The following is a 56,607-nucleotide window of genomic DNA, read 5'->3' as shown; positions in this document are numbered from 1 at the left end:
CGGGCGCATCGGGCCCGACCGGACGTGCGCGTCGAAGAACGTCGCCGCGTCCGGATGGGACATCGGGAAGGACGGCCACTCGTCCCGTTCGACCACGACGCCCTGGGCGGTCAGGGCCGGCACCAGCCCGTCGGCCCACGAACCGTCGCCGGGCGGCACGTGCCGGCCGACGACCTCGGCGATCCGGGCGAACGGCCCGTCGAGCTCGGTGACGCTCGGCCAGAAGACCACCGACAGCCGTCCGCCGGGGCGCAGCGCCGCCGCCCACGACCGGATGGCGGCGTCGGGCTCGGGCAGTTGCTGGAGGCCGAACACCGACACCACGGCGGCGCAGCGGCCCCGCCGGCGGACGTCGAGCGTCGAGGCGTCACCCTCGACGACGCTCACCCCCGGATGGCGGGCGGCCCGCTCCCGGGCCCGCCTGACCATGCCGCCGGACAGGTCGATGCCGACGATCTCGCGGCCGGGCAGGAGCTCGACCAGCGCGTCCAGCTCCGGCAGCGTGCCGCAGCACGGCACCAGGACCGGCCCCTCGGGCAGCGTCGCGGCCCCGACCGCCCGCACGGCCGCCGTCACCCACGGCGCGAAGCGGGGAACGTAGTAGCTCTCGTAACCCGTGACCGCCTCGTCCCACCCCTTGGCCAACCGCGCCAGCCGCTCCTCCCGTCCGGTCACGGCGCCTCCTCTCGCTCCGCCCCCACGACCACGCCCTCGCCCCCCGGTCCGGCCGGAGCCGGCGGTGCGGGCCTGGCCGTTGCCGCCGGGGCCGGGGGCGCGGGCTTGCCGGTCGGCCGGCCGGTGGCCGCGAGGAGCAGGTCGGCCACCGGCGCGCGGACCTCGCGCGGTCCGTCGCCCGCCGACCAGGCGCAGTCGGTGGCCGTCAGCCGGGTGTCGCGGAAACGCTCGCGAGCGCCGTAGAAACTGCTGGTCAGGACGTGGCCGAGCGCCGCCGCCGCCGGCTCGACCGGCATCTCCCGCGTACGGCCCAGCGGCCGCGCGATGTCCTGACCATGCACCAGGGCGTCGACCAGCGGGTCCAGCGGACCGGCCCCGAGGGTGCGGCGGGCCGAGCCGGCGCTCTCGCGCAGCTGTGCGACGAGCTCCGCCCGGCCGAACCTGGCCGCCCGCTCCCGCGCCAGGTCGGCGACCATGCGGTTGAAGTCACCGCGTGCCCGGATCACACCCCGGAGCACGACGAGCGGCGTCGTACGGGTGGACAGCGTCATGTGGGCGGCCACGTCGTGCACGGTCCAGCCGGAGCAGAGCGAGTCCGCCCGCCACTCGTGGTCGTCGAGGCCGAGCCGTTCGGCCCGCACCCAGGCGAGAATCCGGTCACGATCCATGTCGAGTTCCCTTCGATGACGAGCGGGTTTCCTCGATCGCACCCAGCCTGCGGCGCAGGAGCGCGCGTTCCGGCTCGGTGCCGGCCAGGCCGAGCGCCTCGCGGTAGGCCGCGGCGGCCTCCGCGTCGCGGCCCAGCCGGTGCAGCAGGTCGGCCCGCGCGGCCGGATAGGGATGATGGCCGCGCAGCAGCGGCTCGCCGGCCAGTTCGTCGAGCAGGGCCAGCCCGGCCCGGGGGCCGTCGCGCATCGCCACGGCGGCGGCCCGGTTCAGCGCCACGACCGGCGACGGCGTGAGCGCGAGCAGCACGTCGTAGAGGGCCGCGATCTGCGGCCAGTCGGTGGCGGCGACGTCGGCCGCTTCGTCGTGGAGTGCGGCGATCGCGGCCTGCACCCCGTACGGGCCCACCGGACCGCCGGTCAGCGCCACGGTGGCCAGGGCACTGCCCTCCTCGATCATCGGGCGGTCCCAGCGGCCCCGGTCCTGCTCCTCCAGCAGCACCAGCTCGCCGCCGGGGCCGGTGCGCGCGTCACGCCGGGCGTGGACCAGCAGCATCAGCCCGAGCAGCCCGGCGACCTCCCGCTCGGCGGGCAGCAGCCGGCGCAGGATCCGGGCCAGCCGGATGGCCTCCTCGGCGAGGTCGAGCCGCTGCAGGCGGGGCCCCGAGCTGGCCGCGTAGCCCTCGGTGAAGACCGAATAGACCACCTGGAGCACGCCGGGCAGCCGCTGCGGCAGCTCGTCCGCGCCGGGCACCCGGAACGGGATGCGCGCCTCGCGGATCTTCTTCTTGGCCCGGGTGATCCGCTTGGCCATCGTCGCCGCCGGGACCAGGAAGGCCCGCGCCACCTCGGGCGTGGTCAGCCCGGCCAGGCAGCGCAGCGTCAGCGCCGTCCGGTCCTCGGCGGCCAGAGCCGGGTGAGCGCAGGTGAAGAACAGCTGCAGCCGCTCGTCCGGCAGGTCGCCGTCCAGCTCCGCGGCCGGCACGGGCCCGGCCCGGTCGGCCTCCACCTGCAGGATGGCCAGCCGCGCCGCGAAGGCCTGGTCGCGCCGCAACCGGTCGACGGCCTTCCGGCGGGCCGTGGTCATCAGCCAGGCGCCCGGTTTGGGCGGGACGCCGTCGACCGGCCAGTGCGCCAGGGCCGCCTCGATCGCCTCGGAGGTGACCTCCTCGGCCAGGTCGAGATCGCCGAAGCGCCGGACGAGCGCCGCAAGCAACCGGCCGCGCTCCTCGCGGAACACCGCCTCCACCGACGCCACCGGCCCATCGCCCACCGGCCACTCACCCATCGGGCTCAGGCTCCGAAGTCGGCGACCGGCCGGACCACGACGGAGCCGTCACGCGCGCCCGGACAGCGCGCTGCCCAGTCGAGCGCGGCGTCGAGATCCGGCACGTCGATCACGTAGAAGCCGCCCAGCAGCTCCCGGGTCTCCGCGAACGGCCCGTCGGTCACGGTCCGCCCGCCGTCGGGGGCCACCCGCACGGTCGTGGCGGTGACCAGGTCGGCCAGCGACTCCCCGGAGACCAGGATCCCGGCGTCCTTGACCTCCTTGTCGTAGGCCATCCAGTCCTCGACGGTGCAGCCGGCCGCCCCGCCGTCCTCGTCGACGGCATTGGCCATGATCAGCAGCATGTACTTCAAGGTCAGACTCCCTGTGTCCCGTTGTCCGTCACGCGGCAGAACCGCCGCGTGACATAACCACGAACGGGACACCGCCAGAAGGACACCTACCCCGAGAATCTTTTCCCGGCTAGGACAGATCCGCCTCCGCCAGCAGCAAAGGGACGGCTGACGGGTCACGGAGCAGCGCGGCGACCGCGAGGCGGTCGTTCCACTGGCCGGTGGCCCAGGCCAGGCCGCGGGCCAGCCCGTCGACACCGGTGCAGTGGACGGCGCCCTCGAAGAAGCGCCACGTGCACTCCGCCCCGTCGACCAGCAGCTTCTCGTGTTCGACGTACGTCTCGGGAGCCGTCGGCAGCAGGGAGCGCACCTGCGGCGGCACCGGCCGCGTCTCCCCGGACGAGGTGACCTCGCCGGAGGTCAGCTCCCCGGCGAGCGGCAGGTCGAGCAGCTCCGACAGCGACTCGGCCAGGTCGAACGGGGCCAGCACCAGCGGATGGCTGGTCACGAGCTGGAGCAGGTCGGGGGCCTCCACCACGACGACGTCCTCGGCGTCGGCCACGACGATGTCGCCGCCGAGCACCGCCCGCAGCCGCGCCGGCGGCGCCACCCGGGACGGCTCGACCCCGGCCAGCGCCATCCACAGCGCCCGCAGCTGAGCCCGGTCGACCTCGATGGACTCGTCCGCCATCAGGTCGAGCAGCTCCTCGGGGCCGCCGTGGGAGTCGAGCAGCTCGGCCAGCGTGGTGCGCACGCCGAGCATCGCCAGCGCCGCCTCGTCCAGCCCCGACGGCGCGTCGGCGTAGAGCCCCTGCAGCAGCGGGTCGGCTCCCGGCAGTCGCAGCTCGCGCGGCTTGCGCCCGCCGAGCACGGCGTGGCCGGCCAGCCACCAGGCGGTGTAGGAGGGCACCTCGACGCCCTCGACGCGCAGCGGGTGGAGCGCCGCCCGCAGCGGCGGCCTGGTCAGCAGCGCGAGCGCGGCCGGCCAGTCGGCGACCAGCTCCAGGTCGCGCACGGCGACGAACTCCGGCACCACCGGCGGCACGTCCAGCTCGGGGAGCAGGTCGAGCACGTGGTCGAGCCATTCGTCCTCGCCGTCGAGGTCGTGGTCGCAGTCGTCGTGGTCGAGCAGCACGTCGGAGTCGTGCACCACGGCGAACCCGTCGAGCACCCCGGCGGCGGCCAGCACCCGTGGCCCGTAGGTCTCCTCCAGCTCGCCCGCGACCACGCCGAGATGCGTGTCGGGCTCCAGCAGCCCGGCCAGCGCGCCGCCGGACAGCATCAGCTCACCGGCCGGGTAGAGCTCGCCGTCGGCGCCGCGCAGCGCCAGCTCGCCCAGCCACGGCGCCTCACCGGGCGCCAGCCCGGCGGCCTCGACCAGGGACAGCACGGCACGCGCCACCGGCTCGGCGTCGGGGTTGTCGAGCGACTGGCCGACGGCGGCCTTGGTGAGCGGGTCTTCGAGAATGGTGCGCGGGCTCGCCTCGGCCGCGCCGAGGCGCAGCAGCACCGGGTGCGCGGCCTCGGGATGCACGATCCGCAGCCCGAGCGGCGCCAGATCGAGCCCCGAGTCGAGGCGCACGGAGCCGGGCTCCAGGATGAGGGTGCCGCGCGGGCCGCGGACCAGGCGGCCGTCGGTGAGCGGGACGGGGAGGGCGCCGAGCGACTCGGGGTCGTCGGCCGGGAGCACGTCGTAGAGCGAGCGCCACCACGACGGCTCCCTGCCCTCGACGGCCTCGCCGGACAGCAGGTCGACCACGTCGGCGAGCTCCACGCGGCGCACGCCGAGCGAGGCCATCGCGGGATGCCGGGCAGGCCACCCGGCCGGCAGCAGGCCGGGCACGAAGCCGGCGACCGCCGCCAGCAGCTCGGCGGAACCGGCGACCACGGCGGCCTCGCGCCCCGCGACGACCCAGCCGTCGGCGCCGGGCTCCTGGGCCGGGTGCTCGACCTGCCACACGGCGTCGGGCTCGTAGACCTCGGCGTCGGCGAACGACGGCGTCTGCACGGCGGGCGCGGGGGCCGACAGCGCGGGCAGCAGCGGCGTGCCGGGCAGCCGACGCAGGACGGCCCGCCGGATGCGGGCGTCGAGCTCTCCCTTGCCCATCAGCGCGGGCACCAGGTCGAGCAGCTTGGGGGTGCGCGGCAGCTCGCGCAGCAGCCGGACGTAGGCGTCGGCGACCTTCTCGACCAGGAAGTCGGTCAGCGGCCCCGCCGCCACGTGCCGCCGGTCGGTGGCCATCGGGAACGACGCGATGAGCAGCGCCGGCAGGTCCAGCGGCTCGTCGCTGGGCGTCGGCGCGTGCACCACCGGCGGCACCGTCGCGGGCAGCGCCACCGGCTCCCCGCCGCCCCCACTGTTTCCGCCGTTTCCGCCCGCGCCGGCCGACCGGCCCGCGGCCGGGGCGCCGGCGAGCGGCACGGCCCAGCGGACCGACCAGAACGGCCGGGCCCGCTCCTCGGTGGGGCGGTCGGCGAAGAGCGCCGCCACCTCGTCGGGAGTGAACTCGCCGGACTCCGACACCACGTGCCAGCCGGCGGCCGACACCGTGCGGATGGTGCCGTCGAGGTCGATCTCGATGGCCTCCAGGGCCGGCATGCCGAGCGGGAGCGCCGGGCTCGCCTCTTCGAGCATCCGGCGCACCGCGTCGGCGGACGCCACGTCGCGGAGCGGGAGCCGTACCAGGCTGTCGAAGCCGTCGGGGACGTCGAGCGGGTCGGCGGCGAAAGGCAGGCGGAGCATCGGCACGTGCCCGGACCGCGCGGCGAGCTCGCCCGCGAGCTCCGGCACCGCGCCGACCAGCGCGGCCGTCTCCGAGCGTGACCAGCGGACGGCGCCCGTGTCGCGGGACCCGATGGCCGGCTCGTCGCAGACGGACACCACGGCGGCGAACCCGACGCCGAACCGCCCGGCCGCGCCCGCCTCGTCGCGTTTGCCCGAGACGCGCAGCGTGGACAGGCCCTCGACGCCGGTCGCGTCGAGGGGCGCGCCGGTGTTGGCGGCCGTCAGGACGCTGCCGCGCAACGTCAGCCGGAGCACCCCTGGCACGCCCGCCCGCAGCGCCGCGTCGGCGGCGTTCTGCGCCAGCTCCACGATCAGCCGGTCGCGGTAGCCGCCGAGGGCGAAGTCCTCCTCGGCGTTGGCGTCCTCACGGAACCTGGCGGGCGAGGCCGTCCACGCGGCGAGCACGGCGGCCCGCATCCGGTCGGTGCCAAAGGTGTCGGTCATCGATCACGATCCCGGGGTCGAGGGAAGGGGGCCACCGTAGGCTAGCGGCCCGCGCCGACACTCCCCGCCAGAAAGCCGATCAGGAGTGGCCGAGCTCCTCGGAGGCGGTTTCGTCGACCGATCCGGCCTCCTCCTCCATCAGGTCGAAACCCAGGTCGTCGAGGATGGGCGTGGCCTGCTCCACGGGCGGCGGCATGACCGCGGCCTCGGAGTGGGCCCCGCAGCCGTGGTCGGCGGCCACCACCTTGCCGTCGTCGGGCGCGTACTCATTGGCGCAGACTCCGAACGTGCGCCGGAGCCCACCCGCGAGCGGCCAGTAGAAGCCGCAGGTGGAGCACTGCGCGGGAGCGGCGTGTGCGATCGGAGTGTGCGGCCCGTGCTCGCCCGAGTGCCAGCGCCTGGCCGCCCGGTCCTTGCCGACGGCCGAGAGCACACGGGCCCGGCCCAGGCCGTACTCGAAAATCATCTGGTGGTCGACGTCGTCGTCGGTCTCGGTGAAGCCCGGCTCCAGCCGGTCGTCGTCGTCGGCCGTCGGCAGCAGGTCGCCCACGCCGAGGTCGCCGGGCCGCAGCCGCTCGCTCCACGGCAGCCACTCGGGCGCCAGCAGCGCGCCGGCGCCGGGCAGCAGGACGGCCTCGCTGACCGTGACCTTCTTCGCGCGCGAGGCGCGGGTGACGGTCACCGCCCAGCGCCAGCCGCGATAGGCGCGGTCGAGGCAGGCGAAGTAATGGGTGACGATCCGGTCGCCCTCGCTCTCGAAGCCGAGGTGCTCGCCGGGCTCGCCCGGACGCGCCAGCTCCTCGGCCGCGGTGCGCGCCAGATCAACGGCGGCGACACAGGCCTGGTCGGGGGCGGAGACGCGGGTCCTGGCACGGGTCATCGGCCCGCCTCCGCCGAAAGGTGCTGTTCGCTCACACTTCATTCTCACCCATGCCCGGACCTCACGGGGCCGACTGGTCAGGATCGGGTCGCGAGATCGACGTCGAGGGGGCCCACTGAGGGGGATCCGACGCGGAGATCGACGGGGAATCGGGTAAGACTGGTAGGCGTGGAGGGAGGCTGGGAGCGAGCGCGGGACATATCACGGCGCGTGGGGCGCGGCGTCGCCGGCGCGGGCCGTGCGACCGCGCGCGCCGCGAAGGCGACGGCGGGCGGCACCGCGCGCGCGGGCCGGGCCACGGCGGGCGGGGCCCGCAAGGTCGGGCGCGCCACCCGGCGGCTCACCCACGCCAACGGCGCCGACCGCACCGGCCTGGGCCGGCTGATCGAGCTCACCGCCGGGCACAGCGCGGGCGACACGCTCGTCACGATCGCGCTGGCCAGCACCGTGTTCTTCGGGCTGCCGGTCGGCGAGGCGCGCGGGCCCGTGGCCCTCTATCTGGTCATCACGATGCTGCCGTTCGCCTTGCTGGCGCCGTTCGTGGGGCCGATCCTGGACCGCTTCAGGTCCGGGCGCCGCTACGTGATGGCCGGCACGCTGTTCGGCCGGGGGCTGCTGTGCTTCGCGATGGCGGCGGCGGTGGGGCCGCAGGACCTGCCGACGCTGTTCGCCGGGGCGCTGGGCGTCCTGGTGCTGTCGAAGGCCTACAACGTGTCGCGGGCGGCGATCATGCCGAGTGTGCTGCCCGCCGACATCACGCTCGTCTCGGCCAACGCGCGCGTGGCGCTGTTCTCCCTGGTGACGGCCGGTGTGATGGTGCCGGTCGGGGCGGGCCTGACCGCGTGGCTGGGCAGCGCCACGATCCTGCGCGTGGCGATGGTCGCGTTCCTGCTCGCGGGGGTCTTCGCCGTACGCCTGCCGCGCCACGTGGATTCGCCCGACCTGGATGAGGAGACGCCGGAGGAGGGCCGGGCGCCCCGCTGGCGGACCCTGTTCAACGTGGGCCCGGCGGTGGCCGAGGCCGTCCGGGCGAACGTGGCCATCCGGCTGTTCTCCGGGTTCCTGCTGTTCTTCCTGCTCTTCCTGGTGCAGGACGGCGGGGTGCCCTGGCTCGCGACGCCCGACCCGTTCTTCGACGTGCCGAAGACGATCGCGGTGCTGGCGGCGGCGGCCGGGCTGGGCGGCCTGATCGGCGCGGTGGCCGCCAACTGGGCCCGCAACCACTCGCCCGGCGTGCTCGTGCTCCTCACGCTGGCCGCGACCGTGACGACCACGATCGTCTCCGCGATCTTCTTCGGCCTGTGGACCGCCGTCGCGATCTCGCTGGTCACCGCGTTCGCCCAGGAGCTCGGCAAGCTGGCGCTCGACGCGATCGTGCAGCGGGAGATCGGCGAGGAGATGCGCTCGTCCACGTTCGGCGTGGTCGAGGCGATGCTGCAGCTCGCCTGGGTGTTCGGCGGGCTGGTCGGGCTGGTGCTGTCGCTGACCGAGAGCAGCACGGCGGGCTTCGTCACGCTGGCCGTGACGCTGACCGCCGTGCTCGGCTGGCTGGTGGTGACCCGGCGCACCCGCGTGCGGGCCGCCGAACGGCAGGCCCGCGTCCGGCATCCCGGGCCGGAGCCGCGGACCGAGCCGCTCGACCGCACCAAACCGCTGACGAACCCGAACGGCTAGGCGTCCAGGTCGTCGGCGACGGCCCGCAGCACCTGGGCGATCTTCTTGGCGTGCGCCGCCTCGGGATGCTTGCCCCGCTGGTAGGACATGGAGACGCCGTCGAGCAGTTTGATCAGGTCCTCGACGATGACCACCATCTCGTCCGGCTTCTTCCGCTTGCCCTTGGGCTTGGTCTTGGCCAGGGTGGGCGGCTGGTCAAGGATGCGCACCGAGAGCGCCTGCTGGCCGCGCCGGCCCTCGGCCACGCCGAACTCGACCTTCTGCCCGGGCTTGAGTGGCCCGGCGTTCGCCGGAAGCGCGGAGGAATGCACGAAGACCTCACCGCCGTCGTCACGGGTGAGGAAGCCGAAACCCTTGTCGGCGTCGTACCACTTGACCTTGCCACTCGGCACAGGAGGACCTCGTTCAAACAGTCGTGATAGGGATGGACGTAGGTTATGCCCCGTAGGGCGACAGGGCGACCGGGTAAATGCCGATGAATTACACGAGTTCGGCGCGCGATCGCCATCCGGCGAACCAGGTGGCGAATTCCGTCAGGTCGGCCAGTGCCACATCGGTTCCGTGCTCGCGGAGCTCGCCCACGCTGTAAGGGCCGGTCGCGACCGTGACGCTGAACGCGCCTCCCGCCCGCGCCGCCGCGATGTCGGCCACATGGTCACCAACATAAGCTGCCGCGCCGAACCTCGCGAGGGCGGTTCCCTTGCCCGCGCCGAAGACGGCGCCGACCACCTCGTCCACGTCCAGCCCGAGGTGCCGCACGGTGCTGGTGGCGTCGCGCTCGTTCTTGCCGGTCACCACGATGACCCGGCCGCCCCCGGCGCGCACGCTCTCGATCGCCTCGTGTGCCCCTTCCATGGCCACGTGCGAGGGCACGCCGACGTGCTGGTAGATCTCCCGGTAGAGGTCGGCCGCCTCCTTGATCGCCTCTTCCGGCAGCCAGTGGGCCAGTTCCTGCTCGAGCGGCGGGCCGAGCCGGGTGACGACCAGCGCGCTGTCGATCGCGACGCCGAGCCGCGCGGAGAGCTCGTCGTAGACCGCCGCGATCCCCGCCCGCGTATCAGCCAGTGTCATGTCCAGATCAAATCCCACCGATGTCGCCACATGTGAAGGATGCCAAAGAACGAGGTGATACGTGTAACGGCGGTTGTTGTGGGACCGTAGGAAAGGAATTACTTATCCCGCCGGAGGTAGCAGGAAACAGATGGCCACGAGCACGCGTGAGCGGATCATCGACGAGTCGTTGCGGCTGTTCGCCGAGCGCGGCTACGCCGCCACGTCCGTCGCCGAGATCGAGGCCGCCGCCGGGCTGTCCCCCGGCGCGGGCGGCCTCTACCGGCACTTCAAGTCCAAGTACGAGGTGCTCGCCGCCGCGATCAACGAGCACGCGGCCAGGACCGCCGGCCAGATCGCCGAGAGCCTGGCCGAGCTGAACGGCATGGAGTCCTCGGCCGGTCTGGAGGACCGGCTGTCGCTGCTGTGCCGGGCCGGGCTGGCGAAGGTCCGCGAGGAGTCGGAGCTGACCCGGGTCTTCTTCCGCGATCTCAGCCAGTTCCCCGAGCTGGTGGCGGTGGTCCGGCAGGGGCTGCTGCAGCCGATGTTCGAGGCCATCGTCACCTGGTTCGAGACGCAGCCCGAATATCGCGACGTCAAGCTCGACTGGGCGGGCATCGCCGCCGTGCTCGGCGGTTCGGTCGTGCAGTACAGGCTGTTCCAGGAGACCGTGGGCGAGACGCCGGGTCACGCCGAGAAGGACCAGTTCGTCACGGCCTGGGTGCGCCTGGCCACCGGCCTGACGCCCACCCCCGCGCCCGTCACCTGACCTTCATCCCCGATCGAGCAGCCGGAGGAACAGCCAGCACACCCCCGCCCCGGTGCCGATCATGAACATGATCCCGCTGGCGTTGAAGAACTCCAGCACGAACGCCTGCAGCCCCGGCCGGTCCCCCACCCGCAGATCGCCCACGACCACGCCACCGGCCGTGTAGCCGAGCATGGGCGCTCCGATCCCGATCAGCCGGTCGCGCAGCGCCCAGGTCTCGCTGAACATCACCAGCGCCGCCCCCGCCCCCCAGGCGATCACGGGCACCCGGAAGATCGCGACGGCCGGCAGGTCGAACGGCACCAGCAGCGCCGCTACCACCAGGATCACCAGGGCGGCGGCCTCGCGCGGATGCTCCTTGACCACGGTCCTGGCGTCCCGGCCGCCGGTGGCCATCGGGTTCGCACCGGCCATCGCCGCCCGCCGCAGCCCGGCGAACGGCAGCCCGCGCGGCCTCCTGCTCAGCTGGGCACGGGCGACCCTCCGGTAGTGCGCCACGCCCGGCGGCAGCGCCGGGTCGTCCACCACCTTGGGGAAGGCCGCGGTCACCCCGTCCGTCCCGGCTCCGGGGCCGGGCGGGGGCGGCGCCGAGGCGGCCGCCAGGCGGCGGACCTCGCGCTCCACCAGCGCCACCGGGTCACCGAACCGGGCGAGCACCTTGACCACGTCGCGCGCGTTCTGGCTGCCCGCGCGCTCCTCCTCGATCCGGGCGCGCAGCCGCCTGGTGAAGTCGAGCCGCTGCTCGGGCCTCAGCACGCCGTGCGCCGCGTCAGCGGCCTTGCTGACGTAGTTGAGTATGAGCTGGTCCGCTCGCTCTATCACGCCTAGCAATGCTGCCTCAACGAGCAGGGACATACCATGGCAACGATGGAGTTCACGGAGTGGATCAGGGGGCGTTCCGACGAGGAGCTGCGGGCGCTGGTGTCCGCGCGCCCCGAGCTGATCACCCCGGTGCCGGCCCACCTGGAGGGTCTGGCCTCCCGGGCGGGCAGCCCGTCGGCGATCGCCAGGGTGCTCGACCGGCTCGACCGGTTCAGGCTCGCCGTCGTCGAGACGCTCGCCGTACAGCCCGGCCCGATCAGGAAGACGGCGCTGCGCGAGCTGATCGGCGGCGCGCTGGCGGCGGGCAAGCCCGAGCCGGCGCTGACCGCCGCGCTCGACCACCTGCGCGGCCTGGCCCTCGTGTACGGCCCCGACTCGGCGCTCGACCTGGCCCCGGGCGTGCGCAAGGCGCTGGACGACCCGGCGGGGCTGGGGCCGGCGGCCGAGGCGGCGTTCCGGCATCATCCGCCGGAGCAGCTGGAGGAGATGGCCGACGACGTCGCGCCCGGCACCGAGGGGTCCGGCCGGGAGCGCCTGGCCGCCGCGCTGGCCGAGCCCGCCAAGCTGGTCGAGGACGTCTCGGCGGAGGCCAGGGCCGCGCTCGACCAGCTCGCCTGGGGGCCGCCGACCGGCCGGGTGCCCAACGCCCGGCGCGAGGTCCGGATCGGCTCGGCCCGCTCGCCCATCGAGCAACTGCTGGCCCGCGGCCTGCTGGCGGCGACCGGCGAGGAGAGCGTGACGCTGCCCCGCGAGGTAGGCCTCTACCTGCGCGGCGGGCGCGTGCATCGTGACCTGCTGGCCGTGCCGCCCGCGCTCGACGGCGCCGCCCGCGACCGGAAGCTGGGCGACCGCACCGCGGCCGGGCAGGCGTTCATGTTCGTGCGGGCGGTCGAGGAGCTGTGCGAGCGGTGGAGCATCGACCCGCCCGGCGTGCTGCGCACCGGCGGCCTCGGGGTCCGCGACATGAAACGCACCGCCACCGAGCTCGACCTGCCCGAATGGGCTGCCGCGCTGGTCGTGGAGGTCACGTACGCCGCCGGGCTGATCGCGGCGGGCGGCAACGTCGACGGCGAGTGGCTGCCGACCGCCGGCTACGACCTGTGGCGGGTCAGGGGCACTGCCGAGCGCTGGGTGGCGCTGGCCTCGACCTGGCTGCACATGGACCGGGTGCCCGGCCTGGTGGGTGAGCGCGACGACCGCGACCGGCCGCTCAACGCCCTGCACACCGACCTGCGCCGCTCGTCCGCGCCCGCCGTCCGGGCGGCCGCGCTCGGCGTGCTCGCCGCCGCACCGGGCCTGGCGCCCTCGCGCGACTCCATCCTCGAACGCCTCGCCTGGGAGCAGCCGCGCCGCCGCGGGCCGCTGCGCGAGCAGCTCACCGAGTTCGCGCTGCGCGAGGCCGAACAGCTCGGGCTCACCGGGCTCGGCGCGCTGTCCGGCCACGGCCGGGCCCTGCTCTCCGGCGACGACCCCGCCTCGGCGCTCGCCCCGCTGCTGCCGGAGCCGGTCGACCACGTGCTGCTCCAGGCCGACCTCACCGCCGTCGCCCCCGGCCCGCTCACCAGCGAGCTGAACCGGTGGATGACGCTCGCCGCCGACGTCGAGTCCAAGGGCGGGGCGACCGTCTACCGGTTCGGCGAGAGCTCCATCCGGCGCGCCCTGGACGCCGGCCAGGCGGCCGAGGAGCTGCTGGCCATGCTCGAACGCCACTCCGCCACGCCGGTCCCGCAGGCGCTGTCCTACCTGGTCGCCGATGTCGCCCGGCGGCACGGGCGGATGCGCGTCGGCACGGCCGGCGCGTACATCCGCTGCGACGACCCGGCGCTGCTCGACCAGATCACCGCCGACCGCCGCTCGGCCGCCCTGCGGCTGCGCCGCCTGGCGCCCACCGTCATCGCCTCCCGCTCGTCGCGCGCGGCGCTGGTCGACTCGCTGCGGGCCATGGGGTACGCGCCGGTCCCCGAGTCGCTCGACGGCGATGTGATCATCACCCAGCTCGACAGCCGGCGCACCGAGGGCATCGCCGCCGCCCGCCCGCTCAGCTCACCGAACGGCCTGGACCCCGAGGTGGCGGTGGCGGCCGTCCGCGCCCTGCGCGCCGGTGACGCGGCCCACCTGGCCCGCCGCGAGCCCGTCGACGCCCCCGGCGGCCAGTTGCCCCGCAGCCCGGCCACGGCCACCATCTCCGCCCTCCAGGACGCGATCCGGCAGGGCGTCCGGGTGTGGATCGGCTACCTCGACTCCCAGGGCAACGCCACCTCGCGCATCCTGGAGCCGGCCCGCATGGAGGGCGGCTACCTGACCGCCTACGACGAGACCCGGGCGGCGGTGCACCGGTTCGCGCTGCACCGCATCACCGGGGTCTCGGGCATCTGAGGGCTTTCAGGCGCCCTCCTCCGCGGGGAGCAGACCGGCCAGCGGGGTGTCCAGGCGGGTGATCTGGGTCGCGAGCGCCACGATCGCGGCCGGGGAGACGAGGGTGGCGGCGAGTTCCCTGGCGGTCGCCACGTCGGCCGGATGCCGGTGTGCCGGAAGGCCGAACGTGGCGAGGCAGAGATCGAAGAGACCGGCTCCCGGCGGCGGTGACCAGGGATGGTGCAGCTCCGTCGGTTCGGCGGATCGCGGGGGCGGCGTGTGGGTGACGACCAGGTACGCGCCGATCTCGGCCAGGGCGTGGGCCAGCGAGGTGAGGGGCTGACCGGCGAGGGGCCAGTCGGGGAGCAGGTAGGCCCTGCCGGGTTCGAAGGGCATGCGCGCGACCAGGCCGGCGACCGTCGTGACGGGAGACAGGATGGTGATGCTGCCTTCGGCCAGCGGCATGCGCGACAGCAGGGCGATCGCGCCCAGGCGCCTGCCGGTCGCCTCGGGGCCCACGAGCGCCAGGAGGTGGCGCTGGGCCAGGCGGTGCACCGCCGGCGGGAAGCAGGCGGGCTCCAGATAGGTGCGAAGCAGGTGCGCCACGTCGCAGGGCGTCAGGCGGGCTGCCGTCAGGTCCGTGAGCGGCGGGAAACCGTCCGCTTGCGGAAAGTCGTCGGCGAGCGTCGATTCGCCGAGCCGGCGTTCGGTCCCGTACGTCACAGGGCACCTCTGGAACTTTCATGGAAAGTCATGACGCGGACGGTGATGTAGTTTTCTTTCGGCAGTAATCGCGGGCCAACGGATTCTTGCGCCGTCCGGCGGGGTCTTCGCGGGCTTCTTCCGAAGGGTCGTGACCAGGCACCTTCGGCGGCGGGTGGGTGCTGGACCATGTCGATCATGCGCTCCCTTGCTCGGGACAGTCAGGGGTTGACAAGTCAGGAGTTGCCTCCGCAGGCCACATTATCCCCACGTGTCACCTCAAAACTGGAACTGGCCCCACGGGAAACAGGAATCACCCCAGAGGCGGATTTATGCCTATTTAAGGACACGTGGGCCGCACTCCACAATGACTAGTCAGGAAAGCCGTCCGGTCGATCGCGAGAGGGTTGACTACGCCTGGCGGATCGCAGCAAGTTAGGGCATGTGACCGAGCAAACGCTGGGCCGGTTGGCCGAACAGTCCTGGACCAGGTTCGAGGACTACGACTCGCTCTTCTACGAGGGGGAATGGCATCGCAGCCACAGCCTGGCCGAGCGGGCCAGGAAGGTCTGCGGCGGGTTCGTGGCGTCGGGGATCCGGCCCGGTGACCGGGTCGTCGTCATGATGGCCACCTCGCCCGACGTGCCCGTCATCTGCCAGGCGCTGTGGGCGGCCGGGGCGGTGGTGACTCCGGTCGTGTTCCTCGTGGGCGCCGAGGAGCTGCGGCACATCGTGCTCGACAGCGGCGCCTCCGCGATCGTCACCTCCCCCGAGCTCATGCCCACGGTCGAGGCCGCCGGCGTGGACGTACCGGTGCATGTGGACACCGGCGAGCTCGAACGGGCGGCCGAGCACGGGCCGGTGCCGCGAGATCCCGGGGATCTCGCCGCGCTCATGTACACGGGAGGCACCACCGGCCGGGCCAAGGGCGTGATGCTCAGCCACGCGGGGCTCTGGCAGGTGGCCAAGGCCTCCTACGAGATGTCCCACCAGCCGGGGATCAACCGCGCCATCGTGCCGGTCCCCCTCTCCCACGCCTACGGGCTGATCGTCACCGTCGCCGCGATGCACGCCACCGAGCCGCCCCAGGCCGTGCTCATGCGCTGGTTCGACCCCCGGCTCTTCCTGCGGCTGGCCGCCGAACAACGCGTCCAGTACGGCACGGTGGTGCCCGCCATGCTGCAGATGCTGCTGGCCGAGCCGCTGGAGGATCATCCGCTGCCCGACCTGGCGTTCCTCACCTGCGGCGCGGCGCCCCTGGGCCGCGAGACGCTGACCGAGTTCGAACGCCGGATGCCCGGCGTGCGCGTCCTGGAGGGCTACGGGCTGACCGAGACCAGCGCGGTCACCACGTTCAACCCGCCGGGCAGGCACAAGCCGGGCAGCGTCGGCCTGCCGCTGCCCGGCTACACGATCACGATCCGCGACGCGGACGGCGAGGCCGTGGAGCCCGGCGACGTGGGCGAGATCTGCGTGACGGGCGAATCGCTCATGCTCGGCTACTGGGGCGAGCACGAGCCCGACCCCGACGGCACCGCGCTGGTCGGCGACGAGCTGCGCACCGGCGACATCGGCTGCGTGGACGACGACGGCTACCTCTATGTGGTGGACAGGAAGAAGGACCTGATCATCCGGGGCGGCTTCAACGTCTTCCCGCGCGACGTGGAGGACGCGCTGAACGACCACCCGGACGTGGTCATGTCCGGCGTCGTCGGCCGGCCCGACCCCCGACTCGGCGAGGAGGTCGTGGCTTTCGTCCAGCTCCGGCCCGGCGGGACGGCGACCGGGGACGAGCTGATCGCCTGGGCCCGCGACCGGGTCGGCCGGGTCAAGTATCCCCGCGAGGTGACGTTCGTCGACTCCATCCCGGTCACCAGCGTGCTCAAGCTGGATCGTAAGGCCCTGCGGGCCAGATTCGGGCCGGACACATGACCAATCCGTGATAAATGTTGACCGGACAGGAGGTGGCATGAGCCAGCAGGATCCGCCCGGCGGTTACCCGTACCAGCCTTACGGCGCCGACTACGGCTCGCAGCCACCGCCTCAGTACGGTTACGGCTACGGTTACCCGCCGCCCCCGCGCAACCAGCCCAGCCCCAGCGCGATCGTCTCGCTCATTCTCAACCTGCTGGGCGTCGTCAGCTGCTGCAACCTGCTCGGCATCCCCGGCGCGATCCTGGCCGGCCTGTCGATGCGGTCCGAGACCTCCCCCGGGACCGCCCGGTCCATGATCGTGTGGAGCTGGGTGCTGTTCGGGACCGGGTTCGTGCTGATGGTCGGCCTGTTCGTCTTCCTCGGCGTCAACGGCTATCTGGAGGACGAGTAGCCAGTTCGGGGACTGTATCGGCCCTCGTGCGTGTTGGATAGGCGTCAACCGTTGAAGGGATGCTGGTGAACGACGGCCCGCTCATCGTCCAGTCCGACAAGACGCTGCTGCTCGAAGTCGACCACGAGAAGGCCGACGCGTGCCGGAAGGCCATCGCGCCGTTCGCCGAGCTCGAACGGGCGCCCGAGCACGTCCACACCTACCGCGTGACGCCGCTGGCGCTGTGGAACGCGCGCGCCGCCGGGCACGACGCCGAGCAGGTGATCGACGCGCTGATCAGCCACAGCCGCTACCCGGTGCCGCACGCCCTGCTGGTCGACATCGCCGAGACCATGGCCCGCTACGGCCGGCTGAGGCTGGAGAAGGACCCGGTCAACGGCCTGGTGCTGACCTCGACCGACCGGGCCGTGCTCGAAGAGGTGCTGCGCTCGAAGAAGATCCAGCCGATGCTGGGCGAGCGGCTGGGCGGCGACTCCGTCGTCGTGCACCCGAGCGACCGGGGCAACGTCAAGCAGGCGCTGCTCAAGCTGGGCTGGCCCGCCGAGGACCTGGCCGGTTACGTCGACGGCGAGCATCACACGATCAACCTCGCGCAGGACGGCTGGACGCTGCGCCCCTACCAGCAGGAGGCGGCCGACGCGTTCTGGCACGGCGGCTCCGGCGTGGTCGTGCTGCCGTGCGGCGCCGGCAAGACGATCGTCGGCGCGGCGGCGATGGCGCACGCCCAGGCGACCACGCTCATCCTGGTCACCAACACGGTCAGCGCCCACCAGTGGAAGCAGGAGCTGCTCAAGCGCACCTCGCTGACCGAGGACGAGATCGGCGAATACTCCGGCACGAAGAAGGAGATCCGCCCGGTCACGATCGCCACCTACCAGGTGATGACGACCCGGCGGAAGGGCGTCTACAGCCATCTGGAGCTGTTCGACGCGCGCGACTGGGGCCTGATCGTCTACGACGAGGTGCATCTGCTGCCGGCGCCGATCTTCCGGATGACCGCCGACCTCCAGGCCCGCCGCCGCGTCGGCCTGACGGCGACGCTGGTGCGCGAGGACGGGCGCGAGGGCGACGTGTTCTCGCTGATCGGCCCCAAGCGCTACGACGCGCCCTGGAAGGAGATGGAGAACCAGGGCTGGATCGCCCCGGCCGACTGCGTCGAGGTCCGCGTCACGCTGAGCGACGAGGAGCGGCTGGCGTACGCGATGGCCGAGGCGGAGGAGCGCTACCGGTTCTGCGCGACGACGCCGTCCAAGACGCACGTGACCGAGGCGCTGGTCCGGCGGCACCTGGGCGAGCAGGTGCTGGTCATCGGCCAGTACATCGACCAGCTCGACGAGCTCGGCGAGCACCTGAACGCGCCGGTCATCAAGGGCGAGACGCGGATCAAGGAGCGTGAGCGGCTCTATCAGGCGTTCCGCGACAAGGAGATCCAGGTCCTGGTGGTGTCGAAGGTGGCGAACTTCTCCATCGACCTGCCGGAGGCGGCCGTGGCCATCCAGGTGTCGGGGACGTTCGGGTCGCGGCAGGAGGAGGCGCAGCGGCTCGGCCGGGTGCTGCGGCCCAAGGCCGACGGCGGCGGGGCGCGCTTCTACACGGTGGTCAGCCGGGACACGGTGGACCAGGAGTTCGCGGCGCACCGCCAGCGGTTCCTGGCCGAGCAGGGATACGCGTACCAGATCATCGACGCCGACGACGTGCACGGCGGGGTGTGAGCCCGGCCGCTCGGTCCGAGCGGCCAGGCCAGGTCTAGCGCCTCACGTCCACGAGACTCCGCGGGCCGTCGACAATCGAACCACCCCCCTCACTGCGTCCTCTCATCACCGCTGCCAGTCCGGCAGCGACATACCCTGATGATCCGACAAACGCACCTGGTATGCCCGGATTTTTCGGTATTTCCCAGCTTCGTTACAGGTATGTTCAGAGCAGCTGGCCGCCGAGGAACAGCACCCCTTCGGCCGCGATCCACGCCGCGACGCCCGCCCCCATCAACCTGCCGAACAGCCGTGTGTCCCGCCGGACGGCTCCGGCCAGCCAGGCCGCCACCGTGCAGCCCGCGGCGGCGGCGGCGAACAGCCCCGACACCATGGACACCGTGGCGAGCCGGCGCGCACAGGCCGAAGCGAGCTCGCCACCCGAGCAGAACGCCTCAAGCCCCCAGCCCGCGAACACGGACAGCCCCCACAGCGCCGCCAGCAGAAAGCTCGCGACGGTGGGGATGATCGGCGAGATGCCGAGCCGGACGCGCGCCACGCCGACTTCCTACCCCGCGCGGCGTCCGGCTAAATGCTTTTGAGGCCCACCGGAGCGCGCACTAAACTGGCGGATTCGCTACCTGTTACCACCACCTCCGATCCCACCGGGAGGCGCTTTCGCATGCCCACAGACCAACTGGCCCCCGACATACCCTCCGACGTGCTCGCGGCCGAGCAGGCCCACCTGGCCGAGTCGCGAGCCGCCCTGCAGGCCATGCGCGCCCACGCGCAGTCGCTGTCGGCCGACGCGGCCGGCGACTGGGTGTCGCAGCAGATCCTGCAGTCGCTGCTGGACCAGCGGGTGGCCGCGCTGGCCGACCACCCCGACACGCCGCTGTTCTTCGGCCGCCTCGACCGGGGCGCCGACGACGACCTGCCGCCCGTCATCTACGTCGGCCGCCGCCACGTGCACGACGGCAGCAGCCGGCCCCTGGTGATCGACTGGCGGGCCCCGGTGTCGCGGGCCTTCTACCAGGCGAGCCCTGCCGACCCGATGGGCGTGCGGCTGCGGCGGCGCTTCGGCTATCACGGCGGGGCGCTGACCGCGTTCGAGGACGAGCCGCTCGGACAGGGCGGCGAGATCGGTCCCTCCAAGATCCTCACCGAGGAGATCGAACGCCCCCGCACCGGCCCGATGCGTGACATCGTGGCCACCATCCAGCCCGACCAGGACGAGATCGTCCGCGCCACGCTGACCCAGACCGTCTGCGTGCAGGGCGCCCCCGGCACCGGGAAGACCGCCGTCGGCCTGCACCGGGCCGCCTATCTGCTGTTCACCCACCGCGAGCGGCTCGCCAGGTCAGGCGTGATGATCGTCGGCCCGAACCGCGCCTTCCTGTCCTACATCTCCTCCGTGCTCCCCGCGCTGGGCGAGGTCAAGGTCGACCAGACGACGGTGGCCGGGCTGCTCGGCGAGCACGCTGCCGCCGAGGACCCGGCGGTCGCCGCCGTCAAGGGCGACGCCCGGATGGCGGCCGTCCTCGGACGGGCCCTCTGGCTGCACATCGTCAAGCCCGAGGAGGGCCTGGTGTTCGCCAAGGGCGCCTACCGCCACCGGGTGGCCGACTACGAGGTGCGCGAGATCGTCGCCTCGCTGCGCGGCACCACCCGCTACGGCCCCGGCCGGGCGGCGCTGGCCCAGCGGCTGGCGCACATGGTGCTGGTGCGGATGGAACAGCGCGGCGAGTCGCCCGACGACCGGGTACAGGACTCGGTGGCCCGCTCGAAGCCGGTCAAGCAACTGGTGGACGCCATCTGGCCGAAGCTGACGCCGGAGCAGGTCCTCCACCGCCTCCTGTCGGACCCGGAGTTTCTGGCCAAGGCCGCCAGATCCGATCTGTCGCCCGACGAGCAACAGCTGATCCTGTGGCGGAAACCGTACCGGAGCTGGAAGTCGGCGAAGTGGTCGGCGGCGGACGCGGCGCTCCTCGACGAGCTGGGCGACCTCGTCGAACGCACTCCCTCGCTCGGCCACCTGGTGGTGGACGAGGCCCAGGACCTGTCGGAGATGCAGTTGCGCGCGCTCGGCCGGCGCTGCCGCAACGGCTCGGCCACCGTGCTCGGCGACCTCGCCCAGGGCACCACGCCGTGGTCGACCACGTCCTGGGAGGCGGTGCTGCGCCACCTCGGCCAGGAGACGGGCGAGGTCACCGAGCTGACGCTCGGCTTCCGCGTGCCGCGTGAGGTCCTCGACTACGCCGCCCGCCTGCTCCCCTCGGTCGCCCCCGGCCTGGCCGCCCCCCGCTCGCTCCGTCCCGGCGCCGGCTCCCTGTCGGTACGGCCCGGCGGCGACCTGCGCCAGGCCGTGACCGAGGTCCTGGCCAGGGAGGGCTCGATCGGCGTCATCGTCCCCGACGCGCTGGTTGCGGCCACGTCGGCCGCGCTGGACGGCGTCGCGCACGCCGTCCTCGACCCCGACTCGGCCGACGAGCACCGGCTGCTGATCGTCCCGGCGACACTGGCCAAGGGCCTGGAGTACGACCACGTGATCGTGGTGGAGCCCGCCGACATCGTCGAGGCCGAACCCCGCGGCCTGGCCCGGCTGTACGTGGTGCTCACGCGCGCGGTCACGTCCCTGACGGTCCTGCACGCCAGGCCCCTTCCCGCCCAGCTCGCCGGCTGACACGGCGCGCGGGGCGGTGGCAGCGGCGCCGAACGCTCCTAGGATGCTGGGCAGAAGCCATCACCCTAGGAGGAAACCGTGCCGGCACCGCTGCCACACGAATACCTGCCGCCCGTCCCCTCGCTCGTGGTGCAGAGCGACGACATCACCGACGGGGACCGGCTGAACGACCTCCACGTCTTCAACGACTGGGGCATGACGGGCCAGAACCTGTCCCCCAGCCTGCGCTGGTCCGGCGCCCCCGACGGCACCAGGAGCTACGCCGTCACCTGCTTCGACCCCGACGCCCCGACGGGCAGCGGGTTCTGGCACTGGGTGCTGTTCGACATCCCGGCCTCGGTGACCGAGCTGCCGACGGGCGCGGGCACCGGCCCCGAGTTCAAGGGCCTGCCGCAGGGCGCCGTCCACGCCCGCACCGACTACGGCACCAAGGAGTACGGCGGCGCCGCGCCCCCGCCCGGCGACCCGCACCGCTACGTGTTCACCGTGCACGCGCTGTCGGTCGACGGCCTGGGGGTGAGCGGCGACACGCCCCCGGCGGCGGTCGGCTTCAACATCACCGCCAACACCCTGGCTCGCGGCCACATCATCCCGCATTACGGCGTCTGACCACCTCTGATGGGTTCGCGACCACTCTGATAAGTTCGCGAACCATGAGCGACCTCGGGGTGGACATCCGGTTCGGCGGCCCGGGCGACGTGGAGCCGGTCCTGGACTTCTGGCTCCACGCCGCCGAAGGCACCGACCGCCGCGACTCCCCCGGCAAGCTCACCGCGCTCATCGAACGCGACCCGGAGGCGCTGCTGATCGCCGAGCTCGGCGGCGCGCTGGCGGGCACCCTCATCGCCGGCTGGGACGGCTGGCGGGCACACCTGTATCGGCTGGCCGTCCACCCGGACCACCGCCGCAAGGGCATCGCCACCGCGCTCCTGGCCGCCGCCGAGCGCCGCTTCACCGCCTTCGGCGCCTTCCGCGCCGACGCGATGGTCCTGCACGACAACACCCTCGCGCACCCGGCCTGGGCCGCCGCCGGCTACTCCCCCCAGCCCGAGTGGTCCCGCTGGGTGAAGCGGCTGATCTGATCCTCCTCCTGTACGGCTCTTCTTCTTGTACAGCTCTTCTTCCTGTACGGCACGGCCGGGTTTCGGCCAGTGCCCGTACTTCGGCCAGGGGCCTCCAGGGGCACGGCCGCTGACCGGACGGTGGCCGGGCGCCGCTACGCACCCACGTGAGGCGGTTTCCGGGGTTGGAGGTCTGATCCACGCCAGCGGGACCCGGCGCCGTCGGGGAGGCTGGCAGCATGAGTGCGAAAAGCTTGGCGGAGGACGGCGGGTCGAGTGTGGACGGGCACCCGGTGGGCGCCTGGGCCGTGATGGAGAGGTTCTACGCCGCGGAGGCCGCGTACGTGGCCGCGGGCGGGTTCGGCAAGGCGTCCTATGCCGACGTCGCCGCGTACCTGGACCCGGACGTCGTCCTGCACCAGGCTCCGGGCTTGCCCTTCACCGGCACGGGCGCGTGGCGCGGCCACGACGGCATGGAGCGGTTCCTGGCCCTCTTCAGCGAGGTGTGGGAGTCGATGGAGTTCCTGGCCCAGGAGCATTGGGGCGACGAGAACACCGTGGTCGTGCAGAACCGGGTGCGCTTCCGCGCCCGTGCCACCAGCCGGGAGGTCGACATCCTGATCATGCAGCTGATCACGGTCAGGAACGGCCGCATGCTCGAATGCCGCCCGTTCTATTGGGACCCCCAGGCCGTGGCCGACGCGTGCCGCCCAGCGGCCGTGGCTGACAATTCACCCCGGAAACCGCCTCACGTGGGTGCGTGACGGCGGCCGGCCACCATCCGGTCAGCGGCCGTCTCCCTGGAGGCCCTTAACCGAAGTGCGGGCACCGGCCATGATCCGGCGGTGCCGTAAAAGAAGATTCCCCAATTTGGGACAGGCGCAAATAACGCATCGCCCGAGCCGGAAAACCGGCTCGGGCGGATGCATTACCGAAAAGGCGAGACTTAGAAGTCCATGTCGCCGCCGCCGGGCATGCCGGCGGGAGCGGCCGGGGTCTTCTCCGGCTTCTCGGCGATGACGGCCTCGGTGGTGAGGAAGAGCGCCGCGATGGAGGCGGCGTTCTGCAGCGCCGAGCGCGTCACCTTGGCCGGGTCGAGGATGCCCGACTCGAACATGTTGACGTACTCGCCGGTGGCCGCGTTGAGGCCCTCACCCGGGGTGAGGTTGCGCACGCGCTCGACCACGACGCCGCCCTCGAGGCCGGCGTTGACCGCGATCTGCTTGAGCGGCTCCTCCAGGGCCTTGCGGACGATCGCGGCACCGGTGGCCTCGTCGCCGGTCAGCTCCAGCTTGTCGAACGCCTTGGCGCCGGCCTGCAGCAGCGCCACGCCACCGCCGGGGACGATGCCCTCCTCGACGGCCGCCTTGGCGTTACGCACGGCGTCCTCGATGCGGTGCTTGCGCTCCTTGAGCTCGACCTCGGTGGCCGCGCCCGCCTTGATGACGGCGACGCCACCGGCGAGCTTGGCCAGGCGCTCCTGGAGCTTCTCGCGGTCGTAGTCGGAGTCGGTGCGCTCGATCTCGGCACGGATCTCGTTCACGCGGCCGCTGATCGCGTCGGCGTCACCGGCGCCGTCGACGATCGTGGTCTCGTCCTTGGTGACGACGACCTTGCGGGCGCGGCCGAGCAGGTCGAGGGTGGCGTTCTCCAGCTTGAGACCGACCTCCTCGGCGATGACCTGACCACCCGCGAGGATGGCGATGTCACCGAGCATGGCCTTGCGGCGGTCGCCGAAGCCCGGGGCCTTGACGGCCACGGAGCGGAACAGACCGCGGATCTTGTTGACCACGAGGGTGGCCAGGGCCTCGCCCTCGACGTCCTCGGCGATGATGAGGAGCGGCTTGCCGGACTGCACGACCTTGTCGAGCAGCGGCAGCAGGTCCTTGTTGGCCGAGACCTTCGAGTTGACGATGAGGATGTACGGGTCCTCGAGCACGGCCTCCATGCGGTCCGAGTCGGTGACGAAGTACATCGACGTCATGCCCTTGTCGAAGCGCATGCCCTCGGTGAGCTCGAGCTCGAGGCCGAAGGTGTTGCTCTCCTCGACGGTGATGACGCCTTCCTTGCCGACCTTGTCCATCGCCTCGGCGATGAGCGAGCCGATCTCGGGGTCGGCGGCGGAGATGGAGGCGGTGGAGGCGATCTGCTCCTTGGTCTCCACGTCCTTGGCGAGCTTGGACAGCTCCTCGCTGACCCGCTCGACCGCGGACTCGATGCCCTTCTTCAGAGCCATCGGGTTGGCGCCGGCGGCCACGTTGCGCAGGCCCTCACGGACCAGCGCCTGGGCGAGCACGGTGGCGGTGGTGGTGCCGTCGCCCGCGACGTCATCGGTCTTCTTGGCGACTTCCTTGACCAGCTCGGCGCCGATCTTCTCCCACGGGTCCTCGAGCTCGATCTCCTTGGCGATGGAGACACCGTCGTTGGTGATCGTGGGAGCGCCCCACTTCTTCTCCAGCACGACGTTGCGGCCCTTGGGCCCCAGGGTCACCTTGACGGCGTCGGCGAGCTGGTTCATACCGCGCTCGAGACCGCGCCGGGCGTCCTCGTCAAACGCGATCATCTTGGCTGCCATAAGGCTAGACCTCCCAGACACAGGGTGGCTGCTGCGATCGAGCCGACGCCCGCGACGGCATGTGGGCCCGCAGCTCCTTCGGCGGACCCCCATCGTCTCGATCCCAGGGGTTGGCACTCTGCGAGTGAGAGTGCCAACGAATTGTTTAGCACTCTACCCGGTCGAGTGCAAGCTGGCAGCAACCCACCCCAGGTCAGGTCGGTACGGCGGGCCCGCGAGCCCGCCGTACTTGAGGGGACGAGAGGTGGCGGTCCGCACGTACTGCGCTGACGCGCGAGCCGCCGGTGCACACCACGTCAGACCGAGCGGACACTCTCCGCCTGCGGCCCCTTCTGGCCCTGCGTGATCTCGAACTCGACCCGTTGGCCCTGCTCGAGAGACCGATACCCGTCCATCATGATTGCCGAGTAATGGACGAATACATCCTTACCACCGTCTACCGCGATGAAGCCGTAGCCCTTGTCCGCGTTGAACCACTTGACGGTGCCCTGCGCCACTTCCGACTCCTCTTACTGGGCTCTTAGATCCCGCCCATTCCTCCGCGAGACCCACAATCGCCTGACTAATGGTTATCAGCCGTACGATCGCACTCGACCATACCTGTGGGACGGCGTTTGGCAACAGAGTCAATCGACAAATCGGGTATTTCATCTTCGGCTAACTGGTTCAACCTTGTATTTCACACAAAAGAGAAGGCGCCCGCATGGGGCGCCTTCTAGAGGGTCGTTCTGGACAGCGGGGGATCTCAGCCGCCCGCGACCGCCGGGATGATGGAGATCTGAGTGCCCTCAGGGGCAGGAGTGTCGAGCCCCTGGACGAAACGGACATCCTCTTCGCCGACGTAAACGTTGACAAAACGACGAATCTTGCCCGATTCATCAAGAATGCGTGCGCCGATCCCCGGGTAGTCGGAGTCGAGCTTGGCAAGCACGTCACGCAGCGTCGCGCCCTCTCCACTCACCTCCGCGTTACCGCCGGTGTAGGTGCGCAGGATGGTGGGAATCCGTACTGAAACGCTCATGATTAATCTCGCCTTTCCTGATTGTCAGACAGTCGCGCGGAACGCGTCGAGGGAGGGCCGGATCACGGCCGTGGGGGTGACGTCGGCGACCGCGTCGAGCGTCTTGAGCCCGTCGCCGGTGTTGAGCACCACGGTCTCGGCCTCCGGGTCGAGCTGCCCGGTCTCGACGAGCTTCTTCAGCACGCCGACGGTCACGCCGCCGGCCGTCTCGGCGAAGATGCCCTCGGTCGAGGCCAGCAGCTTGATGGCGGCGACGATCTCGGCGTCCGTGACGTCCTCGACCGCTCCGCCGGTGCGGCGCGCGATGTCGAGCACGTAGGGGCCGTCGGCGGGGTTGCCGATGGCCAGCGACTTGGCGATGGTGTCGGGCTTGACCGGCTGCACCACGTCGTGGCCGGCCTTGTAGGCGGCGGAGACCGGCGAGCAGCCGAGCGCCTGGGCGCCGAAGACCTTGTACGGGCGGTCCTCGACCAGGCCCAGCTGGATGAGCTCCTTGAAGCCCTTGTCGATCTTGGTGAGCTGTGAGCCGGAGGCGATCGGGATGACGATCTGCTCGGGCACCCGCCAGCCGAGCTGCTCGGCGATCTCGTAGGCGAGCGTCTTGGAACCCTCGGCGTAGTAGGGCCGCAGGTTGACGTTGACGAATCCCCACTTGTCGCCCAGCGGGTCGCCGATCAGTTCCGAGCAGAACCGGTTGACCTCGTCATAGGTGCCGTCGATGCCGATCAGCTTGCCGCCGAACACCCGGGCCATGGCGATCTTGGCCTGCTCCAGGTCCGCGGGGATGAACACGCAGGCGTCGAGCCCGGCCCTGGCGGCGGCCGCCGTCACCGCGCCGGCCAGGTTGCCGGTCGAGGAGCACGACAGCGTGTGGAAGCCGAAGTTGCGCGCCGCCTCGACGGCGATGGCGACCACGCGGTCCTTGAAGGAGTGCGTGGGATTGCCCGAGTCGTCCTTGACGTACAGGGACTTGATGCCCAGCGCCCGGCCCAGGTTGCCCGCCTTGACGAGCTTGGTCCAGCCGGGGTTCATGTTGGGCTTGGACGCGACGTCGACCGGCACCGGGAGCAGCGAGCGGTAGCGCCAGATGTTGGCCGGCCCCGACTCGATGTCGGCGCGGGTCACGTTCGCGAAGGAGTAGGCCGCCTCCAGCGGCCCGAAACACTCCACACAGGCGAAGCTGGGGCCGAGCGGGTAGCGGGTGCCGCACTCGCGGCAGGAGAGAGCGACGGCGGGACCGAAGTCGAGCGACATGAAGCGAGGCCTTCCCTCATCTTCGTCCGCGGCCACCCTGACCACGGACCGGAATTGGCACCCTGTCCCGGTCGGCCTCGCAGGTCGCGAGTCACAAGCCGGGAGGGTTGCCGGGGCTTCGCAGGGCCGGTCCCTCCACCCCTCTGGATGAGCAATATTCAGTTAGGAGTTGCTGAACCGGACTCTACCCAATCCAGCGGGTGAACTGACCAGTCGTCTCATTATGCGAGACGACTGGTCTCACCGGTAGTCGTCGCCGAGCGCCGCCTGCACGTATTTGCGGGCCTGGTGGATGCGTGACTTGGCCGTGCCGAGCGGGATCTTGAGCTGCTCGGCAACCTCGCTGTAGTCGAGCTGGACGATGTCGCGCAGCACCAGCGCCTGCGCGAGGTCGGGCTTGTCGGCCTCCAGCGCCTCCATGGCGTCGAGCAGGTCCAGCCGGGACCCGGCGATCACGCTGACCCGCCGCACGTCGGGCTTCTGCATGGGCAGCTCGTCGGAACTCTGCTCCGCCGCCCTGCGCTTCAGCGACCGGTACGTGGTGCGCGCGCAGTTGGCGGTCACGATGTGCAGCCACGTGCTGAACCTGGCGCGCCCCTCGAACCGCCCGATGTTGCGCGCCACCGCCAGCAGGGTGTCCTGGGCCGCCTCCTCCGCGTCCTGGTGGTAGGGCAGGATGCGGGCGCAGTGCCGCAGCACGTCCGGCTCGATCCGTCGCAGGAGCTCGCCGAGTGCGCGATGATCTCCTACGGCGGCTGAGCGGGCGAGTTCCTCGGTTGCCTCATCTAGCGCCATAGCTGGGATCCTAGGTCGGAGGACACCTCGGTGACATCTCCTCGCCGTAAACGAGGGGGTTCCTGCCACAACTCCTGGGGAGTGTCGATGAACAGCGTCCTGCTCGCCTCCAACAGAGGCCCGGTCTCGTTCACCGTCTCCGACGACGGCGAGCTGACCATGAGACGCGGCGGTGGCGGTCTGGTATCCGGTCTGTCCGGAGTCGCCAGGGACGAGGGCGTGCTGTGGGTGTGCGCGGCGCTGTCCGACGGCGACCGCAGCGCGGTGCGGCAGGCCCCGGGCGGGCGGCTCGACCAGGCGGGTTACGAGACCGGGGCGCTGCGGATGCTCGACATCGCGCCCGCCACGTTCCACCGCGCCTACAACTCGGTCGCCAACTCGACGCTCTGGTTCGTCAACCACCTGCTCTACGACATCCCGAACGCGCCGGTGTTCGGCACCAGGTTCCAGCGTGACTGGGAGTCCTACCGCGACTACAACGGCGCGTTCGCGCTGGCGCTGGCCGAGGAGGCCGGCCACGGGGCGCGCGTGATGGTGCAGGACTACCACCTGACGCTGACCCCGGCGATGCTCCGCGCCGAGCGGCCCGACCTGCGCATCGCGCACTTCAGCCACACGCCGTGGGCGCCGCCCGAATACTTCTCCCTGCTGCCCGACGAGGTGGGCCGGGAGGTCCTGGAGGGCATCCTGGGCGCCGATCACGCCGGGTTCCTCACCGGGCGCTGGGCGTCGGCGTTCCTGGACTGCTGCGCGGCCCTGCTCGGCGCCGAGATCGACCGGACGGCCCGTACGGTCACCCACGAGGGCCGCGTCACCAGGATCGGCGTGCACGGGCTCGGCGTGGACGGCAAGGCGCTGTGGGCGCGCGCCGGCGAGCCCGACGTCGAGTCGCACATGACCGCGCTCAGGGAGCAGGTCGGCGACCGCAAGCTGATCGTCCGCATCGACCGCACGGAGCTGTCGAAGAACATCGTGCGCGGCCTGCTCGCCTACCGCGAGTTCCTGGCCGCGCATCCGGAGTGGCACGGCCGGGTGGTGCACCTGGCGTTCGCCTACCCGAGCCGCCACGACCTGCCCGAATACCGCGAATACACCGCCTCGGTGCAGCGCTGCGCGCAGGAGATCGAGGACGAGTACGCCACGGAGGACTGGGACCCGCTGATCCTCAACGTCAACGACGACTACCCGCGCTCCCTGGCCGCCTACAGGATGGCCGACGTGCTGCTGGTCAACCCGATCCGCGACGGCATGAACCTGGTGGCCAAGGAGGGCCCGGTGCTGTCGCCGCGCTGCGCGCTGGTGCTGTCGCGCGAGGCGGGCGCGGCGGCCGAGCTGGGCGCCGACGCGCTGATGGTCAACCCCTACGACGTCAGCGGCACGGCGCGGGCGCTGCACCGGGCGCTGGTCATGCCCGAGGAGGAGCGGACCCGCCGCCGTGCCCGGCTGGAGTCGGCCGCCACGGCCCTGCCACCGCAGCGGTGGCTGGCCGCGCAGCTCGACGCGCTCGGCTGACGGGTCACCTCCAGTCGGCGTGCCGCAGCGCGCCGGACAGTCCGGGCGTCTTCCACTCGTCGACGACCAGCACCTTCGACGTCGGCAGATACCACTCACGGGTGGTGAAGCTCGTCCGCGTCACCTTGCCCGAGTGGGTCCGGCAGCGGGTCCGGAACTCGTGGTAGTACGCCCGGTGCCCGGGGCCGACCTGGCGCAGCCCCTTGGTGTGCCTGCCGATCCGCTCACCCCGCAGCAGCTTGCCGTCGACCGGGCAGCGCTGCACGTCGGAGGCGGGGTAGTAGCCGCCCCGCTGGGCGTTGTAGGGGCCGAAGCCCTCGGCGCCCCGCTTGATGTGCTCCGGCCCGAAGATCCAGAAGCCCTTGCAGTCGGGGGTGAAGAAGGCGGCCTTGGGGTGGGCGCACCTGCCCGTGACGACGTGCACGCTGTCGGTGCCTCCGCCGTACACCCTCCACTTGATCGGCACGTAGAGAGTCAGGCCGCCGCGCAGCTTCAGCGGCTGGGCGGGCGCCGCCGTGGCGACGGCGGGGGCCAGGAGGAGGACCGAGGCGGCGACGGCGGTTACGGTGAGTGAGCGCTTGAGCATGATCCCGACGGTAGCGGAGGCGACTTGCAGGCCGGTCACGAACGACTGAACGCCGACGTCAGTTCGCGGAGCAGGGCCACCACGCCGTCGGGTCCGTCCACGACGATGTCGGCCCGCTCGGCCAGCGCCGTCACCTCGGCCGAGCCGCTGCACACCGTCACGCCGGGCACCCCGGCTCCCCTGACCGCCTCGAACGCGGCCAGGTCGCCCAGGTCGTCGCCGGCGAACAGCACCGACCGCGCCTCCCGCTCGGCCAGGAACAGGCCGAGCGCGTGGCCCTTGTCCATGCCCGGCGGCCGCAGCTCCAGCACCAGCCGGCCGGGCTCGACGACCAGCCCGTGCTTCTCGGCCAGCTTGGCCATCGGCTCGCGCAGCTTGGCCAGCGCCCCTTCGGGGTCGGGTGCCCGGCGGGTGTGCACGGCGACCGCGCGGCCCTTGTCCTCGACGGTGACGCCCGTCGCCAGGCCGAGCGCGTCGAGCACGAACGGCAGCTCGGCCTCGGCTCTCGGCACCCCGGGCGGGGGCGGCGGCCCGGAGATCTGGCCCTGTTCCCAGCGCTCGAAGCCGTAGTGGCCGAGCACCACCAGGCCGGGCACCTCCTCCAGCCCCGGACCGAGCCGCAGGGCGGTGGCCACCGGCCTGCCCGTCACGATGGTGACCGCCTTGACGTGCCGGCCCAGCTCGGCGAGCACGGCGGCCGCCTCGGGGTGGATCCTGGCGGCCGCGGGGTCGGGCACGATCGGCGAGAGGGTCCCGTCGAAGTCGAGCCCGATCACGGCGCCCGCCGGATCCTTCAGTATCGCTTCCATTCCAGGGATGTTCGTCACGCGCCTGCCGTACCCACCAGGTCAGGGGCGCATGCCAAGCCGTCTGGCCGCGCGCTCGCGCTGCCGCGTGGCACGCAGCCTGCGCAGGCGCTTGACCAGCATCGGGTCCTGCTCCAGCGCCTCCGGCCGGTCGATGAGCTCGCCGAGCAGCTGGTAGTAACGGGTGGCGGAGAACCCGAAGGTCTCCTTGATGGCCTGCTCCTTGGCACCCGCGTAACGCCACCAGTGGCGCTCGAAGGCGAGGAGCTCGAGTTCGCGGTCTGTGAGGGGCTGTCGAACGGGTTCCGGGGCAGCACTGTCACCGCTGACCGGCGCAGTGTCCATGGTCTCCTCCTCGGGATGAGCGCGTGACGATCACGTCGCGCGCACGCGGCCCGTGGCCATCGTAATGTGCCGAGTGCGGCTGTTCACGGCGGATTGGGAGACGTACAGTCACCAAGTGTGACCTCAGTCATCACACTTCTCACCGACTACGGCCTCGAAGACGGCTATGTCGCGGCCTGTCATGGCGTGATGGCGGGCATCGCCCCCGCGGCCCGGGTGATCGACGTGTGCCACCTCGTCCCTTCGGGCGATGTACGGCGCGGCGCGGCGATTCTCGCCCAGACGATCCCGTACCTGCCTCAGGGTGTGCATATCGGCGCGGTGGACCCGGGCGGCGGCGGGCTGAGGCGGCCGGTGGCGATCGAGGCGGGCGGCCGGGTGTTCATCGGGCCGGACAACGGACTGCTGTCGTGGGCGGTCGCCGCGAGCGGCGGCGCGTCGGCGGCGTACGAGCTCCGCAACGACGAGCACTTCCTGCACCCGGTCTCGCCGACCTTCCACGGGCGGGACGTGTTCGCGCCGGTGGCCGGGCGGCTGTGCACCGGGCTGCGGCCCCGCGACCTGGGGCCGGAGGTGCCTCTGGGCAGGCTGGTCTCGCTGCCGGAGCCGACCTCGGTGCTGCGCGGCGGCGCGGTGGAGGGCGAGGTCGTCTCGGTGGACCGCTACGGCAACGCGCAGCTCTCGATCGCCGCCGGCGACCTGGAGACGCTGGGGCTGCGGATCGGCGACACGGTGGGCGTGTGGCTGGGGCGGCGGCGGCTGTCGATGCCGTACCGGGAGACGTACGCGGCGGTGCCGCCGGGGGAACTGGTGGCGTTCGCCGACTCGGCCGGGCTGATCGCGTTCGCGGTGAACTCGGGCGACGCGGCCCAGCGGCTGGGCCTGCCCCCTGGGGCACATGTCCGGCTCGCCCCCGTGAGTTAGTACGAAAGCCGCAGAACGGAATTACTCCGCGTATCGGACCGTTTACCGAAGCATCACATCGAATCGTCGACCGCATGTCAGAATGCAGGGCAGTTCGGCGCCTCCTCCCTCCGAGGTCGACGTGTACTACCTGTCCGTTGCCCTGCTCGCCCTGCTGACCGCGACCTGGCCTCCCGCCGGGCCGCCCGTTCCCGAGCGCTGGCGCTCCTGGCCGGTGACGCGCGTCTTCCCCGCGGCCGTCCCCGGCACCAGCCCGTCGGGTGCCCGGGTCACCTACGTCCTGACGGGGGTCGCACCCGAGGCGCCGTGCCCCGCCGCCTTCCAGCCCGGCGCCCTGCTCGCCCTCCCGGCCTGCGTCACGGCCCTGCGCGCCACGTACGCCGACAGCACCTCCACGTTCGTCGCCACCGTGGGCATCGCGGTGCTGGCCCGGCGGCGTGCCCCGGGCACCGCGACCGTCGCGAGCGCCGCCGCGGGTCACCGGCCGCCCACGGTCCGGCCGGTGGCCTTCCCCGGCGGGCCCGCCGAGCGGTTCGGCGAGCGCCAATACTTCACCGGCGCACTGATCAGCACGCACGACCGCTACCTGGTGGCCACGGCCGCCGGTCACGCCGACGGCAGACCGTACCGGCCCGGCGACCGGGCCGCCGCCCGGTTACGCGGCATCGCCCTCCAGCTCGCCGGCGCGCTGCACCGGGGCCTCACCCGGTGATCCGGACCCTGCTGCTGCCGCTCATGCCGCTGCTGCTCCTGGTCGGGGTGGCGGCGTTACCGGCGGGCGGCGCGGCGCGCAGCCCCGCCGACGGGCTGGCGGCGGCCGCCCGCGCCAGGCAGTGGCAGCTCGACGCGCTGCGGCTGCCGGAGGCGTGGCGCTCCAGCAGGGGCGAGGACGTGCTCGTCGCGGTGCTCGACACCGGCGTGCGCCCGCACCCGGACCTGACGGAGGCGGTCCGGCAGGGCCCCGACCTGACCGGCGTCCGCAGACGGGCGGGCCTGTGGGGGCAGCACGGCACCGCCATGGCCAGCCTGATCGCCGGCCGCGGCCACGGCGACGGCAAGGGCGTGCTGGGCGTCGCTCCGGCGGCCCGGCTGCTGTCGGTCCGGGTCACGCTGGAGAGCTCCGACCCGCTGCGCGACAAGCAGCGCGGCGGCGGCAGGGACGCCCTCGCCCGGGGCATCCGCTACGCGGTCGACCAGGGCGCGGACGTCATCAGCATGTCGCTGGGCGGCGGCAGCGGCGCCTGGGAGGGCTCGGCCGCCGAGGAGGAGGCGGTCCAGTACGCCGTCTCCCGGGGCACGGTCCTGGTGGCGTCGGCCGGCAACGACGGCGCGACGACCAACAGGAAGAACTTCCCGGCCGCCTACCCCGGCGTGATCGCCGTCGGCGCGGTGGACCAGCGGCTCCGGCCGGCCCCCTTCTCCAACCGTCGCGACTACCTGTCGGTCGTCGCCCCCGGCACCGGCATCGTCACGGCGGGCCCGTGCGGCTCGTACGTGGTGGGCGACGGCACCAGCTCCGCGGCGGCGCTGGTGGCTGGCATCGCCGCGCTGATCAAGGCGGCGCATCCGGAGCTCTCCCCGTTCCAGGTCCGCCGGGCGATCGAGCTCGGCACCCGCAGGCGGCCCGAGGGCGGCTACGACAGCTCCTACGGCCACGGCGTGGTCAACGCGGCCCTGGCCCTGCGGCAGGCGGCCCGGCTGGCCGGCCCCGCTCCCGCCCCGCCGATCCCCGGCGGCCGGTTCGGCCGGTTCGGCCACTTCGGCACGAGCCTGCCGCCCGAGCGCCCCTGGTCCCGTACGCCGGTGGTGGCGGGCCTGCTCGTCCTGGCCACCGTCCTGGCCACACGCGTCCTCGTACGCCACCGCCGACGCACAGGGCCCTCCGCGGAAGGTTCCGCGGAGGGCCCTGGAGGCTACGACGCCTAGTTCACGTGCACCACGTCGTGCGTCTCGGCGAAGTGGCACGCGCTCTCGTGCGTGGTCCCCGGCCTGATCTGCAGCAACGGCTCCTCCGTGGCGCAGATCTCCTGCGCCTTCCAGCACCGGGTGCGGAACCGGCAGCCGGACGGCGGGTTGGCCGGCGAGGGCGGGTCACCCTGGAGGATGATCCGCTCCCGCTGCTCCCGTCCCTCGGGGTCGGGCACCGGCACGGCCGACAGCAGCGCCTGCGCGTAAGGATGCGCGGGCTTGTCGTAGATGTCGACGTCCTTGCCGATCTCCACGACCTTGCCCAGGTACATCACCGCGACCCGGTCGGAGATGTGGCGTACCACCGACAGGTCGTGGGCGATGAAGATGTACGCCAGGTTGAACTCGTTCTGCAGCCGCTCCAGCAGGTTGATCACCTGCGCCTGGATCGACACGTCCAGCGCCGAGACCGGCTCGTCACAGACGATGATCTCGGGCTGGAGCGCCAGCCCCCGCGCGATGCCGATGCGCTGCCGCTGCCCACCGGAGAACTGGTGCGGGTAGCGGTTGATGTGGTCGGGGTTGAGGCCCACGACCTCCAGCAGCTCCTGCACCTTGCGGGCCCGGTCGCCCTTGGGGGCGACCTCGGTGTGGATGTCGTACGGCTCGCCGACGATGTCGCCGACCGTCATCCGGGGGTTCAGCGAGGTGTACGGGTCCTGCATCACCATCTGGATGTTGCGCCGCATCCGCTTGAGCTCGGCGCCCTTCGCCTTGGCGATGTCGCGGCCGTTGATCTGCACCGAGCCGGACGTCGGCCGCTCCAGCGCCATCAGCACCTTGGCCAGCGTGGACTTGCCGCACCCGGACTCGCCCACGACGCCCAGCGTCTCGCCCCTGTTGAGATCGAACGAGACCCCGTCGACGGCCTTGATGGCGCCGATCTGCTTCTTGAACATGATCCCCTGGGTCAGGGGGAAATGCTTGACCAGATCGCGGACCTCGAGGATGCGCTCACCTTTGGTCGCCATCGAGGACCTCCCTCCAGTAGTGGCAGGCGCTGTTGCGCGTACCGCTGATCTCGTGCAGCGGGGGGACGTCGGTCACGCAGTTGTCCTGGCGGTAGGGGCACCGCGGGTGGAAGGCGCAGCCGGTCGGCATGTCGAGCAGGTTCGGCGGCAGGCCCTTGATCGCGTACAGCTCCTGGCCCTTGAGGTCGACCCGGGGGATCGACTCCAGCAGCCCCTTGGTGTAGGGGTGGGCCGGCGACTTGTAGATGTCGTGCACGGAGGCGTTCTCCACGATGCGCCCGCCGTACATGACCGCGATCTTGTCGGCGACGTCGGCGACGACGCCGAGGTCGTGCGTGATCAGGATCATGCCCATGTTGCTCTCGCGCTGCAGCTCCGCGAGCAGCTCCATGATCTGGGCCTGGACCGTCACGTCGAGCGCGGTCGTCGGCTCGTCGGCGATCAGCACCTCGGGGTCCAGCGCGATCGACATGGCGATCATGATGCGCTGACGCATGCCCCCGGAGAACTGGTGCGGATAGTCGTTGATGCGCTGTTTGGCGGCCGGGATGCGGACCTTGTCCATGAGCTCGACGGCCTTCTTCATGCCGTCGCGCTTGGACATGCCGCGGTGCACCCGGAACATCTCGCTGATCTGCCAGCCCACGGTGAAGACCGGGTTGAGCGCGGAGAGCGCGTCCTGGAAGATCATCGCGATGCGCTGGCCGCGCACCTGGGTGCGCGCCTCCTCCGACAGCTTCAGCAGGTCGGTGCCGCGGAAGCGGACCTCCCCCTGGGGGATCCGCGCCGGCGGCATGTCGAGGATGCCCATGATCGCCTGAGCGGTCACGGACTTGCCCGAACCCGACTCGCCCAGCACGGCGACCGTCTCGCCGGGGTTGAGCGAGTAGCTCACCCCGTTGACGGCCCGCACGAGGCCCGCACGGGTGGCGAACTCCACGTGCAGGTTGTCGACCGCGAGCAGCGGCTCGTTGCCCAGCCCTCCCTCGGCAGGCAACGTGTCCAGCGATGTCTTTCTCACTTGTCCCCCCTCCTACCTGAGCTTCGGGTCGAGCGCGTCGCGCACGGCGTCGCCCAGCATGATGAACGCGAGCACGGTGATGCTCAGGAACACCGCGGGGAACACCAGCGGCAGCGGCGCCTCCAGGAACCGGCTCCGCGCGTCGGCGATCATCAGACCCCACGAGATGTCGGGCGACTGCACGCCGACCCCGAGGAAGGACAGCGCGGCCTCGGCCGCGATGAACCCGCCGAGGTTGATCGTGGCCACCACGATCACCGGGGCGATCGCGTTCGGCAGCAGGTGCCTGAACATGATCCGGCTCTGACCGGCGCCCAGCGCCCGCGCCGCCAGCACGAAGTCCTGGCTTCTGGCCGTCAGGACGGCGGCCCGCATGATGCGGAACGTCATCGGCCAGGCGATGATCGACAGAGCGAACACCACGATCCAGATGCCCAGGCCCGCGTCCCGGAACGTCGCCGTGATGAGCAGCGCGCCCAGGATGGACGGGATCGCGAAGAAGACCTCGGTGATGCGTGAGGTGATCGTGTCGGTGATGCCGCCCCGGGTGCCGGCGATGAGGCCGAGCAGCCCGCCGATGATCGCGGTGATGGCCATGGTGGCGACACCGATGATGATCGAGTTCTTGGCGCCGTAGATGGTCCTGGCGAACACGTCGCAGCCGAGGTTGTCGCGGCCGAACAGGTGACCGGGGCTCGGCCCCTGCCGGGCGCTCGACAACTCACAGGTCCGGGCGTCGAGCGGGTCGATCGACGTGAACAGCGACGGCCAGAACGACATGACGACCAGGATCGCGATGAGCACCAGTGAGAAGATGAACATCGGCCTGCGGCGCAGGTCGTGCCAGGCGTCGCTCCAGAGGCTGGCCGGCTTGGCTTCCTTCTTACGGTGTTTGACCGGAGGCGACGGGGTCTGCGTGCCCTGATCCGCCGTCAGCGTCTGCGTGTCCGGGCGTGGGTTGTCACTCATAGCGGATCCTCGGGTCGAGCACGGCGTACAGCATGTCGACGACTAGGTTCGCCAGGATGTACACCAACACCAGGATTGTCACGATACCTACGACGATCGGCTGCTCTCGCAGGTAGACACCATCGTAGAGCTGCTTGCCGATGCCCGGCAGGTTGAAGATCGTCTCGGTGATCACCGCGCCGCCCATCAGCGCGCCGAGGTCGGCGCCCAGATAGGTGACCATCGGGATGAGCGCGTTGCGCAACCCGTGCCTGCCGACGACTCTCCGTCTGGACAGGCCCTTGGCGGTGGCCGTGCGGATGTAGTCGGATCTCAGCGTCTCGACCAGGCTCGTTCTGGTGAGCCGGGTCAGGTAGGCGATCGACGTGCCCGCCAGGACGAATCCCGGCAGCAGATACGACTTCAGGCCCTGCGTGGCGCCCGCGATCGGGAAGATCTCGGTGCCCACGGCCTGCTTCAGCCAGACGCCCAGCCACAGCTGCAGGACGAACCCGGTGACCAGCGTCGGGATCGAGATGAGCAGCAGCGTCGAGGCGAGGATCGCGGTGTCGGTGGCACGCCCGCGCCGCAGCGCCGCCCACAGACCGAGCAGAACGCCGATCACGGCTTCGAGCGTGAGCGCGACCAGTGCCAGGTTCAGAGTGACCTGGAGCTTTCCGGCCAGGAGCTGGGTCACGGGGACGCCGGCGAAGGTCTTGCCGAAGTCACCCTCGAGAACGATGCCGGTGATGTAGTGCCAGTACTGCACCAGCAGCGGATCGTTCAGGTGATATTGGTCGCGGATGACGGCCAGGATCGCCGGGTCCTGGCGCTTCTCGCCTGCCAGCGCCTCGACGGGGTCACCGGGAAGCGCGAAGACGATGGCGAAGATGAACAGGGTGGCGCCCAGCAGGACTGGTATCGCCTGGATCAGGCGCCTGATGACATAACGGCCCATACAAGCCTCCCGTACATGCCTGAAGGCAGTCCCTGGGAACCTGGGGTAAAACGGCCCAAGCGACTGCCTTCGAGGCGGGCTCTCAAGGGGTGGACGACCGCGCCGCCCACCCCCGGATCAACGTCAGGCCTTCTGGACGTCGGCCCACTCGACCTGGTTGAGAAGGTTGATCTTGACGTTCTTGACCTTGGTTGAGTACCCAGAATTGTTCCGGTAGAAGTACACCGGGATGTAGGGGAGATCCCTGATCAGGACGTCATCGGCCTGCTGGTAGAACTTCAGGCCCTCTTCGGCGGTCGCCGCCTGGTCGCCCTTGGCCACCAGGTCGTCGAACTCCTTGTTGGAGTAACCCGCGTAGTTGGAGCCGTTCGTGATGGCGCCGGTCGAGAAGATCGGCGTCAGGTAGTTCTCGGCGGACGGGTAGTCGATCGCCCAGCCCATCCGGAACATGCCCTTGTACTTCTTGGCGTCCAGGTCGTCCAGGATCGCCGCGAACTTCTCGAACGGCTTGACCGTGACCTCGACCTGCAGGTTGGCGCGCAGGTTGTTGGCGACAGCCTCGATCCACTCCTTGTGGCCACCGTCGGCGTTGTAACCCAGCTCCAGCTTGGCCGGACCCTTGGCCGCGGCGTACTGCTCCTTGGCCTTGCCCGGGTCGTAGGTGCAGGCCGCGCAGGCGCCCTGACGGTAACCCGCGATGGCCGGGTTGATGAAGTCGTCGGCCGGGGCGCGAGTACCGGAGAAGACCGTCTCGGCGATGGTCTTCCGGTCGATGGCCATGGAGATGGCCTCGCGGACCTTGATGTCCTTGTACTCGTCGTTGTACTGCAGCGGGAAACCGACGTAACCGATACCGGCGTCCGGCTGGTCCACGTAGCGGTCACCGAGCGCGGTCTTCGCGCTGGCGATCGCCGAGGCGGGCAGCTGGTCCTGGATGTCGATGTTGTCGGCCTGGAGGTCGTTGTAGGCCGTCTCAGCGCTGTTGTAGAGCTTGAACTGCAGCTTCGTCCAGCCGGTCGGCTTGGTGCCGGGGTACTTGTCGTACACCGTCAGGTCGACCGTCTGGTCGGTGCCCTTCTTGTACGGCTTGTCCAGCTTGAAGAGGCCCTGACCGATCGGCTGCTCGCCGTACGCGTCCGTCACCTTGCCGTCGGGGCCGAAGGCCGCCTTGGGCAGGGGGTAGAACGCGGTGTAGCCGAGCATCACCTTGAACTGCGAGAACGGCGCGGCCAGTGTGACGGTGAAGGTGGTGTCGTCGACGACCTTGAGACCCTTCATCTCCTTGGTCGTGACTTCCTTGCCCTCACCCGGGGCGAGGTCGCCGTAGCCGTCGATCCGGCCGAAGAAGTAGCCGGCGCCCTGGGCGTTGTCCTGGTTGGCGGCGTAGTTCCACGCGTCGACGTAGTTCTGCGCGACCAGGGGCTCACCGTTGTGCCAGGTGTAGCCCGGCTTGAGCTTGATCGTCCAGGTGATGTTGTCCTCGCTGGTGATCGACTCGGCAGCGGCCTCGACGGCCTGCTTGTTCTCGTCGTAGTTCACCAGGGGCTCGAAGACAGCCGCGAGGAGCTCGGCACCCTCGGACTCTGTGGTGTTGGATGGGACCAGCAGGTTCTGCGGCTCGCCCAGCTCCATACGGACCGGCGTCGTCTCCCCGCCGCCCGCGGTGGGGTCTCCGCCGGACGGGGTGGCGCCGCCGCCACACGCGGCAACCGCGAGGGCGAGCAGCGCGGTACCGGCGACGATCCGTGCGCCTCGAGTAACACGCATGGTGAAAAACTTCCTCCCTCTACAAGTGGGCGTAAGCGCTGAGCTGCGATGATCGTGAGCAGCCTGACGGGGGGTTCCTTGTAATCCCCCGGGTTTGGCTGACCTGGTCAAACCAGCCGACGCCCTGCCAGTCGATCGCGACTATCCCTTACTACTTGCCACCAGGGAGTCTCTGGCGCGTTGCAGTTCGGTCACACGTGCGCCTATCCCACGTCACACCCATAGAACGCACGCCGCGACAAAGGTCATTAAACGGTCATGTGAGCACAGGAGTGGACGTGAACAGTTGATGAAAATTACCTCCTACCAGACAGTGCTCGCGCCGTTCCGGACAGAGTCGTTCGCGCTGAGCTACGGTTGAACGACTCTTGACGGTGCCTTGGAACCGGGCACCCGGGACGACCGTCCAAGAGTCGGCCACAGTCCCCGTGGCAGCCACCCCAACGACCCGGATCCAATAGAGTCCTTGCCATGAGCCAGCCGGAATCCGCTGTCGCGGACGCCCAGGCGGGCGGCCGAAGCGGGCAGGAGCCGCTGGCCAAGCTCGCCGAGAGATACGGTCTTCGCCGTGCCATCGCGCGGCCGAGGTTTCCCGTATACATGCGCCAGCTGTGGGAGCGGCGACACTTCGTTCTGACGTACGCGACCTCGCGCAACGTCTCGAAGTACTCCAACTCGGCCCTGGGCCAGCTGTGGCAGGTCCTGACCCCGCTGCTCAACGCCGGCATCTACTACGTGATGTTCGGCCTCATCCTCGGCGGCAAGGGCAACATCGAGAACTACCCGGCGTTCCTGATCACCGGGATGTTCGTCTTCACCTTCACGCAGCGGACGGTGACGGCCGGCGCCAAGTCGATCTCCGGCAACCTGTCGATGATCCGCGCCCTGCACTTCCCCAGGGCCACGCTGCCGCTCGCCTACACGATCCAGGAGCTGCAGCAGCTCGCCATCTCCATGGGCGTGCTCGGCGTGATCGTGGTGGCCACCGGCGAGTTCCCGACCTGGTACTGGCTGATGATCCCCGTGGTGCTGCTGCTGCAGACCATGTTCAACGTCGGCGCCGCGCTGGTCATCGCCCGGCTCGGCGCGTCCATGCGCGACCTCAACCAGCTGCTGCCCTTCATCACGCGCACCTGGCTCTACGCCTCCGGCGTCTTCTTCGCCATCCACGACAAGGTCGTCAACGGCGCCGGCCTGCCCGAGTGGGTGGCCACCGCGATGTACCTCAACCCCGCCGCATCCTTCATCGAGTGGATGCGCGAGATCCTGATCAAGTCCTACAACCCCGACTTCGGGCACCACCCCCCGACGATGGTCTGGGCCTCTTGCGTATTCTGGGCGGTGTTCGCACTCGGATTCGGCTTCTGGTACTTCTGGCGAGCCGAGGAGAGGTACGGGCGTGGCTGAGCTGACCAAGGAGCTGTCAAAGGTGAAGGGCGAGGAGCCCGCCGTCCCCGGCAAGGACGTGAGGGTGCATCCCAACCCGGAGCTCGCGACCAAGGGCCCCTTGGACGCACCCACCGGGACGCCGACGGTCATCGTCGACGACCTGCACATCGTCTACCGGGTCTACGGCGCGGCATCGGAGAGCGAGAAGGGCAACGCCGTCAACGCCCTCACGCGCATCCTCAAGCGGCAGGGGCGGCCGCAGATGAAAGAGGTGCACGCCGTCAAGGGCGTCACCTTCGTCGCCTACCACGGCGACGCGATCGGCATCGTGGGCCGCAACGGCTCCGGCAAGTCCACGCTGCTGCGTGCCATCGCCGGCCTGCTGCCCCCGCACTCCGGCGCCGTCTACACCGACGGCCAGCCGTCGCTGCTCGGCGTCAACGCCGCCCTCATGCGCGAGCTGACCGGCGAGCGCAACATCGTCCTCGGCTGCTACGCCATGGGCATGACGCCGTCCGAGGTCCGGGAGAAATACCAGGAGATCGTCGACTTCTCCGGCATCGACGAGTTCGTCCAGCTGCCCATGTCCACCTACTCCTCCGGCATGGGCGCCCGTCTCCGCTTCGCCATCTCCTCCGCCAAGACGCACGACGTCCTTCTCATCGACGAGGCCCTGGCGACGGGCGACCGCGAGTTCCGCAAGAAGAGCGAGCAGCGCATCCGCCAGATCCGCGAATCCGCCGGCACCGTCTTCCTCGTCGCCCACGACCTCCGGGTCATCGAGCAGACCTGCAACCGCGTCATCTGGCTGCACAAGGGCAAGATCAAGATGGATGGCGACCCCAAGGAAGTCCTCGCCGCCTACACCAAGGGCTGACCCGCCCCGGCCAGGGCGGGCCGCCCCACCCCTCGGGCCCCTCCGAGGGCACCCGGCGCCCGCCTCGCGGCGCTTCCCGGCCGGTGCTGTCGTCGCATGGACCGAACGGCCGTGGCGGCCTTCCTCGCCCGGCCCCTCACCTCGGCTCACCGCCCGCCGCCTTGAGCCACCACGGAACCACCCGCAGAGCCCTCAGGCGACCCCCCGGACGCGTCGTCGCTTGAGCGCGAACCGGCTGGCACCGCCATCACCGGCCCTCCCACCTCACGGCGCTTCCCAGCCGGCGGTGGTGCGCATGGGCGGAACCATCGCAACGGGCCCTCCCAGGAGGGAGCGTGCCGGGTGAGGGCGTACGGGATCGCTTGTTTGTGCGAAAAGGGGAGTGACACGTGAGGCAAAGGACTGACAGGGTGACACCGGTCCGATAGGATTCGAACGTCGGTTCGAGCCCGGGAAACGGTGATGGAGTGGGGGAGCGCGTTGGGAGAGCTTTCGGCCGCGATCGACCACCTGGACACCGAGGACGTGTCCGAAATACCCAGGATGCAGCTGGCCGAGCAGCTGCTCGAGTTGCACTGGCAGATGGCCCGGCTGCAGGCGCAGATCGCCCGCCGCACCGGGGTGCGCCTGCCCTGATCCGCACAGAAACCTGACCACCGCACAGAATCCGATCGCCGTACAGGAGCACAGGAGCCTGATCACCCGTACAGGAGCGAGCCTGATCAGCCGCAAGAAAAGGCCGCCGGCCCAGTGAAGTGGGGCCGGCGGCCGTTGATGTGCGGCTCGGCGGGGCGCCGCCGCCCTGCAGTGGCGGTGGCGCGGGCGAGCCGAGGCCGGGGTGACACCCGGCGCGCAGAGCCTCCGAACAGGCCCCGGCATCTCAAGGGGCGTTCGAGAAGAGCTCAGGCGGGCCGCAGGCACGGGGTCGGCACCTCACGTGGACTCCCGTCGCGGCTGCGCCGGTGTCAGTTCGTGGGCCAGGCGTTCACGTGGCTGGTGAGGGCGGCCGTGGACCAGCCCAGGGAAGTGATGGTCTCGTTGTAGGTACCGGTGGCCTTGGTGCCGTTGGCCGACAGGAGGTTGGAGACGTCCTCCACGAGCGGGGACACCTCGTCGACGGCGGCGATCTGGGTGGTGCCGGGCAGCGACTCGACGAGCGGCGCCGCCTCGGCGGGGGTCACGTGGCCGATGAGCGGCGACAGCTCGCCGCGCGTGGCGTGCGGCAGCGCGTGCTTGGCCGCGCCGCCGAGGCCGGCCATCGTGCTCTCCAGCGACAGGTTCTCCAGGCCCTGGGTGGTGCCGTTCAGCGTGTCGGTGGTGGTGTTGCCGGCGTCGACGACGCTGGTGGTGCCACCGGGCAGCAGCCTGGTGGTCGACAGCTTGGCCATGGCCCCGCTCAGGGAGCCTTCGACCAGGTCCGCCACCGACGCGAAGGCGCCCTGCAGGGTGCCGTCGACGCTGGGCTTGACGGCGACGGGCTGCGGCGCGGCCATGCGGGAGGCGCCCGGCACGACGCCGGCCAGCGGCAGGCCCTTGGTCAGGCCGCCGAGCAGGGGCAGGCCGGCGATCCTGGGGGCCAGTTCGGGCCGCGGCTCCGACCAGCGGGTGGCGTCCTCGTAGGAGTTGGGGCCCATCGGGCCCGCGGGCTCGGCCTGGCCCTCGTACTGCTCGGCGGGCGCGGACTTCTTGCCGCCGCCCAGCAGGCCGCCGCCGCCGCCGAGCAGGCCGCCCAGCAGGCCGGTGACCGGGCTGAGCAGGCCGCCGAGTCCGCCGCCGCCCTTGCCGCCCGGCTCGTCGGCCTGGGGCGCGACGCGGTTGCCGAGGTCCTGGACGTCGGCGTGGACCGGCGGGGCCAGCGCGGCCGCAAGCCCGAATGAAGTCACGGCCACGGCCGTCTTGATTACGCGTTTCATGATTGCCTTCCCGGCTCGTTGATCGATCGCTCTTGAATGCAGCGAAAATGCGAATCGATAACCCCCGAATGCCGAGTCGTACGCGCTATGGGCACCACACGAAGCGCGTCGTCCCGGCTGAGCTACTAAAGCAGTTCTATCACCCCGTGCGAGCCCGGGGCAGCTGCTGGAAGCCCGCGTGACACGGGCTTTGTGGGTAAGTTACCGAGCGGGGGAAAGGTAATGCGCGGCCGGACAAAGCGGGAAATACCAGGAGGCTATTTCGGATATTCCTGGGACAAGGAAGTGCGCCCGCACGGCCCACCGGCATCTTCGTCAAAACGAAATGCCAGGGGCCGGGGGCGCAGATTTTCCGCTTGCGGTAGACGCGCTTGAACCGGTCAGACCGGCAGCAGGGCCTCCTCGGCCTCGAACGGAAAACGTTCGGCGAATGCCGGGCGCAGGTCCGTGAGCCACACCGCGGTGGGGTCGTACCGGGCGAAGAACGGCCGCCCGACCAGGCTGGGGTCGCGGGCCTGGATGAGGTGGAGGACGAACACGCGCTGCCCGTCGATCTCCATGACGCCGTCGACGCACACCTTGCCCGGTGTCGCCGACATCGAGGGGCCCCGGACCGTCCGGCAGAGCCCGGAGACGCTCGCGTAGGCGTCTCTGAAGACTTCGTACGCGCGCGCGAGCGGCACCGCGAAGTAGTCCTGCGGGCCGGTGTCCCGCTCGATGAACATGTAGTAGGGGATCATCCCCATCCGGAGCTGCCGCCGCCACATGTCCGACCAGATGAGCGGGTCGTCGTTGATGGACCTGATGAGCGGCGCCTGGGTCCTGATCGTGGCCCCGCTGCCGAGAATCCGCTTGACCGCCGACTCCACCAGCGGTGACTCCAGCTCGCGCGGGTGCGAGAAGTGGGCCATGAAGGCGAGGTTCTTGCCCGACTCCACGACCTCTTCGAACAGGCCGAGCGTGGCGTCGGCGTCGGGGTCGGTGACGAAGCGCTGCGGCCAGTACGCCAGCGCCTTGGTGCCGATCCTCACCGATTCGAGCTGGTCGAGCGCCAGCAGCGGCTCGATGTAGCGCCGGATCACCGGCTCGCCCATGATCATGGCGTCGCCGCCGGTGATCAGGACGCTGGTGACCTCGGGGTGCCGGCGGATGTAGCCGACCATCTGGTCGATGTCATCCGAGGCGAACTTCAGATCGGCGTCGCCGACGAACTGGGCCCACCGGAAGCAGTAGGTGCAGTACGCGTGGCAGGTCTGCCCCTGCTTGGGGAAGAAGAGCACCGTCTCCGGATATTTGTGCTGCATCCCCGGCACGGGCTCGTCCCCGATGCGGGGCACGTTGAGCTCTTTCTGACCGGCGGGGTGCGGGTTGAGTTGCGCGCGGACCCGGTTGGCCTCGGCCTGGATCTCCGCGTTGGGCGCCTCGGCCTTGAGCAGGTCCGCCAGCCTGGCCACGTCGGCCGCGGGCAGCATGTCCTGCTGCGGGAAGACCAGGCGGTATATGGGGTCGTCGGGCGCTGCCGACCAATCTATGAGTTCATCCACGACGTAGGCGTTGGTCCGGAAGGGCAGCACCGTGGCCACGGCGCGCACCTTCAGTCGTTCCTCGTCGTCGAGCCCGGCTCGCAGCAGGAGGTCGTCGAGGTGCTTGGACGTGTACGCCTTGAAGCGTCGGGTTCCTGCTTGGTTCAAGATCACTAGGCCGTTCCCATCTTTTTTGTTCGATCGTGTAAACCTGATGCCTCCGTCGCGCGTCTAACGCTCTTATATCGGGACGCGGCATGCCGGGGCTACGGTTCCGCGTGGGCTCCAAGTTTCTCTGGAGCTTCCCTATCGCGACATATCGCGTCTTCATCTAGACTGTCGGCGTGACCGACGACCCGACGATGCGGGCCTCCGACGCCGACCGTGACCGCGCGGCCACGGTGCTCGGCGAGGCGTTCGCCAGCGGAAGACTCACCAGTGTCGAGCACGCCGACCGGCTGGAGGCCATCTACACGGCCAGGACCGTAGGCGACCTCGTCCCCTTCACCAAGGACCTCCCCCAGTCGACCGGCGCGGGCTCCAGCCTGGCCGCCCTGGAGCAGCAGAACGTCAGCGCGGTGTTCAGCAAGGTCATCAAGCGCGGCCGCTGGATCGCCTCCCGCCACACGCACCTGGCGGCCACGTTCGGCGCCCTCATCGTGGACCTGTCGCAGGCCGTGCTCCCGGGCCGCGAGATCACGGTGTCCGTCAGCGCGTTCTGCGCCAAGACGATCGTCAGGGTGCCCCCGAACGCCCAGGTCGTCGACGAGGTGGGCGCGGTGTTCTCCAAGCGTCAGGTGTCGGGCGGCTCCGAAGGCGACGGCCCGGTCATCAGGATCACCGGGCGGGTCACGTTCGGCAAGGTCATCGTGGCCCGCACCGTCACCGACTGGAACCTGCACGGCGACGCGTAGCGGGCACTACTGACCGGTTAACCTGGTAGCGGCCTGTGAAGACATGCCGTACGAGGTGACCATTGTCCGACAGCAGGCCGATCGCGGTCGACGCCATGGGCGGCGACCACGCGCCGCACGAGATCGTGGCCGGCGCCGTCCACGCGGTGCGGGAGCGCGGGCTGCCCGTCGTGCTCGTCGGCGCCCCCCGGGTCCTCTACGAGGCGCTGGCCGACCACGGCGCCACCAACGAGTTGCCCATCGTGCGCGCCGAAGAGGCGCTGGCCATGGACGAGGGCGCGCTGGCCAGCCTGCGCCGCCCTCGCTCCAGCATCGCGATCGCCTGCCACCTGGTGCGGCGCGGCGACGTGTCGGCGGTGGTGTCGGCCGGTTCGACCGCGGGCATCGTGGCCACCGGCAAGCTCCGGCTCAAGGCCCAGCAGGGCGTGCTGCGCCCGGCCATCGCCGTCGCGCTGCCCACCCTGCCGCACCCCACGCTGCTCCTCGACGCGGGCGCGAACGCCGAGGTCAAGCCGGAGGCGCTGGTGCAGTTCGGGCACCTGGGCGCCGCCTACGCCGAGCTCGCCCACGGCGTCGAACACCCCCGCGTCGCCCTGCTGACGATCGGCAGCGAGGCGGGCAAGGGCAACAAGCTCGTCCGGCGCGCCCACGAGCTGCTGGAGGCCGCGCCCGGCCTGCACTTCGCCGGCAACGTCGAGGGCTACGACCTGCTGACCGGGAAGGCCGACGTGATCACCACCGACGGCTTCACCGGCAACGTCGCGCTGAAGACCATGGAAGGCGCGGTCCGCTACGCCTTCGACGAGCTCAGGCAGTCGATCGGCGACAGCCCGGTGGCCCGGCTGGGCGCTCTCATGCAGCGCTCCCGCCTGCGCGAGCTGAGCCACCGGCTGGACGCCGAGGCGCACGGCGGCGCGGTGCTGCTCGGGCTCAACGGCACCGTGGTCATCGCGCACGGTTCGTCCCGGGCGGCGGGCATCAGCGCCGCCTGCCAGCTCGCCGCAGACCTGTCCGAAGGCGGCCTGGTGACCAGGATCGGCGAGCGGATCGCGAGCACCGGCCGCTCCCATCGCTCACGCTAGTGTGTGGCAGGTCCGGGGGATGGCGGGGGGAATTGTCGTGGATGCGGGGCGAGGGCTGTCGGCTGCGCAAGTGGCCGTGGCGAAGGCCAACCACGTGCCCAAACGGTCGAGCAGGTCGCTGGCCGCCATCGTGCGGGCGAACTTCTGCACGCTCTTCAACCTGGTCATCGGCGTCTTATGGCTGCTGATCCTGGTCTTCGGCGAGTGGCAGGACAGCGTGTTCGGCCTGATCATGCTCGCCAACGTGCTGGTCGGCGTCGTGCAGGAGCTGCGTGCCAAGCGCACCCTCGACCGGCTGGCCGTGGTCGGCCAGAGCCCGGTCACGGTCCGCCGCGACGGCCTTGAGCAGGAGATCGCCCCTGAGCAGGTGGTGCTCGGCGACCTGGTCCTGCTCGCCCCCGGCGACCACCTGCTGGTCGACGGCGAGGTCGTCGAGTCGGCCGGGCTGGAGGTGGACGAGTCACTGCTGACCGGCGAGGCCGACCCGGTGCCCAAGCGGCCCGGCGACCGGGTCCTGTCGGGCAGCTTCGCCGTCGCCGGCGCCGGCGCGTTCACGGCCACGGCCGTCGGCACCGACGCCTACGCCGTGCGGCTGGCCGAGGAGGCCGCCAGGTTCCACCTGTCGCACTCGGAGCTGCGTGACGGGATCAAACGGTTCATCCGCTACGTCACCTGGCTCGTCATCCCGATCGGCGCCCTGCTCATGTACAGCCAGCTGCGCCACTCGGTGGACTTCGGCACCGCCATCACCGGCGCGGTCGCGGGCATCGTCACCATGATCCCCGAAGGGCTCGTGCTGATGACCTCGATCGCCTTCGCCATCGGCGTGGTCCGGCTCGGCCGCCGCCGCTGCCTGGTCCAGGAGCTGCCCGCGATCGAGGGCCTGGCCAGGGTCGACGTCCTCTGCCTGGACAAGACCGGCACGCTCACGGCCGGCGGCATGGAGCTGGGCGAGGTCCTGCCGCTGCGCGACGGCGAGCCCGTGACCGACGCGCTCGCCGCCCTCGCCGGCGCCGACCCCCGCCCCAACGCCACCGCGCGGGCCATCCTGGAGCGCCATCCGGCCGCGCCCTGGCGGGCGCTGGCCACCGTCCCGTTCTCCTCGGCACGCAAGTGGAGCGGCGCCGACTTCGGCCCGCACGGCACGTGGGTGCTCGGCGCGCCCGACATCCTGCTCACCCCGCACGACCAGGGGTACGCGCAGGCCGCCGAACTGAGCGCCACCGGTGCCCGCGTGCTGGCGCTGTGCCGTACGACGACGCTGCCGGAAAGCGGCGCACCCGAGGCCGAGCCCGTCGCGCTGGTGACGCTGAAGCAGCGGATCAGGCCGGACGCGCGTGAGACGCTGCGCTACTTCGAGAAGCAGGGCGTCACGGTCAAGGTGATCTCCGGCGACAGCGCCGTCGCGGTGTCCGCGATAGCCACCGAGCTCGGCATCCCGGGCGGCGACCGCGCCGTCGACGCCCGCACGCTGCCGGAGGACGACGAGGAGAAGCTGGCCGAGGTGCTCGCCGCCAACACCGTCTTCGGCCGTGTCACCCCGCAGCAGAAGCGTCAGTTCGTCGGCGCGCTGCGGGCGCGCGGGCACACCGTGGCGATGACCGGCGACGGCGTCAACGACGTGCTGGCGCTCAAGGACGCCGACCTCGGCATCGCGATGGGCGCGGGCAGCCCGGCCACCAAGGCGGTCGCCCAGGTGGTGTTGCTCGACAACCGGTTCGCCACGCTGCCGCACGTGGTGGGCGAGGGGCGCCGGGTGCTGGCCAACATCGAGCGGGTGTCCGGGCTGTTCCTGACCAAGACGTTCTTCGCGATCGTGCTGGCGCTGACCACCGGCGTCGCGGGGATGATGTTCCCGTTCACGCCGAGACACTCGACGCTGGTGAACGCGGTGACGATCGGCATCCCGGCGCTGTTCCTGGCGCTGGCGCCGACGCTCGAGCGGGCCAAGCCCGGGTTCGTGCCGAGGGTGCTGCGCTTCGCCGTGCCCGCGGGGGTGTTCTGCGCGATCGCCGTGCTGGTGGCCTATTCGGCGGCGGCGACGGGCACGCTGGAACAGGACCGCACCTCGGCGGTGCTCGCGCTCTTCCTCACCACCTGGTGGGTGCTCGTGCTCGTCGCCAGGCCGCTCACCCGGGGCCGGATCGTGCTGGTCGCCGCCATGGCCGGGCTGTTCGCGCTGGCTCTGGCGATCCCCGCGGTGCGCGAGCTGTTCACGCTCCAACCGGGCGGCGCGCGGGCCGACCTGATCGCCGTCGGCGTCTCCGTGGCGGCCGCCGCCGCGATCAGCGTCGCGGTCAAGGCCACCGGTACCCTTAGGGCATGACCGACCCGCAGCTAGTGCTCACCGAGCGCGTCCAGCAGGCGCTGGCCGCCGCGTTCGGTGCTGAGCACGCCGACGCAGACCCGCTGATCAGGCCCTCCCAGTTCGCCGACTTCCAGGCGAACGTCGCGATGAGCCTGGCCAAGCGCCTGCGACGGTCCCCGCGGGAGGTCGCCGAGGCGATCAGGGCGGAGCTGTCCGACTTCCCCGGCACGGTCGAGGTCAGCGGCCCCGGCTTCCTCAACATCACGCTCGACGACGCCTGGATCGAGTCCGAGGCCACGCGCGTGGCCGCCGACCCGCGCTCCGGCGTGGGCGCCATCACGCCCGCCCAGACCATCGTGATCGACTACTCCGCGCCCAACGCGGCCAAGGAGATGCACGTCGGCCACCTGCGCACCACGATCGTCGGCGACTCGCTGGTGCGCGTGCACGAGCACCTCGGCAACCACGTCATCAGGCAGAACCACCTGGGCGACTGGGGCACCCCGTTCGGCATGCTCATCGAGCACCTGCTCGACATCGGCGAGGAGGCCGCGGTCCAGCAGCTCGAAGCCGGCCTGGGCACCGAGTACTACCAGGCGGCCCGGAGCAAGTTCGACGGCGACGAGGCGTTCAAGTCGCGGGCCCGCGCCCGGGTGACCACGCTGCAGTCGGGCGACCCGGAGACCATCCGGCTCTGGCACGTCTTCATGAACGCCACCGTGCGCTACTTCAACAAGATCTACGACCTGCTCGGCGTCACGCTCACCGACGCCGACATCGCCGGCGAGAGCATGTACAACCCGATGCTGGAGAAGACCTGCCGCGACCTGGAAGACGCGGGCACGGCGGTGATCAGCGAGGGCGCGCTCTGCCTGTTCCCGCCCGGCTTCACCGGCTCCGACGACAAGCCGCTGCCGCTGATCATCAGGAAGAGCGACGGCGGCTACGGCTACGCCTCCACCGACATGGCGGCGATCCGCTACCGGGTCGACGACCTCAAGGCCGACCGCATCCTCTACGTCGTGGGCGCCGACCAGGCGCTGCACTTCCGGATGGTGTTCGCCGCCGCCCGGATGGCGGGCTGGCTGCCCGACACGGTCTCGGCCGAGCACGTGCAGATCGGCATGATGCTGGGCAAGGACGGGCGCCGGTTCAAGACCCGCTCGGGCGAATCGGTGAAGCTGATGGCCCTGCTGGAGGAGGCCGTCGACCGGGCCCAGCAGAAGCTGGCCGACCGCGAGTACGACGAGGCGACCCGCCACGAGATCGCCAGCGACGTCGGCATGGGCGCGGTGAAGTACGCCGACCTGTCGGTCGGCCACGACACCGAATACGTCTTCGACTTCGACCGGATGCTGGAGTTCCACGGCAACACCGGCCCCTACATGCAGTACGCGACGGCCCGGATCCGCTCCATCTTCCGCAAGGCCGAGATGGAGCCGTCGCAGGCCACCGCCGGCATCGTGCCCGCCGAGCCCGCCGAGCGCGCGCTGGTGATGCACCTGCTCGGCTTCGGCCAGATCGTCGAGCAGGTCGCCGTCCACTCCGAGCCGCACCGGCTCTCGGGCTTCCTGTTCGAGGCGGCCAAGCTGTTCAGCGGCTTCTACGAGGAGTGCCCGGTCATCAAGCCGGGTGTCGACCCGCAGGTCCGGGCGCATCGGCTGGCGCTGTGCGCGCTGACCCTGCGGGTGCTGGAAAGCGGCCTCGACCTGCTCGGGGTCCCCGTCCCCGAGCGCATGTAACAGGCAGTTAGCGCGAAAGACCCCCGTTCCGTCGTGGGCGCGCCTCCACCTCGAAGGCGCGCCCCAACGGTTAGGCTTTACGCGGTCATGAACTGAGGCCGAAATGGGGGAGTTCTCTGCCTTGAGCACGGACCTGACTGCGAGCCCCCAGACAGCGGCGGAGTTGCGCCGTTACGCCGAGGCGCTGCTGGCACACCTGGCAGCCAACGGCTCCGCGCCTCCCGCCCCGCCGGGCTTCGCCGACATCCCGGGCAACTGGCTGCCGCCCGCCGTCGAGGCACTGGTGGCGATCCTGGCCGGTGACGATCCGCTGGAGCCGCTGAGCAAGGCCGCCAGCCGCGACCAGCAGCAGACCGCCCTCTTCCTGTGCCTGTCGCTGGCCGTGGCCGGGCACGGCAGCCGCATCCACGCCTCGTGGCTCGGCACCGCCTTCGGCGAGCTGTCGCTCGACCAGCCCGTCAGCCACGGCCAGCGCTCGCTGTGGCTGGCCGCCGCCAGGGGGGCCTACGGCCCGGCCGGCAAGATCTTCGTGCTGCGCAAGCTCGACGCGCTCGCGGTGCAGGAGCACACCGACCCGTCGCAGTGGACGCAGGCGCTCATCCCGGGCGAGCCGTCGGTCGTGGTGCCCGCCTCGCTCGTCGACTTCCCGGAGATGGCCGAGATCCCGGAGCTGGCCAGGCCCGCCCAGGCGGCCGCCCGGCTCGAACGGTTGCGGGCCCGCTGCGCGGAGATCACCTCGACCCGGCAGGCCGGCCAGAGCGCCTCCACGCCCCTCACCAACTCCGACGCCAGCCCCGCGGCGGCCTGGCAGGAGGACGAGCCGCTGGCGGTGCTGCGCTCGCTGATCGGCCTGGGCGGCCCGCCCGGGCCGATGGCCTCGCTCAGCTCACATCTGCTGGACGACCTGCGCCCCGGCTCCGACCCGTACCTGGCGGCGATCGCCCTGCACGTGGCCGCCCCGATCCTGCGCGGCGTCGCCGAGGAGCTCGAGGCCGACACGCGGCTGGAGCCACCCGCCACGCTCACCGTGGCGCTGCTCGGCCACCACGTCAAGCTGCACCCGGAAGGCCCGGACGAGAGCTCGATGGCCGTCGCCGAGGCCGCCATCGTCAGCACCGGCACCACGCCGCGCCGCCGTCCGTGGGACGTCGCGCTGATGGTGACCGCGGCCCTGGCGTGCTTCGCCGGCGCGGTGTTCGGTCCTCCGCTGCTCGCGGCGGCGGGCGTCGCCCTGCTCGGCCTGGCGGGGTGGCGGCTCTGGCGGCGGCACAAGGCCGCCGAGTCCGACGCCCGGTGGGTGGCCGCCCAGGTGGCCGAGCTGAAGGAGCTCGCCGACGGGGCGGTGTGGGCGCTGCACGCCTACGCGCACGAGGCGGAGGGCCGCGCCAAGCAGGCCGCCGACGACTGCGCCGAGCTCACCCGCCTGATCCGCCGCGGCCCGCGCGCCGCCTGACCGCCCTCTCCCCCGAGAGGACGTGAGACGCGAGCCGCCCGGCTTCCCCGGAAGCCGGGATCAGCTCGTCTCGATCTCCACATGCGCGGGCGCCAGCAGGAAGACCCGATCGGCGATGCGCTCGATCCGGCCCTCGCAGCCATAGGCCAGGCCGGCCGCGAAGTCGACCATCCGGGTCGCTTCCGGCATCGCCATGCCCGTCACATCCATGATCACCGTCTGGCCTTCGCGGAAGTACTGGCCGATCAACGGTGCGTCGTTGTACTTGAGCGGCTGCACCATCACGATGCGCGACGACTCGATCGTGGACCGCCACCTGCGCGCGGCCCGCTCGGTCGCGGGCATGTACTCCTCTTCGTACTGCCCCTCGTCGTCGTATCCCTCGTCGTAGTGGTCGATTCCGCCCAGGCCAAGGTATCCCGCAACCTTACGCACTGCCCCCATCGGCTTGTCCTTTCCTCAGGAACTCACCGCAATCGGCACGTCCCGACACATTGGACGGTAACCGACGATTCCGTGTTCGCCATGCGACACGCCCAGCACTAATTCCATTTTGTACGGCTAGCGTCCTGGTTTCACCCCGATATCCGGCCCCGTATAGCATCCAGCCATGCGCCTGTTCATCGTCGATGCCTTCACCAGCACCGCATTCAAGGGTAATCCCGCAGCCGTCTGCCTGCTGGAGGAACGGGTTCCCGACGAGTGGATGCAGGCCGTCGCGGCCGAGATCAACCTGTCGGAGACGGCCTTCCTGCTGGGTGATTCGCTGCGCTGGTTCACGCCGAAGGTCGAGGTCACGCTGTGCGGCCACGCCACCCTGGCCACGGCCCACGTCCTGTATTCGACGGGTGCGGCGACGGGTGCTGTGCAATTCGGCACAGCGAGCGGTCCGCTCACCGTGAATCGCATGCCGGACAACATGATCACTATGGATTTTCCAGCCAAGGAAGTGACACCCGCCACAGTTCCGGACGGTCTGGAAAAAGCACTCGGCACCGCCGCGGTGCACGTCGGCAGGAGCGCTCTCGACCTGCTGGTCGAGCTCGAATCCGAAGAAGCGGTGCGGTCGCTGACGCCCGACATCCCCGCACTGGAGGCGGTCGACGCGCGCGGCGTCATCGTCACGGCTGCCGGCTCGACGACGGACTTCGTCTCCCGCTTCTTCGCCCCGACAGTCGGCGTGCCCGAGGATCCGGTGACCGGCTCGGCGCACTGCGCGCTCTCGCCGTACTGGACTGCCCGGCTCGGTCGCGACACCCTGACGGGAGCGCAACTGTCGGCGCGGGGCGGGGTCGTACGGGTGACGCTCGACGGCGACCGCGTCCATCTCGCGGGACACGCTGTCACCGTCGTCACCGGCACCCTCCACATCTGACGTCTCACCAGTCACAGAGACCTGCCCGTCCGTCCGCGCGGACACACCTCGGCGCCGATCACGATTTGATCACATTTGATCATGAGTGGCTGACCAGCAAGCCGTCCGGCCTGAACTCGACCGCTCAGGCGTACGGCTGAGCCCCACAACGAGTGCAGGGGCATTCGGCGGGCTCGGGGTGGTCGGGGGTGGGCGGGGTCAGGGATGCCGGGCGAGCGTCGTGGCCAGGAGGCGGAGGGCGGCCGCGGAGGTGGAGCCCGGGGCGGCGTTGAAGACCGCCACGCGCTGCCCCTCGTCGTTCGGCAGCGTCATGAACTCGGCGCTGAGCTCCATCGTGCCCACGGTCGGGTGGCGGTAGGTGCGAGGGCCGGTGTCGCACTCGCTCACCGGGTGCGCCGCCCACAGCTCCGCAAACTCGGCGCTGCCCATGGTGAGCTCACCGACCAGCGCGGCCAGCTCGGCGGAGCCTGGGTAGCGCCCCGCGATCAGCCGGAGGTCGGCGACGGTGGAGCGGGCCTTGCCCGGCCAGTCCGCGTACAGCTCCCGCAGGTGCGGGTCCAGGAACAGCATGGCCGCGACGTTGGGCCGCCCGGCGGGGGCGTCCGGCGCGTCGAAGCCGAGGTGGCCGGCGAGCAACGCGTGCGCCATGGCGTTCCAGCAGAGGATGTCGCAGAAGCGTCCCATGACCAGAGCGGGCACCTCCCCGAACGACTCGATCATCACCCGCACGCCCGGCCGCACCCGCTCCGGCTCGGCGAACTGGTGCGCTCGCCGGGGCTTGGGCCTCGCCAGCGAGTAGAGGTGGGCCCGCTCGTCATCGTCCAGACCGAGCACCCGGGCGACCGCGTCGAGGACGGCGTCGGAGGCGTTGGGGCTCTGCCCCTGCTCCAGCCGGGTGTAGTAGCCGGCACTCACCCCCGCGAGCTGCGCCAGCTCCTCCCGTCGCAGCCCCGGCACCCGCCGCCGCCCGAACGCCGGCAGCCCCAGCTCCGCGGGCCGCAGCCTCGCCCTCCTCGACCGCAGGAACTCCCCCAGGTCCGCATGTCCGTCCATACGTCCCAGTATCGCGGCCCGGCACCCCCGCAACCTGCATCTGCCAGATGTACCCACAACAGGCCCCTGCCTGGGCTTCGGCCGCCACCCCACCCTGGATCACGAGCCCACCTTTGAGGAGACAACTGTGAAGATCGTAGTGATCGGCGCGACGGGCACCATCGGAGGCGCGGTCGCCGGCCTGCTGGCGACCGGCCACGAGGTGGTGCCGGCCTCGCGCCGTGGCCCGGTGCGCGTCGACCTGACGGACGCGGCGTCGATCGACGCCCTGTTCGCCGCCGTCCCCGACGTCGACGCCGTCGTGTGCTGCGCGGCGTCCGGCAGCCTGTCCCCGCTCGACACCCCGTCGGACGCGGACTACTGGCGCGGCCTCGACGGCAAACTCGTCGGCCAGGTCACCCTGGCCCGGCGCGCCGCCGCCCACCTGCGGGCCGGCGGCTCGGTGACACTCACCAGCGGGCGCTTCACCGCCCCGACCCCGGGCAGCACGCTCGGCCACCTGGTGAACGCGGGCCTGGAGGCGTTCGTACGTGCCGCCGCGCCGGAGATGCCGCGCGGCATCCGCCTGAACGCCATCAGCCCCGGCTGGGTACGTGAGACGTGCCTTGCCCTGGGCATGGACGGCACGGCAGGCATTCCGGCAGCCGACCTCGCCCGCGCCTACGCCGACACCATCGAGGGCACCGCCCACGGCCACGTCATCACCCCCTGAGACGCGAAAAGGCCCCCGGCTGACCGGAGCCCCTCAACACAACCCCGTAAACCGTCCCGCCCCAAAGCCCGCACAACAACACAAAAAAGGGGGCTCCCGTCCCGGGAACCCCCCTGCACAGAGAAACGCGAAGAGGTCCCCTGACACACAAGGTGTCGAAGGGGCCCTCTCACGAAAGATTGTCCGGCGGTGACCTACTCTCCCACACCCTCCCGAGTGCAGTACCATCGGCGCTGAGAAGCTTAACTTCCGGGTTCGGAATGTAACCGGGTGTTTCCTTCCCGCCATAACCGCCGTAACCCTATGAAACTGACAAGCAGAACCGCTTGCTGTTTCAGAATCGCATAGTGGACGCGAGCAAAAACTTTAAAAAGTATGCTTTGTGGTCAAGTCCTCGGCCTATTAGTACCGGTCAGCTCCACACGTTACCGTGCTTCCACCTCCGGCCTATCAACCCGGTCGTCTACCGGGAGCCTTACCCCCAAACAGGGTGGGAGACCTCATCTCAAGGCGAGCTTCCCGCTTAGATGCTTTCAGCGGTTATCCCTTCCGAACGTAGCCAACCAGCCGTGCACCTGGCGGTACAACTGGCACACCAGAGGTTCGTCCGTCC

The 56,607-nt window shown here is 71.0% G+C and carries 52 protein-coding genes, 2 rRNA genes and 1 riboswitch (1 of these 55 only partly in view); of the genes, 24 read left to right on the top strand and 30 right to left on the bottom strand.

Features of this window, described 5'->3' with window-relative positions; genetic code table 11:
* From ADY59_RS08565 to ADY59_RS08540, 6 genes are all read right to left on the bottom strand, one after another.
* Positions 1–675, bottom strand: partial view of a class I SAM-dependent methyltransferase gene (locus tag ADY59_RS08565; protein WP_049559882.1) — the 5' portion only. The gene continues 120 nt to the left of window position 1, outside the view; the window shows 675 of its 795 coding nt (coding positions 1–675); its start codon is at positions 673–675; its stop codon lies off the left edge, out of view.
* A complete protein-coding gene (locus tag ADY59_RS08560; protein WP_082309952.1) occupies positions 672–1,343 on the bottom strand; it encodes a maleylpyruvate isomerase family mycothiol-dependent enzyme in 672 nt (223 codons plus the stop codon). The genes ADY59_RS08565 and ADY59_RS08560 overlap by 4 nt, the downstream gene beginning before the upstream one ends.
* Positions 1,333–2,628, bottom strand: coding sequence for an RNA polymerase sigma factor (locus ADY59_RS08555; protein WP_049559880.1), 1,296 nt, complete (start codon positions 2,626–2,628; stop codon positions 1,333–1,335). The genes ADY59_RS08560 and ADY59_RS08555 overlap by 11 nt, the downstream gene beginning before the upstream one ends.
* A gap of 5 nt (positions 2,629–2,633) precedes the next feature.
* A complete protein-coding gene (locus ADY59_RS08550; protein WP_231618612.1) occupies positions 2,634–2,972 on the bottom strand; it encodes a YciI family protein in 339 nt (112 codons plus the stop codon).
* Between the two features lie 118 nt (positions 2,973–3,090).
* Entirely contained in the window at positions 3,091–6,189 is a 3,099-nt protein-coding gene (locus ADY59_RS08545) for a sacsin N-terminal ATP-binding-like domain-containing protein (protein WP_049559873.1), read from the bottom strand.
* A gap of 79 nt (positions 6,190–6,268) precedes the next feature.
* On the bottom strand, positions 6,269–7,069 hold the full coding sequence (locus tag ADY59_RS08540) for a DUF3027 domain-containing protein (RefSeq protein ID WP_049559869.1): 801 nt from the start codon (positions 7,067–7,069) through the stop codon (positions 6,269–6,271).
* Positions 7,070–7,279: 210 nt separating this feature from the next.
* Here ADY59_RS08540 and ADY59_RS08535 point away from each other — a divergent pair, with 210 nt between their 5' ends.
* Positions 7,280–8,743 (top strand): MFS transporter, encoded by a 1,464-nt coding sequence (locus ADY59_RS08535; RefSeq protein ID WP_231618607.1) that lies wholly within the window; start codon positions 7,280–7,282, stop codon positions 8,741–8,743.
* Here the strand turns inward: ADY59_RS08535 and ADY59_RS08530 are convergent.
* Entirely contained in the window at positions 8,740–9,135 is a 396-nt protein-coding gene (locus tag ADY59_RS08530) for a cold-shock protein (protein WP_049559867.1), read from the bottom strand. The genes ADY59_RS08535 and ADY59_RS08530 overlap by 4 nt on opposite strands.
* Before the next feature lie 88 nt (positions 9,136–9,223).
* Entirely contained in the window at positions 9,224–9,832 is a 609-nt protein-coding gene (locus ADY59_RS08525) for an HAD family hydrolase (protein ID WP_269433565.1), read from the bottom strand.
* Between the two features lie 112 nt (positions 9,833–9,944).
* Here ADY59_RS08525 and ADY59_RS08520 point away from each other — a divergent pair, with 112 nt between their 5' ends.
* Complete coding sequence (locus ADY59_RS08520) at positions 9,945–10,562, top strand: TetR/AcrR family transcriptional regulator (RefSeq protein WP_049559861.1); 618 nt, start codon at positions 9,945–9,947, stop codon at positions 10,560–10,562.
* A gap of 3 nt (positions 10,563–10,565) precedes the next feature.
* On the opposite strand, the gene ADY59_RS08515 is transcribed toward ADY59_RS08520, so the two are convergent.
* Positions 10,566–11,384: a hypothetical protein gene (locus ADY59_RS08515; protein ID WP_049559858.1), complete on the bottom strand. Its 819-nt coding sequence runs from the start codon at positions 11,382–11,384 to the stop codon at positions 10,566–10,568.
* A gap of 1,158 nt (positions 11,385–12,542) precedes the next feature.
* Here ADY59_RS08515 and ADY59_RS53930 point away from each other — a divergent pair.
* Positions 12,543–13,760, top strand: a complete 1,218-nt coding sequence (locus tag ADY59_RS53930; RefSeq protein WP_442937691.1) for a helicase-associated domain-containing protein — start codon at positions 12,543–12,545, stop codon at positions 13,758–13,760.
* Positions 13,761–13,766: 6 nt separating this feature from the next.
* Here ADY59_RS53930 and ADY59_RS08505 read toward each other — a convergent pair whose 3' ends face one another.
* Positions 13,767–14,462, bottom strand: a complete 696-nt coding sequence (locus ADY59_RS08505; protein ID WP_049559851.1) for a hypothetical protein — start codon at positions 14,460–14,462, stop codon at positions 13,767–13,769.
* A gap of 423 nt (positions 14,463–14,885) precedes the next feature.
* Here ADY59_RS08505 and ADY59_RS08500 point away from each other — a divergent pair, with 423 nt between their 5' ends.
* The 3 genes from ADY59_RS08500 to ADY59_RS08490 are packed head-to-tail and all read left to right on the top strand — an operon-like array spanning position 14,886 to position 18,479.
* Positions 14,886–16,373: a class I adenylate-forming enzyme family protein gene (locus tag ADY59_RS08500; protein WP_049559848.1), complete on the top strand. Its 1,488-nt coding sequence runs from the start codon at positions 14,886–14,888 to the stop codon at positions 16,371–16,373.
* A 37-nt stretch (positions 16,374–16,410) separates the two neighbouring features.
* The gene (locus tag ADY59_RS08495) at positions 16,411–16,767 is read left to right on the top strand and encodes a hypothetical protein (protein ID WP_049559845.1); all 357 of its coding nucleotides are present in this window, start codon (positions 16,411–16,413) and stop codon (positions 16,765–16,767) included.
* Positions 16,768–16,826: 59 nt separating this feature from the next.
* Entirely contained in the window at positions 16,827–18,479 is a 1,653-nt protein-coding gene (locus ADY59_RS08490; RefSeq protein ID WP_049559842.1) for a DNA repair helicase XPB, read from the top strand.
* Positions 18,480–18,684: 205 nt separating this feature from the next.
* Here the strand turns inward: ADY59_RS08490 and ADY59_RS08485 are convergent, their stop codons facing one another.
* Positions 18,685–19,017: a hypothetical protein gene (locus ADY59_RS08485; RefSeq protein WP_049559841.1), complete on the bottom strand. Its 333-nt coding sequence runs from the start codon at positions 19,015–19,017 to the stop codon at positions 18,685–18,687.
* A gap of 123 nt (positions 19,018–19,140) precedes the next feature.
* Between ADY59_RS08485 and ADY59_RS08480 the strand changes: the two genes are divergently transcribed.
* The 4 genes from ADY59_RS08480 (at position 19,141) to ADY59_RS08465 (ending at position 22,966) form a co-directional block, all read left to right on the top strand.
* Positions 19,141–21,141 (top strand): HelD family protein, encoded by a 2,001-nt coding sequence (locus tag ADY59_RS08480; protein ID WP_049559838.1) that lies wholly within the window; start codon positions 19,141–19,143, stop codon positions 21,139–21,141.
* 78 nt (positions 21,142–21,219) lie between these two features.
* Positions 21,220–21,750: a YbhB/YbcL family Raf kinase inhibitor-like protein gene (locus ADY59_RS08475; RefSeq protein ID WP_049559835.1), complete on the top strand. Its 531-nt coding sequence runs from the start codon at positions 21,220–21,222 to the stop codon at positions 21,748–21,750.
* A 44-nt stretch (positions 21,751–21,794) separates the two neighbouring features.
* The gene (locus ADY59_RS08470; RefSeq protein ID WP_049559832.1) at positions 21,795–22,223 is read left to right on the top strand and encodes a GNAT family N-acetyltransferase; all 429 of its coding nucleotides are present in this window, start codon (positions 21,795–21,797) and stop codon (positions 22,221–22,223) included.
* Between the two features lie 218 nt (positions 22,224–22,441).
* Positions 22,442–22,966, top strand: coding sequence for a nuclear transport factor 2 family protein (locus ADY59_RS08465; protein WP_082309950.1), 525 nt, complete (start codon positions 22,442–22,444; stop codon positions 22,964–22,966).
* A gap of 182 nt (positions 22,967–23,148) precedes the next feature.
* Here the strand turns inward: ADY59_RS08465 and groL are convergent, their stop codons facing one another.
* From groL to ADY59_RS08440, 5 genes are all read right to left on the bottom strand, one after another.
* Entirely contained in the window at positions 23,149–24,777 is a 1,629-nt protein-coding gene (gene groL, locus ADY59_RS08460; protein ID WP_049559829.1) for a chaperonin GroEL, read from the bottom strand.
* A gap of 296 nt (positions 24,778–25,073) precedes the next feature.
* The gene (locus ADY59_RS08455) at positions 25,074–25,274 is read right to left on the bottom strand and encodes a cold-shock protein (RefSeq protein WP_049559825.1); all 201 of its coding nucleotides are present in this window, start codon (positions 25,272–25,274) and stop codon (positions 25,074–25,076) included.
* A gap of 248 nt (positions 25,275–25,522) precedes the next feature.
* A complete protein-coding gene (locus tag ADY59_RS08450; protein WP_049559822.1) occupies positions 25,523–25,798 on the bottom strand; it encodes a MoaD/ThiS family protein in 276 nt (91 codons plus the stop codon).
* A 24-nt stretch (positions 25,799–25,822) separates the two neighbouring features.
* Positions 25,823–27,052, bottom strand: coding sequence for a threonine synthase (gene thrC / locus ADY59_RS08445; RefSeq protein WP_049559819.1), 1,230 nt, complete (start codon positions 27,050–27,052; stop codon positions 25,823–25,825).
* A 13-nt stretch (positions 27,053–27,065) separates the two neighbouring features.
* Positions 27,066–27,206, bottom strand: a riboswitch (SAM riboswitch).
* A gap of 86 nt (positions 27,207–27,292) precedes the next feature.
* The gene (locus ADY59_RS08440) at positions 27,293–27,847 is read right to left on the bottom strand and encodes an RNA polymerase sigma factor (RefSeq protein WP_049559817.1); all 555 of its coding nucleotides are present in this window, start codon (positions 27,845–27,847) and stop codon (positions 27,293–27,295) included.
* An 87-nt stretch (positions 27,848–27,934) separates the two neighbouring features.
* Here ADY59_RS08440 and ADY59_RS08435 point away from each other — a divergent pair, with 87 nt between their 5' ends.
* Positions 27,935–29,359 (top strand): alpha,alpha-trehalose-phosphate synthase (UDP-forming), encoded by a 1,425-nt coding sequence (locus ADY59_RS08435; protein ID WP_049559814.1) that lies wholly within the window; start codon positions 27,935–27,937, stop codon positions 29,357–29,359.
* Positions 29,360–29,363: 4 nt separating this feature from the next.
* On the opposite strand, the gene ADY59_RS08430 is transcribed toward ADY59_RS08435, so the two are convergent.
* Genes ADY59_RS08430 through ADY59_RS08420 form a run of 3 tightly spaced genes read right to left on the bottom strand, consistent with a single transcriptional unit; the run spans position 29,364 to position 31,096 of the window.
* The gene (locus ADY59_RS08430; protein ID WP_156325376.1) at positions 29,364–29,945 is read right to left on the bottom strand and encodes a hypothetical protein; all 582 of its coding nucleotides are present in this window, start codon (positions 29,943–29,945) and stop codon (positions 29,364–29,366) included.
* Positions 29,946–29,980: 35 nt separating this feature from the next.
* Positions 29,981–30,754, bottom strand: a complete 774-nt coding sequence (gene otsB, locus ADY59_RS08425; protein WP_053174550.1) for a trehalose-phosphatase — start codon at positions 30,752–30,754, stop codon at positions 29,981–29,983.
* Between the two features lie 39 nt (positions 30,755–30,793).
* On the bottom strand, positions 30,794–31,096 hold the full coding sequence (locus ADY59_RS08420; protein ID WP_049559807.1) for a DUF3263 domain-containing protein: 303 nt from the start codon (positions 31,094–31,096) through the stop codon (positions 30,794–30,796).
* A 117-nt stretch (positions 31,097–31,213) separates the two neighbouring features.
* Between ADY59_RS08420 and ADY59_RS08415 the strand changes: the two genes are divergently transcribed.
* The 3 genes from ADY59_RS08415 to ADY59_RS08405 all read left to right on the top strand — a co-directional run bounded on the left by ADY59_RS08415 (position 31,214) and on the right by ADY59_RS08405 (position 33,946).
* Positions 31,214–32,020 (top strand): SAM hydrolase/SAM-dependent halogenase family protein, encoded by an 807-nt coding sequence (locus ADY59_RS08415; RefSeq protein WP_049559803.1) that lies wholly within the window; start codon positions 31,214–31,216, stop codon positions 32,018–32,020.
* A gap of 82 nt (positions 32,021–32,102) precedes the next feature.
* On the top strand, positions 32,103–32,732 hold the full coding sequence (locus ADY59_RS08410) for a hypothetical protein (protein ID WP_049559801.1): 630 nt from the start codon (positions 32,103–32,105) through the stop codon (positions 32,730–32,732).
* Positions 32,729–33,946, top strand: a complete 1,218-nt coding sequence (locus ADY59_RS08405) for a S8 family serine peptidase (protein WP_053174547.1) — start codon at positions 32,729–32,731, stop codon at positions 33,944–33,946. The genes ADY59_RS08410 and ADY59_RS08405 overlap by 4 nt, the downstream gene beginning before the upstream one ends.
* On the opposite strand, the gene ADY59_RS08400 is transcribed toward ADY59_RS08405, so the two are convergent.
* The 5 genes from ADY59_RS08400 to ADY59_RS08380 form a co-directional block, all read right to left on the bottom strand.
* Positions 33,943–34,959, bottom strand: a complete 1,017-nt coding sequence (locus tag ADY59_RS08400; RefSeq protein ID WP_049559800.1) for an ABC transporter ATP-binding protein — start codon at positions 34,957–34,959, stop codon at positions 33,943–33,945. The genes ADY59_RS08405 and ADY59_RS08400 overlap by 4 nt on opposite strands.
* Positions 34,943–35,980 carry an ABC transporter ATP-binding protein gene (locus ADY59_RS08395; RefSeq protein ID WP_049559798.1) on the bottom strand — a complete coding sequence of 346 codons (1,038 nt, stop codon included), beginning with the start codon at positions 35,978–35,980 and terminating at the stop codon, positions 34,943–34,945. The genes ADY59_RS08400 and ADY59_RS08395 overlap by 17 nt, the downstream gene beginning before the upstream one ends.
* A gap of 12 nt (positions 35,981–35,992) precedes the next feature.
* Complete coding sequence (locus ADY59_RS08390) at positions 35,993–36,949, bottom strand: ABC transporter permease (protein ID WP_053174544.1); 957 nt, start codon at positions 36,947–36,949, stop codon at positions 35,993–35,995.
* Positions 36,942–37,886, bottom strand: coding sequence for an ABC transporter permease (locus ADY59_RS08385; RefSeq protein WP_049559796.1), 945 nt, complete (start codon positions 37,884–37,886; stop codon positions 36,942–36,944). Before ADY59_RS08385 ends, ADY59_RS08390 begins: the two co-directional genes overlap by 8 nt.
* Positions 37,887–38,009: 123 nt before the next feature.
* A complete protein-coding gene (locus ADY59_RS08380) occupies positions 38,010–39,653 on the bottom strand; it encodes a peptide ABC transporter substrate-binding protein (protein WP_049559794.1) in 1,644 nt (547 codons plus the stop codon).
* A gap of 471 nt (positions 39,654–40,124) precedes the next feature.
* Between ADY59_RS08380 and ADY59_RS08375 the strand changes: the two genes are divergently transcribed.
* The 3 genes from ADY59_RS08375 to ADY59_RS51180 all read left to right on the top strand — a co-directional run bounded on the left by ADY59_RS08375 (position 40,125) and on the right by ADY59_RS51180 (position 42,555).
* Positions 40,125–41,060 (top strand): ABC transporter permease, encoded by a 936-nt coding sequence (locus ADY59_RS08375; protein WP_049559791.1) that lies wholly within the window; start codon positions 40,125–40,127, stop codon positions 41,058–41,060.
* The gene (locus tag ADY59_RS08370; RefSeq protein ID WP_231618606.1) at positions 41,053–41,919 is read left to right on the top strand and encodes an ABC transporter ATP-binding protein; all 867 of its coding nucleotides are present in this window, start codon (positions 41,053–41,055) and stop codon (positions 41,917–41,919) included. The genes ADY59_RS08375 and ADY59_RS08370 overlap by 8 nt, the downstream gene beginning before the upstream one ends.
* A gap of 480 nt (positions 41,920–42,399) precedes the next feature.
* Entirely contained in the window at positions 42,400–42,555 is a 156-nt protein-coding gene (locus ADY59_RS51180) for a hypothetical protein (RefSeq protein ID WP_197093507.1), read from the top strand.
* Between the two features lie 329 nt (positions 42,556–42,884).
* Here the strand turns inward: ADY59_RS51180 and ADY59_RS08365 are convergent, their stop codons facing one another.
* Together ADY59_RS08365 and ADY59_RS08360 are read right to left on the bottom strand one after the other, a co-directional pair.
* Positions 42,885–43,832, bottom strand: a complete 948-nt coding sequence (locus ADY59_RS08365; RefSeq protein WP_156325375.1) for a hypothetical protein — start codon at positions 43,830–43,832, stop codon at positions 42,885–42,887.
* Between the two features lie 380 nt (positions 43,833–44,212).
* The gene (locus ADY59_RS08360) at positions 44,213–45,529 is read right to left on the bottom strand and encodes a KamA family radical SAM protein (RefSeq protein WP_049559787.1); all 1,317 of its coding nucleotides are present in this window, start codon (positions 45,527–45,529) and stop codon (positions 44,213–44,215) included.
* Positions 45,530–45,699: 170 nt separating this feature from the next.
* Here ADY59_RS08360 and ADY59_RS08355 point away from each other — a divergent pair, with 170 nt between their 5' ends.
* The 5 genes from ADY59_RS08355 to ADY59_RS08335 all read left to right on the top strand — a co-directional run bounded on the left by ADY59_RS08355 (position 45,700) and on the right by ADY59_RS08335 (position 52,854).
* The gene (locus ADY59_RS08355) at positions 45,700–46,269 is read left to right on the top strand and encodes a DUF1707 SHOCT-like domain-containing protein (protein WP_231618605.1); all 570 of its coding nucleotides are present in this window, start codon (positions 45,700–45,702) and stop codon (positions 46,267–46,269) included.
* Positions 46,270–46,331: 62 nt separating this feature from the next.
* Positions 46,332–47,351, top strand: coding sequence for a phosphate acyltransferase PlsX (gene plsX, locus ADY59_RS08350; RefSeq protein WP_063780601.1), 1,020 nt, complete (start codon positions 46,332–46,334; stop codon positions 47,349–47,351).
* A gap of 70 nt (positions 47,352–47,421) precedes the next feature.
* A complete protein-coding gene (locus ADY59_RS08345; RefSeq protein ID WP_231618604.1) occupies positions 47,422–49,677 on the top strand; it encodes an HAD-IC family P-type ATPase in 2,256 nt (751 codons plus the stop codon).
* The gene (gene argS / locus ADY59_RS08340) at positions 49,674–51,401 is read left to right on the top strand and encodes an arginine--tRNA ligase (RefSeq protein ID WP_049559784.1); all 1,728 of its coding nucleotides are present in this window, start codon (positions 49,674–49,676) and stop codon (positions 51,399–51,401) included. The genes ADY59_RS08345 and argS overlap by 4 nt, the downstream gene beginning before the upstream one ends.
* A gap of 121 nt (positions 51,402–51,522) precedes the next feature.
* Positions 51,523–52,854 (top strand): hypothetical protein, encoded by a 1,332-nt coding sequence (locus ADY59_RS08335; RefSeq protein ID WP_231618603.1) that lies wholly within the window; start codon positions 51,523–51,525, stop codon positions 52,852–52,854.
* Positions 52,855–52,914: 60 nt separating this feature from the next.
* Here ADY59_RS08335 and ADY59_RS08330 read toward each other — a convergent pair whose 3' ends face one another.
* The gene (locus ADY59_RS08330; protein ID WP_049559780.1) at positions 52,915–53,298 is read right to left on the bottom strand and encodes a cell division protein SepF; all 384 of its coding nucleotides are present in this window, start codon (positions 53,296–53,298) and stop codon (positions 52,915–52,917) included.
* A gap of 166 nt (positions 53,299–53,464) precedes the next feature.
* On the opposite strand from ADY59_RS08330, the gene ADY59_RS08325 reads away from it, so the two are divergent.
* On the top strand, positions 53,465–54,229 hold the full coding sequence (locus ADY59_RS08325; protein ID WP_049559779.1) for a PhzF family phenazine biosynthesis protein: 765 nt from the start codon (positions 53,465–53,467) through the stop codon (positions 54,227–54,229).
* Positions 54,230–54,427: 198 nt separating this feature from the next.
* Here the strand turns inward: ADY59_RS08325 and ADY59_RS08320 are convergent, their stop codons facing one another.
* A complete protein-coding gene (locus tag ADY59_RS08320; protein ID WP_049559777.1) occupies positions 54,428–55,282 on the bottom strand; it encodes a helix-turn-helix transcriptional regulator in 855 nt (284 codons plus the stop codon).
* A gap of 127 nt (positions 55,283–55,409) precedes the next feature.
* Between ADY59_RS08320 and ADY59_RS08315 the strand changes: the two genes are divergently transcribed.
* Positions 55,410–55,994, top strand: a complete 585-nt coding sequence (locus ADY59_RS08315; protein WP_049559775.1) for a short chain dehydrogenase — start codon at positions 55,410–55,412, stop codon at positions 55,992–55,994.
* 181 nt (positions 55,995–56,175) lie between these two features.
* Here ADY59_RS08315 and rrf read toward each other — a convergent pair.
* Together rrf and ADY59_RS08305 are read right to left on the bottom strand one after the other, a co-directional pair.
* Positions 56,176–56,292, bottom strand: a 5S ribosomal RNA gene (rrf, locus tag ADY59_RS08310).
* Positions 56,293–56,376: 84 nt separating this feature from the next.
* Positions 56,377–56,607 (bottom strand): 23S ribosomal RNA (locus ADY59_RS08305); the annotation flags it as partial.

The sequence above is a fragment of the Nonomuraea sp. SBT364 genome (genome assembly GCF_001083785.1).
Classification (GTDB): domain Bacteria; phylum Actinomycetota; class Actinomycetes; order Streptosporangiales; family Streptosporangiaceae; genus Nonomuraea.
This window is presented reverse-complemented; position numbering and strand designations above follow the sequence as displayed.

What these genes read in the sequence shown, in the direction of transcription:
- ADY59_RS08560 (WP_082309952.1), bottom strand. Translation starts at nt 1,343, where the DNA reads ATGGATCGTGACCGGATTCTCGCCTGGGTGCGGGCCGAACGGCTCGGC.
- ADY59_RS08555 (WP_049559880.1), bottom strand. Translation starts at nt 2,628, where the DNA reads ATGGGTGAGTGGCCGGTGGGCGATGGGCCGGTGGCGTCGGTGGAGGCG.
- ADY59_RS08550 (WP_231618612.1), bottom strand. Translation starts at nt 2,972, where the DNA reads ATGCTGCTGATCATGGCCAATGCCGTCGACGAGGACGGCGGGGCGGCC.
- ADY59_RS08545 (WP_049559873.1), bottom strand. Translation starts at nt 6,189, where the DNA reads ATGACCGACACCTTTGGCACCGACCGGATGCGGGCCGCCGTGCTCGCC.
- ADY59_RS08540 (WP_049559869.1), bottom strand. Translation starts at nt 7,069, where the DNA reads ATGACCCGTGCCAGGACCCGCGTCTCCGCCCCCGACCAGGCCTGTGTC.
- ADY59_RS08520 (WP_049559861.1), top strand. Translation starts at nt 9,945, where the DNA reads ATGGCCACGAGCACGCGTGAGCGGATCATCGACGAGTCGTTGCGGCTG.
- ADY59_RS53930 (WP_442937691.1), top strand. Translation starts at nt 12,543, where the DNA reads ATGGACCGGGTGCCCGGCCTGGTGGGTGAGCGCGACGACCGCGACCGG.
- ADY59_RS08495 (WP_049559845.1), top strand. Translation starts at nt 16,411, where the DNA reads ATGAGCCAGCAGGATCCGCCCGGCGGTTACCCGTACCAGCCTTACGGC.
- ADY59_RS08490 (WP_049559842.1), top strand. Translation starts at nt 16,827, where the DNA reads ATGCTGGTGAACGACGGCCCGCTCATCGTCCAGTCCGACAAGACGCTG.
- ADY59_RS08480 (WP_049559838.1), top strand. Translation starts at nt 19,141, where the DNA reads ATGCCCACAGACCAACTGGCCCCCGACATACCCTCCGACGTGCTCGCG.
- ADY59_RS08470 (WP_049559832.1), top strand. Translation starts at nt 21,795, where the DNA reads ATGAGCGACCTCGGGGTGGACATCCGGTTCGGCGGCCCGGGCGACGTG.
- ADY59_RS08465 (WP_082309950.1), top strand. Translation starts at nt 22,442, where the DNA reads ATGAGTGCGAAAAGCTTGGCGGAGGACGGCGGGTCGAGTGTGGACGGG.
- groL (WP_049559829.1), bottom strand. Translation starts at nt 24,777, where the DNA reads ATGGCAGCCAAGATGATCGCGTTTGACGAGGACGCCCGGCGCGGTCTC.
- ADY59_RS08450 (WP_049559822.1), bottom strand. Translation starts at nt 25,798, where the DNA reads ATGAGCGTTTCAGTACGGATTCCCACCATCCTGCGCACCTACACCGGC.
- thrC (WP_049559819.1), bottom strand. Translation starts at nt 27,052, where the DNA reads ATGTCGCTCGACTTCGGTCCCGCCGTCGCTCTCTCCTGCCGCGAGTGC.
- ADY59_RS08440 (WP_049559817.1), bottom strand. Translation starts at nt 27,847, where the DNA reads ATGGCGCTAGATGAGGCAACCGAGGAACTCGCCCGCTCAGCCGCCGTA.
- ADY59_RS08435 (WP_049559814.1), top strand. Translation starts at nt 27,935, where the DNA reads ATGAACAGCGTCCTGCTCGCCTCCAACAGAGGCCCGGTCTCGTTCACC.
- ADY59_RS08430 (WP_156325376.1), bottom strand. Translation starts at nt 29,945, where the DNA reads ATGCTCAAGCGCTCACTCACCGTAACCGCCGTCGCCGCCTCGGTCCTC.
- otsB (WP_053174550.1), bottom strand. Translation starts at nt 30,754, where the DNA reads ATGGAAGCGATACTGAAGGATCCGGCGGGCGCCGTGATCGGGCTCGAC.
- ADY59_RS08420 (WP_049559807.1), bottom strand. Translation starts at nt 31,096, where the DNA reads ATGGACACTGCGCCGGTCAGCGGTGACAGTGCTGCCCCGGAACCCGTT.
- ADY59_RS08410 (WP_049559801.1), top strand. Translation starts at nt 32,103, where the DNA reads ATGCAGGGCAGTTCGGCGCCTCCTCCCTCCGAGGTCGACGTGTACTAC.
- ADY59_RS08400 (WP_049559800.1), bottom strand. Translation starts at nt 34,959, where the DNA reads ATGGCGACCAAAGGTGAGCGCATCCTCGAGGTCCGCGATCTGGTCAAG.
- ADY59_RS08390 (WP_053174544.1), bottom strand. Translation starts at nt 36,949, where the DNA reads ATGAGTGACAACCCACGCCCGGACACGCAGACGCTGACGGCGGATCAG.
- ADY59_RS08385 (WP_049559796.1), bottom strand. Translation starts at nt 37,886, where the DNA reads ATGGGCCGTTATGTCATCAGGCGCCTGATCCAGGCGATACCAGTCCTG.
- ADY59_RS08380 (WP_049559794.1), bottom strand. Translation starts at nt 39,653, where the DNA reads ATGCGTGTTACTCGAGGCGCACGGATCGTCGCCGGTACCGCGCTGCTC.
- ADY59_RS08375 (WP_049559791.1), top strand. Translation starts at nt 40,125, where the DNA reads ATGAGCCAGCCGGAATCCGCTGTCGCGGACGCCCAGGCGGGCGGCCGA.
- ADY59_RS08365 (WP_156325375.1), bottom strand. Translation starts at nt 43,832, where the DNA reads ATGAAACGCGTAATCAAGACGGCCGTGGCCGTGACTTCATTCGGGCTT.
- argS (WP_049559784.1), top strand. Translation starts at nt 49,674, where the DNA reads ATGACCGACCCGCAGCTAGTGCTCACCGAGCGCGTCCAGCAGGCGCTG.
- ADY59_RS08330 (WP_049559780.1), bottom strand. Translation starts at nt 53,298, where the DNA reads ATGGGGGCAGTGCGTAAGGTTGCGGGATACCTTGGCCTGGGCGGAATC.
- ADY59_RS08325 (WP_049559779.1), top strand. Translation starts at nt 53,465, where the DNA reads ATGCGCCTGTTCATCGTCGATGCCTTCACCAGCACCGCATTCAAGGGT.
- ADY59_RS08320 (WP_049559777.1), bottom strand. Translation starts at nt 55,282, where the DNA reads ATGGACGGACATGCGGACCTGGGGGAGTTCCTGCGGTCGAGGAGGGCG.